A 55,488-nucleotide genomic window follows, 5' to 3' on the forward strand; every position below is an offset into this window, starting at 1 on the left:
CGCCATTTCAAATTGACGGTTCCCCCATGCACGTGCTGGTGGCGCAGGGCTGGTTGCCGCGCAACAATGCCGAGCGCACGCGCATCCCCGATTACGCCACGCCGGCCGGCACGGTGACGATCACCGGCATCGCGCGCCTGAACGCGGGCCACGTGATGGAACTGGGCACGGCGCCGCCGCTGGCGCCGCACGCCATCGTGCAAAATGCCGATATCGCCCAGCTGGCGCAGGCCAGCGGGCTGGCCTTGCAGCCCCTCGTCATCGAACAAACGGCCGACGGAGCGATGGCGACGTCCGGCCAGCTTCCCGTGCGCGACTGGCCGGCGCCCGACCTGGGCGCCGACAAGCACCGCGGCTATGCCTTCCAGTGGTATGCACTGGCGCTGATGGCCTTTTTATTTTTTGTCTTTACAGGATTTCGACGTGCAAACAAACAACCCTGAAACAATGCAAGACAGTGGCGATAAACAGGCCCAGAACAGCGGACGCTGGAAACTGCTGGCCGTGGTGGCCGTGTGCGCCTTTCCCATCATCGCCTCGTATTTCACGTATTACATCATCAAGCCCACGGGCCGCAACAATTACGGCGCCCTGATCGACCCCCGTTTGCACCCGATTCCCGAGGCGCAGCTGCACGTCACGGAACTCGATGGCAAGGCCTCGCCGCTGGCCCGGTTCAAGGGCAAGTGGGTGATGCTGCAAACGGGCCCGTCCGACTGCCAGGAAGCGTGCAAGAAGCAGCTGTTTGCCATGCAGCAGCTGCGTTTGATGCAGGGCAAGGAACGCGAGCGCATCGAGCGCGTCTGGCTGGTGACGGACGAGCAGCCGCTCGACACCCTCGTGATGCGCGAATTCGACGGCACCAACATGCTGCGCGTCAATAGCGACGCCCTGAAGGCGTGGCTGCCCGTGGAAGCGGGCGGCAAGGCGGACGACCATCTGTACCTGATCGATCCGCTGGGCAACCTGATGATGCGCTTCCCGAAAGACGCGGACCCGAGCAAGGTCAAGAAAGACATCGCCAAGCTGCTCAAAGCTTCGGCGATCGGTTGAGGAGTCTGCATGCCGACGATGCATCTCTCCGCGCTGGCCCAGCTGGGTTTGACGGGCTTGCTGGTGGCGCTGTTGCCGCTGACCATGGTGTGGGTGTCCGCGGACGCCAATAAATACCGCAAGCTCGTATGGATCGCCGTCTTTTTGACGGTCGACCTGATCATGTTTGGCGGCTTTACGCGCCTGTCCGATTCCGGCCTGGGCTGCCCTGACTGGCCCGGTTGTTATGGCTCTGCCAATCCTTTCCTGGCGCACGAGCATATCGTGGCGGCGGAAACCCTGATGCCGACAGGGCCCGTGACGGTAGTGAAAGCGTGGATCGAGATGACGCACCGCTACCTGGCCATGGCCATCGGCGTGCTGATCGTGGCGATGATGGTGCAGGCGTGGCGCCAGTGGCGCAAGAGCAAACGGCAAGAGTTCGCCCCGGCGCTGCCGACGGCGCTGTTCCTGTTCGTCTGCCTGCAGGGCGCGTTCGGCGCCTGGACCGTCACCTTGAAGCTGCAGCCCGTGATCGTCACCATTCACTTGCTGCTGGGCATGGGCTTGCTGGCCATGCTGACGTGGCTGGGCGGGCGCCAGGACCATGCCGTCAAACCCTTGCTGCGCGCCGATGCGGACGCTGCCGCGCTGCGCCCCGTGCGCGCGCTGGCCGTGCTGTCGCTCGTGCTGCTGACCGTGCAGATCGCGCTGGGCGGCTGGGTGAGCACCAACTACGCCACCCTGGCCTGCACGGATTTCCCCCTGTGCGGCGGGAAAGTCATACCGGAAATGGATTTCGAGCATGGCTTCCACCTGTGGCGCGAGCTGGGCAAGACGGCCGCCGGCCACTATCTGCCGTTTTCCGCGTTGACGGCCATCCACTGGGTGCACCGCAATTTCGCCTTCGTCGTGCTGGCCGGCGTCGGCTATACGGTGCTGCGCGCGTGGAAACTGCCATCGCTGCGCGGCACGGCGCGCTGGATCGCCGCGGTGCTGGCCCTGCAGGCGGCCACGGGCCTGGCGACGATTTACCTGAACTGGCCGCTGTCGATTGCCGTCCTGCATAACGGCGGGGCGGCGCTGCTCGTGTTGCTGCTGACCATGTTAAACTACAAGGCTAAATTCCAACTCGATGTTGCGCGGACATCCGCCTCCGCCTTCGCGACAGTGCCCCCGGCACCAGCCAGTTCTTCCCGTACCGCATAAATGACTACTCAGACACTCAGCCGTAAACCTACCCCCCGCATCGCCCAGTATTGGGCGCTGACCAAGCCCCGCGTGACGCAGCTGGCCGTGTTTTGCGCCGTCATCGGCATGTTCCTGGCCAGCGAGGAGTTGCCTGACTGGCGTGCGGTGGTGTTCGGCACCATCGGCATCTGGCTGCTGGCCGGCGCCGCGTTTGCCGTCAATTGCCTGGCCGAGCGCGAAATCGATGCGCGCATGGCCCGCACGGCGCGCCGTCCCATGGCCATGGGTGACATTTCCGTCAAGCAAACGGTCGTATTCGCGCTGGTGATCGGCGGCCTGGGCATGGCGATTTTGTATCACCTCGTCAATCCGCTGACCATGTGGCTGACCTTTGTCACCTTTGTCGGCTATGCCTTGATCTACACCATGGTGCTGAAACCGGCCACGCCGCAAAATATCGTCATCGGCGGCCTGTCCGGCGCCATGCCGCCCGCGCTGGGCTGGGCCGCCGTCGCCAACGACGTGCCCATGCAGGCGTGGCTGCTGGTCCTGATCATCTTTGTCTGGACGCCGCCGCACTTCTGGGCGCTGGCCATGTACCGGCGCGACGATTACGCGCGCTCGGGCTTGCCCATGCTGCCCGTCACGCACGGCATGCAATTTACGCAATTCCACGTCTGGCTGTACTCGATCGCGCTGGCCGCCACCACCTTGCTGCCGTACGCCGTGCGCATGAGCGGCCTGATCTACCTGGTGTCGGCCGTGCTGCTCAATGCCGGCTTCCTGTACTACGCGTGGAAGATGTACCGCCACTACACGGACTTGATCGCGCGCAAAGCGTTTACTTTTTCCATCATCTACCTGGCATTGCTGTTCGCGGCCTTGCTGGTCGACCATTACATTCCCATCGGATCATGAAAAAATACCTGACCCTGTTGTTGGCGGCCGCGCTGGCCGTCGTGCTGGCCGGCTGCGGCAAGCCTGCCGCATCGAAGCTGGAATTCAAGAATACGGATGTGACGGGCCTGGGCTACGCGCGCGAGTTCGCGCTGACGGACCACACGGGCCAGCCGCGCACCCTGGCCGACTACAAGGGCAAGCTGGTGCTGATGTTCTTCGGCTACACGCAATGTCCGGACGTCTGCCCCACCACCATGGCCGACATGGCCCAGGTAATGAAGGAAATGGGCCCGCAGGCGGACCAGGTGCAGGTGCTGTTCGTCACGGTCGACCCCGAGCGCGACACGCAAGCCCTGCTGGCGCAGTACGTGCCGGCGTTCGACAAGCGCTTCGTCGGGCTGTATGGCAGCCTGGAAGCGACGGCCAGGGTGGCCAAGGAGTTCAAGGTGTATTACGCCAAGGTCGAGGGCGAGACGGACAGCAGCTACACGGTCGATCACACGGCCGGCACCTATGTGTTTGACCGCGAAGGCAAGATCCGCCTGTTCGTGCGCCATGGCGAAACCCCGGCCGCCATCGCGCACGATCTTAAACTTCTGCTATCCTGATCCGGTCGCGCCCCCGGGCGCCATCTTCAGGATACGCGGTACATGGATAAACGTTTCGAGCCTCACGCCCGCCTGGCGGCCATCATTTTTCTCCTGATCGGCTGCTTTTTCGTCCTGCGGCCTTTCCTGGCCGCCATGCTGTTTGCCGCCTGCGTGGGCATTTCCAGCTGGCCCCTGTATATCCTCCTGCTCGAGCGCCTGAAAGGCCGGCGCAACTGGGCGGCCGCCATCATGACGCTGTCGCTGCTGCTGGTCATCGTGCTGCCGCTGGCCCTCGTCACCTACAACCTGGCCGATAACGTCTCGCGCATCTATGAGCAGATCCGCGCCGCGCTGGAAGCGGGCGGCCTGCACCCGCCGGCCTGGCTGGCCAGCATCCCCGTGGTGGGCGACACCATCGCCGGCTACGTGGAGCGCCTGCTGGCGGACCGCGAGGAATTACTGAATTTGGGCAAGACGATGCTGGAGCCGGCGCGCCATTTCCTCGCTTCCGGCGGCATCCTGCTGGGCACGGGCCTGGCGCAGACCAGCCTGGCCGTGTTCGTCAGCTTCTTCCTCTACCGCGACGGCCAGCAGCTGAGCCGCGCCCTGATGACGGGCGCCGGCCGCATCATCGGCGACAGCGCGCCGGGCGTGGGCCTGACCATCAGCCGCACCGTGCGCGGCGTCATGTACGGCTTGCTGGGCACGGCGCTGGCGCAGGCGCTGGTGGCCGTGATCGGCTTCCTGATCGCCGGCGTGCCGGCCGTGGCGCTCTTGGGCGTGGCCACCTTCATCTTTTCGCTGATTCCCGTCGGCCCGCCCCTGATCTGGGGCGGCGCCGCCATCTGGCTGTTTTCCGATGGCCAGACGGGCTGGGGCATTTTCATGCTGGTGTGGGGCGCCTTGCTGATCAGCGGCGTCGATAACGTCGTCAAGCCCATGCTGATCAGCCGCGGCAGCAGCCTGCCCTTCCTGCTGGTGCTGCTGGGCGTGCTGGGCGGCGTGCTGGCCTTCGGCTTCGTCGGCATCTTTATCGGTCCGACCCTGCTGGCAGTGCTGTACAGCCTGCTGCAGACGTGGACGGTGGGCGAGACCACCGTGCCGCAGGGCAAGGATACGCTTACCTTGAAAAAAGACTAATCACGTAGATCGGCATCAAGATCGCGTTCCTGCTTGGGGATCACCTTGATGAGCACGATGCGGGGCCCGTTCATCTTCTTGACGACGATGTCGAAGTCGACGAAGGTGATGCGCTGGCCCTGCTTCGGAATGTCACCGAGCTTGACCATGATCAAGCCGCCGACCGATTCCACGTCGTCCAGCCCCAGCTCCTCGTTTTCGATATCGATGCCGAGGATGCGTTCGAGCGAGAAGATGGGCAGGCTGGCCTTGCCGATCAGGGTGCCGTCGCTCTGCTTGAGCCAGTCGTTTTCATTGCGGCGGAATTCGTCGCGGATTTCACCGACCATGGCGCCGAGCAAATTATCCAAGGTGATGAAGCCCAGCGGGCGCTTGCCCTTTTCGCCGATCAGGGCGAAGTGGGGCGCGCCGTCGCGAAAGCGGCGGAACAGTTCCAGTGCCGGCGTGCGCGCGGAAATGATGTCGACGGGACGCAGGAACGGCGTGAGCGAAGTGATCGGTTTGCCCGCCTGCTGGGCAAAGAACAGGTCTTTCAGGTGCACCACGCCCAGCACGTCGTCTTCGTTCGTGTCGAAATACGGGTAGCGGCTGAAGCGGTTGCGCAGCACCGTGTCGAGGTTTTCTTCCAGCGTGCTCGAGGCATGCAGGGCGATCACTTCATTGATCGGGCGCATCAGGTCCGACACCGTCATTTGTTCAAAATCAAGCGACTGCGCCAGGATGTTGCGCTCGTCGCGCGTAAACTTTTCGCCGGGCTGGCTGGTGCGCAGGATCAGTTTCAGTTCTTCGGACGAGTAATGGGCGTCGTGGCCGCCCTTGCCGGACAGGCCCGCCAGGCGCAGCACCCAGTTGGCGCTGGCGTTGAGCAGGTAGATGGCCGGGTACATGGTCCAGTAAAAGCCGTACAGGGGAATGGCGCTCCACAGGCCGACGGCTTCCGGGTTGCGGATGGCCATCGATTTGGGCGCCAGCTCGCCCACGACGATGTGCAGGAAGGAAATCACGCTGAAGGCGACGACGAACGAGACGCCGTGGATCAGCTCTTGCGAAGTGACGCCGATGGCGCCGAACAGCGGCTCGAGCAAGCCGGCAAATGCCGGTTCGCCGACCCAGCCCAGGCCCAGCGACGCCAGGGTGATGCCCAGCTGGCAGGCGGACAGGTAGGCGTCCAGCTGGCCATGCACCTTGGCCAGGATGCGGCCCCGCATTCCCTGTGTCTTGGCGATGGCGCGGATGCGCGTGCGGCGCAAGGTGACAATGCCAAACTCGGCGGCAACAAAAAAACCGTTCAGCGCGACCAGGAAGAGGGCGAGCAGGACTAGCAAGACATTGTGCATGGGGGCGCGGAAGATGGGCTGTAAAAACGACATCTTAAACGACGAAGGCCGGCATAGCCTAATTTAGCCGCGCGCCCCGCCCGTGCAGGCGGGCGCGCGCGGCCGGTCTTGCACGCTTGTTCAGCCTTTGGCCGCCGTTTGCGGCCCGCCGCGCATGGCGAAGACCATGACGGCCGAGACGATGGCGGGAATGGCGACGACGAGGAAAATCGTGCTGTTGGGCCAGTTCAGACGGATCAGCTCGCCACCGAGCACGGGGCCGATGATGGAGCCGATGCGGCCCACGCCCAGGCTCCAGCCGATGCCCGTCGAGCGCAGGGTGGTTGGGTAGTAGCTGGCCGCCAGGGCGTTGACGGCCGGCTGGCCGCCCACCACGCAAAAGCCCGCGATGAAGATGGTAATGAACAGGAAGGCCAGCGACACGTCGGGACGGCCGATCAGGGCAATGGCCACGGCGGCGACCAAAAAGCACGGCAGCAGGATGCGGCGGAAGCTGGAGCGGTCGATCAGCTGGCCCATGACGAGGGTGCCGATGGTGCCGCCCACTTGCAGGGCCGTGCCCGCCAGCACGGCGTTGGCCGTCGACAGGCCTGCTTCCTTGGCGATCGTCGGCAGCCAGTTGGACAGGAAATACAGGTTCAGCAAGTTCATGAAGTTGATGACCCACAACAAAATCGTCATCTTCGCGCGGCCGCCCGTAAACAATTGCAGCACGGGCGCGCCCTTGTGTTCTTTCTCATGCACGAGGTATTGCGTGTCGGGCGTGATGCTCACCGTCGGGTCGATGCGTTTGAGCCACTGGGCCACCTTGTCGAGCTTGCGTTTCTTCAATACCAGAAATTGCATCGATTCCGGCAGCAGGAAGAACATCAGCACGCCGATGACCAAGGGCACCACGCCGCCCACGTAAAACACGGATTGCCAGCCGAAGGCGGGAATCAGCGCGGCGGACAATAATCCGCCCAGCACGGCGCCCAGGGTAAAGCCGCACGAGACGAGCATCATCAGGGTGACTTTCTTGCGCACGGGGCTGTATTCGCCGGCCAGCGCCATGGCGTTCGGCATTACGGCGCCCAGGCCCAGGCCGGTGATGAAGCGGATCAGCTGCAATTGCTCGATGCTGGTGGCCAGCGGCGTGACCAGCATGCACAGCGAAAAGAAGATGGTCGAGCCGATCAGCACGGGGCGGCGGCCGAACTTGTCGGCCGTGATGCTGAAGACGAGCGAGCCGACCAGCATGCCCAGCAGGCCCGCGCCGAACACGGGGCCCAGGTTGGCCTTGCTGACATGCCAGTCGGCAATGATGGCGGGCGCCACATAGCCCATGGCCTGCACGTCGAAGCCATCCATGATGACGCACAGCCCGCACAGGATCAGCATGCCGATCTGGAAGGAGCCGATCTTGTTGTTATTGATGAGATCGGGAATATCGATCGTCTTGCCTGCCATGGACATGGTGATGCTCCTGTTTTTTTATGGTGGTCGCGCCCTTCCGGCGAGGGCGGGGCGCGTGTTTGTCTCAGGCTTCATTACAATCGCTTTTGATTGATTATTCAAACGTTATTTTCGAATGGATTTATCAGGTTTCCTTGTAAATCTTCGGGCTGCCCTGGATGGCCGCCAGGATCACATCGAGCGCCGGATGCATGATCTTGCGTTCGTTCGAGATCACATAAAACTGTTCGCGCAGGGACGAGGCGTCGCCCACCAGCACGGCGCCGAATTGCTCCTCGATGTCGGCCGCCAGGCTGGCCGGGGCGAAGAACAGGCCCAGGCCCTTGCGGCCGAAGGCGTTGAGCATGGCGTTGTCCTCGAATTCGCCCACCACGTCGGGCCGCACGCCTTGCTGCACCATCCATTCATCGATGCGCCCGCGCAAGGCGTTGTTGCGCGCGGGCAGCAGGAAGGGCGCGCCGTGCAGGCTGTGCGGGAAATTGCCGCGGTACTGTTCGGCCAGGGCGGGGATGCCGAACAGCTTCATGGCGCTCTCGCCCCACAAGTGGCTGGACACGCGCAGGCTGGCGCCGGCCGGCACGGCGCGGTCCGTCAACACCAGGTCCAGCTTGTGCAGGGCCAGGTCGGCCAGCAAGGATTCGAATTCATCTTCCAGGCAGACCAGCTTGACGGGCTGGTCCAGGCTGCGCGTGGCGTCGAGCATGCGGTAGGCCATCAGTTTCGGCAGGGAATCGGAAATACCCACCGTCAGGCGCATCTTTTCCGCGTCCGCGTCGGCCAGCGCATCCTGCATCTGCTCGCCCAGCAGGAAAATCTGGTCCGCATAGCCGAGCGCCAGCCGGCCCGCTTCCGTCGGCACCAGGCGGCGTCCCTGCGGCTGCAGCAGCGACTTGCCCAGTTCCTTTTCCAGCAGGGCCAGCTGCGTGCTGATGGTTTGCACGGCCAGTCCCAGGCGCTCGGCCGCGCGCGTCACGCCGCCCTCCTTGGCGACCACCCAAAAGAAGTACAAATGGCGGTAATTGAAGCCCGTGGTTTTCATCGCGATATCCTATCTTCTGTTTTTACGAAGTAATACTTCCATTATCTTCCATTTTTAAATGTGTGACATGTCCCTATACTATGTTTCATTAAATCTAGATAACGGGGAACTATCGATGAAGCATTTCATAGTGTCATTTCTGGTGACATTTATCTGCCTGGGCATTTCCGCCTGGTGGGGTTATACGCACGGTGGCGTGCAGACGATGCTGGCGGCGCTCGGTATCGCGGTGATTCTGGGCGTGATGGAAGTGTCGCTGTCGTTTGACAACGCCGTCGTCAACGCCTCGGTGCTGAAGAACTGGGACAAGTTCTGGCAAGGTCTGTTCCTTGGCGTGGGCATCATCATCGCCGTCTTCGGCATGCGTTTGCTGTTTCCGCTGGTCATCGTGGCGCAAGCGGCGGACCTGGGGCTGATGGAAGTATGGAATCTGGCGTTGAGCAATCCGGAACAGTATTCGATGCACCTGACGAATCACCACGCGGAAGTGGCGGCCTTTGGCGGCATTTTCCTGCTGCTGGTTTTCCTGAACTTCCTGCTGGACTCGGAAAAAGAAACGCACTGGCTGGGCCGTATTGAAGAAAAACTGGGCGCGCTGGGCAAGATTTCGTCGATTTCCGTGATGATCGCGCTCGGTACCCTGATGGCCAGCCTGTCGATGATCGAAGAAGGCCAGAAACTGGTGGTCCTGACGGCCGGCCTGTGGGGCATCCTGACCTACGTGGGCGTCGATGTGATCAGCGGCTTGCTGGAAGGCGATAACGGCGACGGCAACATGGGCGACATCATCAAGCGCGGCGGTATTGGCGGCTTCCTGTACCTGGAAGTGCTCGACGCCTCGTTCAGCTTTGACGGCGTGATCGGCGCGTTTGCCATCACCAAGGATGTCGTGATCATCATGCTGGGCCTGGCGATCGGCGCGATGTTCGTGCGCTCGATGACGGTGTTCCTGGTGCGCAAGGGTACGCTCGACGAGTTCGTTTATCTGGAGCACGGCGCGCACTATGCGATCGGTATCCTGGCCGTGATCATGTTGGTCAGCATGAAGTTCCACATTCCCGAGATCTTCACGGGTCTGATTGGCGTGGCCTTCATTCTCGCCTCGCTGTGGTCGTCGATACGCCACAAGCGCAGGATGGCCCTCGAAGAAGGCCGGCCGGAAGCGCTCGAAGCGGTCAAGGCAGTGTAAAGAATGCGCGGCAAACGACTGCACCCGTTTGTCGGCAAGTTGTAGCAAGCGTCGCCGCCGGCCTGGGGAGTCAGGCCGGTGGAGGACGCCAGGTGTTTGGTCATACACAACCCATATAGGAGCAATACATCATGGCAATCAGTCTGCAAAAAGGCGGCAACGTTAACCTGAGCAAGGAAGCCCCTGGCATTTCGAAGATGATCATCGGCCTGGGCTGGGATGCCCGCGCCACCGACGGCGCCGCGTTCGACATCGACGGCTCCGTGTTCCTGCTGAAGGCCGACGGCAAGGTACGCGCCGACGTCGACATGATTTTCTACAACAACCTGAAGTCGAGCGACGGCGCCGTCACCCACTCGGGCGACAACAAGACGGGCGCTGGCGATGGCGACGATGAAACCGTCGTCGTCGACCTGGCCACGGTGCCGGCCGATATCGACAAGATCGCCGTCTGCGTGACGATCCACGACGCCGAAGCGCGCAAGCAAAACTTTGGTATGGTATCGAAGGCCTACGTGCGCTGCGTCAACGCCAACGGCAACACGGAAATCGCCCGTTTCGACCTGTCGGAAGACGGCTCGGCGGAAACGGCCATGGTCTTCGGCGAAATCTACCGCAACGGCGGCGATTGGAAATTCAAGGCCATCGGCCAGGGCTACAAGGGCGGTTTAGGTCCTCTGGCTGCCTCGTTCGGCGTCGGCGTATAAGTCGTCAATAGCAAGGGCGGTCCGCGGCGCGGGCCGCCGCCATCACCATCATCGTCAAGGAAGGAACAGTTGAATGCCAGTTTTTAATATTACCGGGGACGTCGACCCGTTCCTGCATGTGTCGCTGGCCAAGGGCGAGAAGATTTATTGCGAATCCGATGCGATGGTGATGATGGAAACCAATCTTGAGCTGAAAGGCAAGATGACGGGCGGCATCGGCGCCGCGCTGATGCGCACCTTTGCCAACGGTGAATCGTTCTTTCAGCAGCATATCGAGGCCATGCGGGGCGACGGCGACTGTCTGCTGTCGCCCACTTTGCCGGGCGCGATGCGGGTGCTTGAGATTGGCGCCCAGCAATACATGATCAGCGACGGCGCCTTCGTGGCGGCCAGCTCTGGCGTGGAATTGAAGGTGCGCACGCAAAGCCTTGGCAATGCGCTGTTTGCCCAGAGCGGTGGCTTTTTCATCACCGAGACGGCAGGCAGCGGCCAGTTGGCGGTCTCCGGTTTTGGCGCAATGTCGGAACTGGAAGTGACGCCTGGCAAGGACGTGGTGATCGATAACTCGCACGTCGTGTGCTGGGACAAGCGCCTGCAATACGAGATTTCCATCACGACCGGCAGCAGCGGCGGCTTTCTGGGCAATTTGATCAATAGCCAGACCAGCGGCGAGGGCATGGTGCTGAAGTTTTCAGGCACGGGAAAAATCCTCGTGTGCTCGCGCAACCGCGCGGCCTTCCTCGCCTGGACGCAAAGCAAGCCGGCGTAATCAAGCACTAACTAACTAAACAGGAGCAATGCGTATGTCTGTCAATTTGAGCAAGGGCCAGAAGATTTCTCTGGACAAGGAAGCTGGCACCACCCTGACCCGCATCACCATGGGCCTGGGCTGGGATGCGGCCAAGACCAAGGGTTTCCTCGGTTTCGGTTCGAAGACGGAAGCCGTCGACCTCGATGCCTCGTGCGTCATGTTCGACGAGAACAAGAGCACGTCCGACATCGTCTGGTTCCGCCAGCTGAAAAGCAAGGACGGCAGCATTGTCCACACGGGCGACAACCGCACGGGCGCGGGCGACGGCGACGACGAACAGATCAATGTCGATCTGTCGACCGTGCCGGCGCACGTGAAAAGCCTGGTCTTCACCGTCAACAGCTTTACTGGCCAGAACTTCTCGCAGGTGGAAAACGCCTATTGCCGCATCTTGAATGCGAGCAATAACCAGGAAGTCGCGCGTTTCAACCTGTCTGTGCAAGGTTCCCACACGGCACAGATCATGGCCAAGCTGTACCGCCATAACGGCGAATGGAAGATGCACGCCATCGGAGAAAACGGCAACGGTCGCACCTTTGACGACCTGATGCCGCAAATCTCCGTGCATCTATAAGGAGCAGTACGCAGCGGGCGGGGGACGGACCGGATACCGGCCCTTGTCCGCTGCTCTATATTTAGGAGAGTATGTCGTGATGCGATTGCTGATAGCCTTGCTACTTCCGTGTCTCACGTTTTTCATGCTGGGGCGCCCGCTGGCCGGTGCCGCCGCCTTGATTTTGCAGTGCACTGTGATCGGCTGGGCGCCGGCGGCCCTGTGGGCCCTGTACACAGTAAACCAGCATAAGACGGAGCAGGAACTGGAAGGTGCATTAAGCCGCAGCTACATGCGCAGGCGTAGTCGCTTGATTTAAGGTCGATTGATCTAAATCAACCGGGCGCTTGGAATCCTTGCGCTAAAGCCCGCACGAGCGATCGTGCGGGCTTTTTTGTGGGCGCTCACTTCTTGCAGCGTATCGGCACGTTCACGGAATTGCCATCCGAACTCAGGTTGCGGTACTGCAAATCTTCGCTTTCGATGGCAAAGCTGGGCACGGCGTGCACGTAGCGCTGCTTGCAGACGATGTCGTCGTTGATCAGCTTTCCCGCCAGCATGTAGTCGCACAGGGCGAAGCGCGATTCCTCGTCGTCGAGGATCAGCACGCGCGCGGCACTGTACAGGGCCGATTGCAGTACTTCCGGGCTGCAGTTTTCCGGCCCCGTCAGTTTCAGATGGGTCTTCGTTTGCGTGGCCAGGCGCTGCAGCTTGACGAGGGCCGCGCGCTCTTGCTTACGCGCAAAATTGACTTGCGCATCGTCGCTGGCCAGGCGCAGGGCCAGCGAGGCGATTTCATCGATGGAAATATGCCAGGCGAAGCCTTCCAGGGTGGTGCGGACCTGGCCCGGCATGGGGGCGGCCGCATCGACTTCGCAGCGGTACTGGCCCAGATGGGGCCGGCACAGCACGGGAATGGCAAAGGCCGAGGTGCGCTTGCCCTTGACGAATTTCTGGCTCAGGTCGCCGAAATTCTCGTGCGTGACCGTATCGAAGCGGGCCTGGCCAAAGCCCATCTTGACGAGGTTTTCCTTGCGCTGGCGCGAAAACAGGGCATCGACGGCGTCGTAGATGTTCTTGTTGAAGATGCGGTCCAGCGGCTGGCGCTCGTCCGACATCTTTTCAAACACGGCGCTGGAATTGGGCGCGTTGGCGTCGATGGAGATGAGGATGAAGGGCTTGCTGTTCAGGCGCGGCGGCACGACGGCCATGTCGTTGCCGTACAGCTGAGTCAGGGCCGCGTCCCACAGGGTTTCCACGCCCAGGTTGTCGGCCGCGCCGCCGTCGAACAGGTGTACGTACGAGGGTGATTCGCGCGACTCGGAACCGAGTTCCGGCACGAAGGTATTTTTCGGACGGAAACGCTCGAAGGTGACGGAATCGAAGACGCCGGGAAAGGCGGCCGAGGTGGCCACGGCCGTTGCCAGGCGGATATCCTGGATGGGCGAATGCAGGGTATTGTAAAAATACTCATAGGAAAACACCACGCGCTTGCCGCCATCGGTGGCGTCCGTCGCGTTGGCCAGGAAGATGGGGCCGTCGTGCGGCAAGTCTTCGTAGGTTTTCTTGTCGTACAGCACATCGTCCAGCACGTCGGACAGGAAGGACGTGCGCGTCTTGTTCGTCAGCAACATCGTCGTCAGGTTGGCGGGCTTTAATATGGTCTGGCCGAAGAAATCCGTTTTCAGCTTGCTGCGCAGCAAGGGCCAGTTCGTCTGCTTGCCGTGCAGCGCATAGTAGCCGCCCGCGATGGCGCCGCCGGAGACGCCGGAGATGGCCGAGGCGCCGCTGACGAGGCCGAACTGCTCCAGCTGCTCCAGCGATGCCGCCGAGAAATTGGCCGCGCGGCTGCCGCCGCCGGACAGGGCGATGCCGATGAAATGGTCGCTGGGCATCGGATTCTCGATGCGCGCCTTGGGCGCGTCGATGCGCAGGCGCGGCGATTCCTGCACGGTAAACGTGCGGTTTTCGACGCCGCTGTTGGGGTGCAGGGCGAGTACCGTGCAGCCGCTCAGCAGCGCAGCGAGGACAAGTGGTGCGGACAAGCGTGGATGCATGCGGGATCTGTGCGTAGTCATTGTTTGGGATACGGACGGAAAACGTGTGCGATTCTAGCAAACTTGTCCATGCTCATGCATGGAGTTGAAGCGCGAGGATGGCCGCGTTATAGCCGGCATGGGCCAGCATGGGCGCCAGCAGCGAACGGCTGCGTTCATAGGCGGCGCCCGCGCACAGGCCCAGCACGAAGACGGGCAGCATGGAGGCCGGCGGATGGACGATGGCGAAGAGGGCCGCGCCGATGCCGATCGCCTGCCAGGCGGGCAGCGAGCGGCGCAGGCCGCCCTGGAGCAGGCCGCGGAAAATGAATTCTTCGCACAGGGGCGCGGCCAGCAGCGCCAGTCCTGCCAGCCATACTGCGTCCCAGCCCGTCCCGGCCGCCAGCGGCGCGCGCGCAGGTGACCAGCCGCAGGCTTGCACGATGGCCAGGTAGCCGATGCCGAAGAGGGCCGCCAGCACCGCGGCTGCCGCGCCCCGGCGCCACGGTTGCCGGCCTGGCCCGATGCGCGGCACGCCTGCCGTCTTGCCGCGCCAGTAGACGAGGCGCACCAGCACATACGTGAGCGCGCCCGCGCTGCCGAAGGCGATGGCCGCGTGCGGCAGCGTTGCACCGGCCGCATCCTTGAGGAGGATCAAGGCCAGTGTCTGCAGGATAAAAAACAGCATGGCGGCGATCAGGCCGTCCGCCGCCGACACCGTGGCCGGCGGCGAGGCGGCCGGGTCGAGCAGGTACGGCAGCTCGTCACGCGCCTTTTGCCACAGCGCCAGGGACAGCGCCACCGTCAGCACGACAAACACCAGCTGCTGCACCACGCTGCCGGCCGCCAGCGCGGCGAGGTACAGGCCGCTCAGCAGCAGGTACAGATACATATATGTGGGGCGTATCTTCGCCGCCGCTTCCGTGGCCAGCGGGTCGCTGGCAAACACGCCCAGCGCCACGGCGATCATCGAATACAGGGGAATGCCGGCCAGGGCCAGCAGCATCAGGCCCGCCGTCTGCCACGACCAGGCGGGCAGCCAGGCCAGCGCCGCGCCGAACAGGATGAGTGGATACAGCAGGGCCAGTACGGCCCACAATTGCGCCTTTTGCCGCAGCGCCCGCTCAACGGGAACGGGAAATGTGTACAGCAGCCACAGCGCGCCGCCTTCCTTGTTCAGTGTCTGGAAGGCCGACATCATCAGCACATAGCTGCCGAGGAAAAAGCCCGTCGATGCCAGCAGGGCGGGGCTGGCCAGCAGCGCGTGCAGGTCGCGCGCCTGGCCGGAAAACAAAGCCTGGCCGCCGAGGATGAGCAGCGGCATCAGCAGCGTTTGCACCATGAAGTTACGGTCGCGCACCAGCAGGGTCAATTCGCGGCGCTGGATCACCGTGCCGATGCGGGCGCGCCACCGGCCAGCGGGCAGCGCCGCCGGAGAGCGCTTGCGGCTCGCTTCGCGCTGGCCCGCGCCCACGACGCCATGGCGCAACTGGCGGCGCAGCATCGCCATGCCCAGCAGCATCATCAGCAGCACTTGCGCCAGCAGCAGGCAGGCGGGCAACAGCGCATCCGCCAGGCTGGCGGCATTGAGCGCGCGCACCAGCAGGCCGGGCGGCGTCCAGCCGCTCCAGGCGGGCATGGCAGCGGCCCAGCCATGGGCAAAGCCGCCCGTGCCCATGCCAAAAGACATGCCCATATACATGGGAAATACCCCGGCCACCGAGAGCAGCGCCTGCAGGTTGCCCAGCCGTGCCGGACTGAGCGACAGGCGCAGGCCCGTATCGACCAGTGTGCGCAGCATGGCGGCCAGGGCCAGCAGGAGCAGGCTGGCCGCCAGCCCGGACAGCGGAGAAAGCCAGCCCTGGCCCGAATACCAGGCGATCATGGTGGTGCTGGGCCACAGGGCCAGCAGGCCGGCCGGATTGACGACCGTGCGCTCGAGCACGCGCGCCCACAGCAGCGTGGCTTTGTCGACCGGCAAGGTGACCAGCCATTCCAGGTCCCAGTCCGGTTTCGACAGTTCGCCCATGCCTAGCGGTAACAACACGCTGACCAGCCACAGCAGCATCAATTGCAGAGTCAGGCCGCCTGCCAGCGCCGCACTGAACGGATGCCCGATGAATTCGGCGATGACCGGCGCCAGCAGGCGTTCGCCCGCCTGCATGCTGCCTTGCGCCTGGCAGGCTGCCACTTGGTCGAGCAGGCAATGCATGTTGAGCACGCCATGGCGCGCCATGGTGCCGAAGGAAAACAACATGGGCAGGAACAGCAGCACGCCCAGCAGCCAGCGGCCCCGCTGCTTGCCCGGCGTGGCGGGGCGGCCCTGCAGGGCCTTCCTGAAGGCGAAGCCGCGGCCGCTGACGTTGAGCAGGCGCTGCAGGCGCAAGCGTGTCAGCAGCCAGACGGCACGCCAGGCGGTCAGCGGCGCCGGCGTCATGCGGTCGCCGTTTCATCGGTCAGCTGCAGGAAGATATCTTCCAGGCTGCCGTCGCTGGACAGTTGCCGGCGAATCTCGTCCAGGCTGCCCGTGGCCGCCAGCGCGCCGCGGTGGATGATGGCCACGCGGCTGCACAGCTTTTCCGCCATGTCGAGCAAATGCGTGGAAACGAAGATCGTGGTGCCGGCGGCGGCGATGCGCAGCAGCCGTTCCTGTACTTCGCGCGAGGCGCGCGGGTCCAGGCCGTTGATCGGTTCATCAAGGATCAGCACGGCCGGATCGTGGATCAGCGCGCAGGCCAGGCCCAGCTTCTTCTTCATGCCCAGCGAGTAATTGACGGCGAAATCTTCGCCCGCTTCATCGAGGCCGAATTCGCTCAGCAGCCGCGCCGCGCGGGTGGCCGCCTCCGCGCGCGCATAGCCATGCATTTCAGCAACGAATTGCAGGATTTCACGTCCGCGCAAATAATCGTAAAAGACGGGGGTGTCTGGCAGGTAGCCCACCTTGCGCTTGACGGCGGCGCCGTCGCGGTGGCAATCGAGGCCATCGACCAGCACGCGCCCGCCGCTGGGAACCAGGATGCCCATCAGCATGCGGATGGTGGTGGTCTTGCCGGCGCCATTCGGTCCCAGAAAGCCGAAGACCTCGCCTTTTCCCACCTGCAAGGTGAGCGGCTTGACGGCCTCGAACGTGCCGTACTGTTTGGACAAGCCTTCAAAAACAATCATCGTGTATCCCAAAAAAGAGAGCGTGCGGGATGATAGCCCGATACGGCGCCGCCCCAACGCTCCTTGCTGCCTAATGGCGCAGCATCACGCCCGTGGCGATGCAGGCCATGATCGCCAGGCTCATGGCGAGGGCATAGGCTGCCATCAATACCAGCCAGCGGCAGACGGTGGCGAGCTTGCCGCTTGGATACACGCGCCACATGGCCCAGGGCAGGTAGCCGAGCAGCCAGGCGCAGAGCGCGAGGCGGACAATATCGACGGGGATCAAGGTCATGAGCGCCATCGTGATGAAGGCGAAGGCATTCGTATGCAAGGCGAACAGGAAATGCTCGCCATAGCGCCGTCCGCTGCCCAGGTAGAGGATCTTCAGGAACAGGGCGAACAGCGGCATCAGGCCAAACATGGCATAGGGTGCGTAATGAAAAAAGCTCTCCCTTATCAGCTTTTGCTTTCCGGCCACGGGCAGTTGCTGAAAGTCTTGCCACTGATGTGGCAGCGTGGGTGTCTGGCCCAGGATGCTGACCTGCATGCCCGACGCATTGTTGTCCGGAGTCTGACTTGGGCCGTGGGCGCTCGCCTGGGGTTGCTGGCTGTGGACGGTGAGGAACAAGTCGGCGCTGCCGAACTTGAGGATGGCAAAGAACAGGATGCTGAAGGTCAGGTATACGCGCAGCGGTTCCACGTAACGCACGCGGCGCCCCGCAATGTACTCGTTCGTCAGCGCGCCCGGGCGGAACAGCAGCAGGGCCAGGGTACGCCACAGCTTGCCTTCGAGCGCCACATAATGGGCGACAAATTCATGCAGGAATTCGCGCGCGCTGGGCACGTGCACGACGGTGGACTGGCCGCAGGTGCTGCAGAAGTTGCCTGGCGCGTCGGTGTGGCAGTTATGGCAGGTGCTGGCGGGACTTGTGCTGGGTGACACTGTTTTCAAGATGGACTCTTTCCATAGGCGAAAGGGGGAAATGCGCGCTGAAGAGCGCAGCATATGATGAATGAAAACAATGGCAAAAGGGCATTTTTCTCTCGATAGTTGCTTATGAGATACAAAATGCCGGCACCGTTGAGCGGCAGGCAAATACGGCCAGCAGGCGCCGCTCGCCGCTTGGCGTGATGCGCAGGGCGCGGCTGTCGAATTCGCGCTCGGCCCAGCCCTGGCGCAGGGCCAGCTGCAGCAGGGCCGCCCCCAGCGCGCCGCCCAGGTGGGCGCGCCGTTCGCTCCAGTCCAGGCAGGCACAGGCGAAGCGGCGGCGTTGGCGCTGCAGTTGCGGCACGTCGATGCCCAGCGCCGCCATGCTGGCCGCGCCCGCTTCCGACAGGCGATATTCGCCGCCGTCGTCGAGCAGCCAGCCTTGCGCATGCAGCTGGTCGTGCAAGGCGACGGCCACCGTGCCGGCCATGTGGTCGTAGCAGGTGCGCGCGCGGCGCAAGCGGTCCGGCGTGGTGGGCGTAAACGGCGTTGCGGGCACGCCGGCCACCACCAGCAGCGCTTCGAGCGCCTGGCCCACCTCGGCGCTGGCCAGGCGGTAATAGCGGTGCTTGCCCTGCGCCACCATGGTCAGCAATCGATCTGTGCGCAGGCGCGCCAGATGGGCGCTGGCTGTCGAGGCGCCCACGTCGGCCAGCGTAGCCAATTCCGTGGCCGTGCGCGCATGGCCGTCAAGCAGGCTGCACAGCATGCGCGCGCGGGCTGGTTCCGCGATGGCGCCGGCCAGTTGCGCCAGGCCCAGGTCGGCCGAGGGAAACTTGTCTTCCATGATTCGTTCACGGGCGAAGTGTTGTGGTGGAAGGGCCAGCATACTCGTGTCCCCACTTCACTGCAATGGAACGCGCATGCCGCTCGCCGACTTTCTTATCGACCCCGCCGACCCTTTTTCCGCCGTCACCCACGCGGCGCCGTATGACTACTATCGCCGCCTGGCGGACGGCCCGCCGCTGCGTTTCGACGCGTCGCTCGATTGCTGGCTGGCGACGGGAGCCGTTGGCGTGCAGGCCGTGCTCGCGCATCCCGCTTGCCGCGTGCGCCCGCCGGGCTTGGCCGTGCCGCTCAACCTGGCAGGCACGCCTTGCGGCGCGATTTTTGCCGAACTGGTGCGCATGAACGACGGCGAACGGCATGCCGTGCCAAACCAGGTGCTGGCGCGGGCGCTGGGCCGGGTGGATCTGGCGCGCCTGCATGGGCGGGTGATGCAGCTTGCCGGTGACCGCGTTCCCGGCCGCGCCGCGCGGCTCAATGATGCAATTGTTGAACTGCCCCTGTTCGCCATGGCGGACTTGCTGGGCTTTGCGCCAGCGCAATGGCCGGCGCTGGCCGCCTGGACGCGTGATTTTGTCGCCTGTCTGTCGCCGCTCAGCAATGGCGAACAATTGGCCGGCGCGCAGGACGCAGCCTATGCCTTGCTGCGAGGTTTTAGCGTGTTGCTGCGCGAGGCGGAGGCCTTGCCCGGCAGCTTGCTGCACGACATCGTGGCCGGGGCGGATGCCGTCGGCTGGCAGGCGTCTGGCGGCGTGCTGGCCAACCTCGTGGGCTTGCTGTCGCAGACCTGCGACGCCACGGCCGGCTTGCTGGGCAATGCCGTCGTGGCCTTGCGCGCGCAGCCGGAGTTGTCCACGCAACTGCGCGCCGCACCCGGGCGATGGCCGGCCCTGTTACGCGACGTCAGCCTGCGTGATCCCTCGATCCACAACACGCGCCGCTACACGGCGGAGGACGTGCAATTGCACGGCGTGCGCATACCGGCCGGACAGATGATTATCGTCGTGCTGGCCAGCGCCGGCCATGCGGAGTCAGGCTTTGGCCATGGCCGTCACGCCTGTCCCGGCCAGTCCATCGCGCAGACGATAGCCACGGCTTGTTTGCAGGCATGGGCCGATAGCCTGCAAGACTTGCCGCTGGCTTGGAGTTATCTGCCCTCGCTGAACGCCCGTATCCCCGTGTTTATGCAAGGAGCCAGCGCATGATTGCCGTGATTTTTGAAGTCTGGCCCGGCGCCGAAGGGCGCCAGCAGTACCTGGACCTGGCGGCGTCCCTGCGGCCCTTGCTCGACGAGGTCGATGGTTTCATTTCCATCGAACGCTTCGGCAGCCTGAGCGAACCAGGCAAACTGCTGTCGCTGTCTTTCTTTCGCGACGAAGCGGCGCTGGCGCAGTGGCGCCAGCTGGAAGCGCACCGGGCGGCGCAGTCGGCCGGCCGGCAGGGCGTGTTCGACGATTACCGGCTGCGCATCGCCGCCGTCGTGCGCGATTACGGCATGCTGGCGCGGCAGCAGGCGCCCGCCGACAGCCGGCGTCGCCACGGTAATTAGCGTGCCAGCGCGCCCTGCGTAATCTTGACCTTGACCCGATACGCGGGTTCGGCTGCGTTCAGGGCCGGCGGCGTGGCCGGGTCGACGTCGAGCAGGGTGAACGTCAGGTGGTTGACGGTCACGGAACTGGACGCGCCGGGCATGGACTCGGACAGGACGATGTCGGTGGCGCCCGCGCTGTTGAGCAAACTGAAGCTGTAGCTGACGTAGCCTTTCCACACGCACACGGCGCCCTTGCGGCAGCGGCTGTCGTTGACGCGCTCGAGTTTCAGGGTGTCCGTGGCCGTGATGGCCACCTGCTGGCCCGGCGACAGCACGTGGGTGACGCTGCGCGGCGTGTTTTCCGCGTCGCCGGCGCTGCCGGCCGCGCCGCAGCCGGCCAGCACGGCCAGGCAGGCGACGAGCAGGGGCAGGAACAGGCGGCGATACGAGTCATGGAGGTAATGCATGTTTTTTCCTTTCAGGTGGAGCGTCCCCGACGTGGCATCCACGCGTGGGATGAAAATGATAATAACAAAATGATATTTTTCCGGCGCACCATTGGCGTGCTGCGGATGAATTGATGCGCCGTCCACGCGGCGCGCCGATTACTGCGTAGAATGGCTGTTTTGAAAATCAGGAAACAACCATGAAAAAAACCGACCTGGCCAAGAGCGATGCCAAGAAACTGATGGGAAAGATGAATGTTCCCGGCGCCGGTGCATTCGGTAAGGAAGCGGTGCTCGTCGACCGCCGCGAGCAGCGCAAGCGCGATCAGGCCCTGGGCCTGGTGCCGTTCGCCGTCAAGCTGAACAGCGATCTGGTCTTGCAATTGCAGACCCTGGCCAAGGAGCGCGGCGCGGATCTGAATGAGGTCGTCGCCGAGCTGATCACCAAGGGCCTGGCTGCAGCTTAACGGTCGACAATGTTTATCTGTTGATAAATATCAAAGTTCAAAACTAAAAGGCGCCTTGCGGCGCCTTTTTACTGCGGCTCTGGCTTGCTGTTACACGTAAGCGGCCAGCGCGCCCTTCATTTTTTTCAGCGCCGCCACTTCGATCTGGCGGATGCGTTCGGCCGATACGCCGAACTCTTCTGCCAGGGTGTGCAGGGTGGCGCCGGAACCGTCGTCGTTGGCCAGCCAGCGCGCTTCGATGATGCGGCGCGAACGGTCGTCCAGCTTGCTCAAGGCCGTTTCCAGGCCTTCCGATTGCAGGCGCGTCACTTGCTCCGCTTCCAGCACCTTGGTCGGCTCGCTTTGCTCCGACGACAGGTAGGCGATCGGCGAAAACTTGTCGTCCTCATCGTCGGTCGGCGACTCCAGGGCGATGTCGCGGCCGCTCAAGCGCGTTTCCATCTCGATCACTTCTTCGCGCTTCACGTCGAGCAGCTTGGCCAGCGCGTCGATCTGCTTCGGCGTCATCGCATCGAGGCCCGTCTTGTGGCTGCGCAGGTTGAAGAACAGCTTGCGCTGCGCCTTCGTCGTCGCCACTTTGACCAGGCGCCAGTTTTTCAGGATGTACTCGTGCATCTCGGCTTTCACCCAGTGCATGGCGTACGACACCAGGCGCACGCCCTGGTCAGGGTCGAAACGTTTCACGGCTTTCATCAGGCCGATATTGCCTTCCTGAATCAGGTCGGCATGCGGCAAGCCATAGCCCAGGTAGCCGCGGGCAATCGAGACCACCAGGCGCAGGTGCGACAGCACCAGCTCTTGCGCGGCGGCCAGGTCATTTTTTTCGCGCAGGCGTTTCGCCAGCGACATTTCTTCGGCGTGGGTCAACATGGGCAGACGGTTCACGGCCGAAATATAGGCGTCGATATTGCCCAGATTGCCGGTGAACCCGAGGCCCAGCGCGTTATTCTTGGTCGGAACCAATGCGGACGTTGCGGACATCATAGTCATGTTTTCTCCCTCGTAGTCTTGCTTTGTTCCAGTTGGCCATGTCACACGACAGGGCCCGTTTTTAGTTCGTTCTTGCGTATCCGGTCTTGCACTTTGCAGTTCGCGGCACCATCTATATCTGGCGCTCATGGCGATCCTGCCTGGGTATGTCCATATATTAGCACTCTCTGCTTGAGAGTGCCAATCAGCACATTTAATCGCTCTGATAGCCTATATGCTATGGGGTTTTAATGACTGATATGTAATCTAAAACATCGCGCCGGGCCGCATCGGCACTGCCATGCGCGCCCTTTTCTTGCTTCCCAGCGACAACATACATAGTCTACGGCCGCAAGCTGAAGCGAACCTTAAGAATACTTGCTTAATATCAAGATAACAGCAGTATGGGGTGAGTGTCAAAAAAACAAGGGGCAGTGAGGAATGGCGGCGCGCGTGGCGCCGCCATGGGAGGGAAGGTCAGTTCAGGCGCGCCAGATGGCGCTGCACGCAGAGGAAGGCGCCGGTCAGGCCCAGGCCCGCGCTGACGGCCAGCAGGCCGGCCATCGACAGCGGCGCCAGCGGCACCAGCTGGAATTCGGACGCGTACAGGCGGGCAAACTCGGCAATCGCGGTATTGAGCGGCTGCAAGGCCAGCGCCACGGCGCCCAGGGCCAGCGCGCCGGCGCACAGGCCCAGCAGGGCGCCCGTGTAATAGAAGGGGCGGTGGATGAAGGTGTCGGTTGCGCCGATCAGTTTCGAGATGCTGATTTCATCGCGCTGCTGCATCACTTGCAGGCGGATGGTATTGAAGACCACGGCGATGACGGCCACGCCCAGGGTGATCGCCAGCAGCAGCAGCACCAGGCGCAGCACGCCCAGCAGGGCCGCCAGGCGCTTGACCCAGGCCGAATCGACTTGCGCCGATTCCACGCCGGGCAGGTGGCGCAGCTGTTCCGCCACGGCGTCGACGTCCTGCGCTTCGCTGGCGCTGCTGAAGGCGTCGAGTTTCAGCACATAGCTGTCGGGCAGGGGATTGTCGCCCAGGGTGCTCAGCACGTCGGCCAGGCCGTTCTTGTTTTTCAGGGTGTCGAGCGCCTGTTCGCGCGGGATGAAGACGATCTTCGCCTTTTGCTCGCGCACGATCTTGCGCATGGCGCCGGCCAGGGCCACGGCCTGCTCGCGCGGCGTGTCGATTTTCAGGAAGACGCTGATTTCCGGGTCGACCGACATCTGCTCCGACATGGGACGCACGTTGTCGAGCATGGTCAGGCCGGCAAACGGCAGCGACAGGGCGATGGCGACGACGACGACGTTCAATAAAAAGCCGCCGGGCGACTTGCGCAGATGAATCAGCGCCGAACCGAGGGCGAAGCGGTGTTGACGGAACCAGCCTCTCATGCCTGTTCTCCCTGCGCGTCGTCCGCATCGGGGGCGGGCGCAAAATCGGGGTCGGGCGGGGCGAACACGGGCGCCTGCGTGGCCTTGTCGATGGCGACCAGCTGGCCGTTCTTCAGGTGGATCACGCGGGCGGCGGCGTCGAGCATCTGTTCGTCGTGGCTGGAGATGAGGCAGGTCACGCCCACCGAGTGGAATGCTTTGAGGGCGTCGAGCACCTTGTTGGCGCTGGCGCGGTCCAGGTTGGCCGTCGGTTCGTCGGCCAGGATGATCTGCGGCCGGTTGACGATGGCGCGCGCGATCGAGACGCGCTGCTGCTCGCCGCCCGACAGCGACAGCGGGCGCGCCAGGGCGCGGTCGAGCAGGCCAACCTTGTCGAGCGCGGCGCGTGCGCGCTGCTCGGCGGCCACTTTATGCGCGCCGACGACGAGCAGGGGCAGCATGACGTTGGCCAGGATGGAGCGGTCGTTCAGCAGTTTCTGCTGCTGGAAGATCAGGCCCATGTTACGGCGCAGAAATGGCACGCCGGCCGGCTTGATCTTCGCCATGTCCTGGCCGTTGACGATCAGCTTGCCCGACGTGGGGCGCTCCATGGCGGCGATCATTTTCAGCAGGGTGGACTTGCCGGCGCCGGACGGGCCGGCCAGGAAGACCAGCTCGCCTTTGGCAATGCTCAGCGAAATGTCGCTGAGCGCCACTGCGTCGGGGGAGTATTGCTTGGAGACGTGCTGAAATTCAATCATGTATAGGCTTATCCGAGCAGCGCTTCGACAAATTCGGCAGCCACGAAGGGCTGCAAGTCTTCAATTTTTTCACCGATGCCGATGAAATACACGGGCACGGGGCGCACGCGGGCGATGGCCGCCAGCACGCCGCCCTTGGCGGTGCCGTCCAGCTTGGTGATCACCAGGCCGCTCAGCTGCAGGGCGTCGTCGAAGGCCTTGACTTGCGTGAGGGCATTCTGCCCCGTGTTGCCGTCGATGACGAGCAGCGTTTCATGCGGCGCGCCCTCCATGCCCTTGCCGATTACGCGCTTGATTTTCTTCAATTCTTCCATCAGGTGCAATTGCGTCGGCAGGCGGCCCGCCGTGTCGACCATCACCACGTCGATGCCGCGCGCTTTCGCCGATTGCACGGAGTCGTAGGCCACGGCGGCCGGGTCGCCCGATTCCTGCGAGATCACGGTAACGTTGTTGCGCTCGCCCCAGACCATCAGCTGCTCGCGCGCGGCGGCGCGGAAGGTGTCGCCCGCGGCCAGCAGCACGGACTGGTTGTTCGACTGCATGTGCTTGGCCAGCTTGCCGATGGTGGTGGTCTTGCCGGCGCCATTCACGCCGGAAATCATCATCACCAGCGGCTTGTGGCGGCCCAGTTCGAAGCGCTTTTCCAGCGGCAGCAAGAGCTCGATCAGCAGCACTTTCAGGGCGGCCTTGACGGCGGCCGCATCGAGCAGCTTGTCTTCCTTGACCTTTTTCTTCAATTCCGTGAGCAGGAATTCGGTGGCGTCGATGCCGGCGTCGGACATCAGCAGCGCCGCTTCCAGCTCTTCGTACAGGGCGTCGTCGATCTTCGCGCCGACGAACAGCACGGACAAGGTGTTCGAGGTTTTCGACAAGCCGGCCTTCAGGCGCGTCATCCACGATTTTTTCTCGGGCTCGGCAGCGACGATCACGGGCACGAGCTCGGCTGGCGCACCGCTCAGGGGGACGGCGGGCGGCGTGACGGCGGCGGGCGCGGCGATAGGCTCGACACTGGCAGGCAAGGCTTCAGGGGCGGCGGTTTTTTTCTTGAAGAAACTAAACATGGATGTGTGGTGGCGGGTGCTGACCTTAGGCCCGGCGGCGCCGGACACTGTTTCATACCGGCTATTCTACCAGAGCGCGCCCGGCGCTTCATGCATTACTGTTCGATTGGCAACATTGCGCGCCTATCCCCGGAGATCGCCGCAGATATATTGCGATCAGTGCGTTTGCACGGCGTCGGGCGCATGGCGCTGGCGCCAGCTGGCGATGCTTTCCTCGACCTGGCGCAAATCGAGCACGTGCAGGAACGGCGGCGGACGCTTGTGGAGCACGGGGCTGCGCCCGCCCGCCCACAGCTCGGTGCTGGCCGGCAGGCTGGCGTGCAGCTGCTGCAGGCTGTCGCGCGTCTGCCTTGCCTTGCTGGCGCTGGAAAACGACAGCGCGACGATGTCGGCCCGCTGCGCGCCGGCCGCCGCGACGATGTCGGTCAGCGGCGTTTCCACGCCCAGCGACATGCAGTGCGCGCCGGCCGCCACGCACAGCGCCTCGGCCATCAGCAAGCCCAGGCCGTGGCGTTCCTGCGGCAGGGTGCTCAGGACGATGCGCGGCGTGCGCGTGCTGGGACTGCTTTGTTGTGGCAGCGAAAAAATCGCGTGGCGCATCACCGTCTGCAAGGTTTCGCTATACAGATGCTCCTCGTACACGGCCAGTTCGCCGCAGGCCCAGGCCTCGCCTACCATGCCGGTCAGCGGCGCGATCACGTCGACGGTAAAGGCTTTCAGGCCCAGCACGGCCAGCGCCTGGCGCAGGGCGTCGCCCAGTTCCGCCATCCGGTGGCCGCGGCACAGGGCCAGGTAGTGCCCGAGTTGCGGCGCCGCCTGCTGGGACGGCGGCGTGCCGGCGCTGGCCAGCTGCTGCAGTTGCAGGGTGCTGTGCTGCATGATTTTACCCGGACGAAATCCGAGGTCCAGCAAGCGCTTGACCATGCGCAGTTTTTGCACCTGCTCGGCCGGGTAGCTGCGTTCGCCGAAGGCGTCGCGCTGCGGCTGGGGAAAGGCGTAGCGGCGCTCCCAGACACGCAAGGTTTCCTTGGCCAGCCCCGTATCGCGCTCGACATCGCTGATGCTGAAGGCGGAAGGGGGATGCAGTGCTTGCAGGTCAGTATCCATACCAGGGTTTTGCTCGCTTGCGGATGAACGTGGCATGCATTTTACGCCTTTGCCTGTCCCGCACCAAATAGCTGAATCCGATTGGAAAGCGCCTGCGTACAAGTTCCTGAGTGGCGCACGCCCTCATTGACATAGCTCAATATTTAATCGAATATCCTGCTAGGTCGATTTGTCCAGGACAAACTTGATATGGGTGCCATCATGAAGATTGCTGTTGTCGGTGCGGGAATTGCAGGTTTGTCATGTGCGTATCGGCTGGCGCAGGCGGGCCAGGACGTCACCTTGTATGAGGCGGGCGATTATTTCGGCGGCCACAGCCACACGGTCGACGTCACGCTCGACGGCGCCACGCATGGCGTGGACACGGGCTTTCTCGTGTTTAACCACGCCACCTATCCGAACCTGGTCCAGCTGTTCGATGAACTGGGCGTCGCGGCGGCCGACAGCGACATGTCGTTTTCCGTGAAGATGCCGCTGGGTACTGCCGCGCATGCCCGCGTGCTGGAATGGGCGGGCGCCAGCCTGGACACCGTGTTTGCCCAGCGCGGCAACCTGCTGCGCCCCGCCTTTTTGCGCATGCTGCGCGATATCGTGCGCTTCAACCGGCAGGCCAGCGCCCTGGCCACGGCCAGCTTGCCGGCGCCGGCCCTGTCGTTGGGCGAGTTTCTCGACCTGCACGGCTATGACGCCGGGTTCCGCCACTGGTATCTGTTGCCGATGGCGGCCTGCATCTGGTCATGCCCAGCGCGCCAGATGCTGGCCTTTCCGCTGGCCACCTTTATCCGTTTCTGCCACAACCACGGCTTGTTGCAGGTCAGCGACCGGCCCCAATGGCGCACGGTGCGGGGCGGCGCGCGCGTGTACGTGGAAAAACTGCTGGCGGGCATCCCCCAGCAACGCCTCGCGTGTCCCGTGCTGGCCGTGCACCGCCAGGGGCACGGCGGTGCGCGCATGGTCGAGCTGCACACGGCGGCAGGCGTCGCGCATGCCGATCACGTGGTGCTCGCTTGCCACAGCGACCAGTCGCTGGCCCTGCTGGCAGACATCCGCGACGACGAGCGCTCCGTGCTCGAAGCCGTGCGCTACCAGCCGAACCGGGCCGTCCTGCATACGGATGCGTCCTGCCTGCCGCAGCGCCGCCGCGCCTGGTCGGCCTGGAATTACCAGGGCCGGGCGGCAGGGGAAGGCGAGGCGCCGCAAGTGTGCGTGCACTATCTGCTGAACCAGTTGCAGCCGCTGCCGTTCACGACGCCCGTCATCGTCTCGCTCAATCCGCTCGACGAGCCGGACCCGGCCAAGGTGATCGACGAATTTTCCTATGCGCATCCCGTGTTCGATGGCGCGGCCATCGCCGCCCAGGCACGCCTGGCCGCTTTCCAGGGCGCGCAGCACACGTGGTTCGCGGGCGCCTGGACGGGCTATGGTTTCCATGAGGACGGCTTGAAGTCGGGCCTGGCAGTGGCGCAAGTGCTCAATGGCATGGCGGCGGCGGAGCTTGGCCATGCCGCATGAGCCGTCGCCGCCGGCGCAGCCGCAACTGTGCCTGGGCCAGGTGCGCCATGCGCGCCTGCGGCCCCGCGCGCATGCTTTCAGCTACGGCATCTATTATGTGCGCCTGCCCCTGCGCAGCATGGGCGCGCAGGATTTTCCCGCCCGTTTGATTTCGCGCAACGGCACCAATCTGCTGTCCTTCCGCGACCGCGATCATGGCGATGGGGAAACGCCGCTGCTGCAATGGATAGACACCCTGCTGCGCCAGCACGGCGTGACGGATGCGCACGGCGAAATCTGGCTGCAAACCATGCCGCGCGTGTTCGGCTATGTCTTCAACCCCGTCAGTTTCTGGTTTTGTCACCGGCTTGACGGCGCGCTGCGCGCCGTGCTCTGCGATGTGCGCAATACCTTCGGCGAGCGCCACCTGTATCTGCTGGAGCAGGGCGGCGCCATCGCCCATGGCAGCGAATTGCAAGCCAGCAAGATTTTCCACGTCTCGCCGTTTTGCCAGGTGCAGGGACGCTACCGCTTCCGTTTCCTGCGCAATGACGAGCAGGACGGCGAGCGCCACCTGGCGCGCGTCGATTACGACGACCCCGACGGCCCGCTGCTGCAGACGAGCTTGTCCGGCGCGGCGCGGCCCCTGGGGGACGGCGCCATCGTCTATGCCCTGCTGCGCTATCCGCTGATGACCTGGGGCGTGATGGCGCGCATCCATTGGCAGGCGCTGCGCCTGTGGCTGCGCCGCGTGCCGTTTTTCAGCAAACCCCTCCCTCCACAAGAAAAGGTGTCCCGATGAGCTCTGAATCCCTGCCCACCAGCGTGCATGTGCGCAGCGCGTGCCATGACCATGCGCACCTGGACATGCCCGCCTCCGGGCGCATGATTTTGCGGCTGCTGGCGCAACTGAAGTTCGGCGCCTTGCGCCTGCGTACGCCCGATGGCAGCGTCCTGCTGTATGGCGACGGCGGCAATCCCGTTGCCCTGGACTTGCACAACTGGCGCTTGTGCGCGGCCGTCCTGCGCTCGGGTGACATCGGCTTTGCCGAAACGTTCATCGCGGGCGACTGGCGCACGGACAATTTGCCGGGCTTGATCGAGTTGATGATACGCAATCGCGACCAGATCGAGTCCTTGATTTATGGCAACTGGTGGGGCAGCCTGGTGTATAAGCTGCGGCATTTGCTCAACCGCAATTCGCGCGCCGGCAGCAAGAAGAACATCCACGCCCATTACGACATCGGCAACGCCTTTTATCAGCTGTGGCTGGACCCGTCGATGACGTATTCGAGCGCGCTGTTCAGCGAGGGCGCCAGCCTGGAGCAGGCGCAGGCGGCGAAATACCGGCGCATTGCCAGCGAGCTGCAGCTGCAGGCCGGCGAGCGCGTGCTGGAAATCGGCTGCGGCTGGGGCGGCTTTGCGGAAACGGCGGCGCGCGACCACGGCGCCCATGTGACGGGGCTGACCTTGTCGACGGAGCAACTGGCGTATGCGCGCCAGCGCCTGCACGACGCGGGGCTTGCCAGCCTGGCCGATTTGCAGCTGTGCGATTACCGCGACAGCCACGGCCAGTACGACGCTGTCGCTTCGATCGAGATGTTCGAAGCCGTGGGGCAAAGCTATTGGCCCGGCTATTTCGCCTGTGTGGCGCGCAATTTGAAGCAGGGCGGACGCGCCTGCATCCAGACCATCGTCATCGCCGACGAGTTGTTCGAGCGCTACAGCAAGAGCACGGATTTTATTCAACAGTACATTTTCCCGGGCGGCATGCTGCCTTCGCCGGCCGCGTTTCGCCGCGCCGCCGAGGCGCAGGGCTTGCGCGTGGAAGACGCCTTCAGCTTTGGCCTTGATTACGCGGAAACCTTGCGCCAGTGGCGCGCCAGCTTCCTGGCCCGGCGCGCGGCGCTGGAAAAGCAGGGTTTCGACGGCCGTTTCCTGCTGACCTGGGAGTTTTACCTCGCGTATTGCGAGGCCGCCTTCCAGGCCCACAACACGGATGTGATGCAATTTACCCTCGTCAAGGAGTGAGCATGGGCCGCTTGCTTGCCATTGTCGTGTTGTCGTTGGCCATGTCCTGCGCCCTGGCCGCGCCGCCAGGCTTTGTCGCTGCCGACGTGCCCGCAGCCCGCCTGGCGGGCGAAGGCGACTATACGTGGTTCGGCATGCGCATTTATCAGGCACAACTATGGGTGGGGCCGTTCGGCTACCAGGGCGCGGCGTCCGCCACGGCGCCGTTTGTATTGGAATTGCGCTACGCGCGTGCGCTCGACGGCAGGAAGATCGCCGAGGCCAGTTATGAACAGATGCGGAAAATCGGCGCGGGCACGCAAGCGCAGCGTCTGGCGTGGCTGGACGCCATGCGACGCATCTTTCCTGACGTCAAGGAAGGCCAGCGCATCGCGGGCGCCTACCGGGCCGGCGCCGCCCCCGGCGTGCGCTTTTATCTCGATGGCCAGGTGCTGGCCGACGTGCCGGACGGCGACTTTGCGCGCGCCTTTTTTGCCATCTGGCTGTCGCCCGAGTCGACGGCGCCGAAGCTGCGCAGCGCCTTGCTGCAGAACGCGGCCCCGCTGCCATGAACGCCGCTGCCGGCACGCTGACCTTGCCAGCCTTGTTCAGCTATGGCCTGTTCGGCTTGCCGCTGGCCATGCTGGCGCTGCCCATCTATATATATGTGGCGCCGTTTTATGCGCAGCGCAGCAGTCTTGACCTGGCGCAAATCGGCGCCGTGCTGCTGGCGGCCCGCATCGCCGCCGCCTTCATCGACCCGGCCCTGGGCGCCTGGATGGCGCGCGGCGGGCGCAGCTATGCCATGCTGGTCGGCGCGTCGCTGCCCTTGCTGCTGCTGGGCTTTGGCGCCCTGTTCCATCCGCCGTCCCTGTCGCCCGCGGCTACGCTGGCCTGGTTCCTGGCTGCCTTGCTGCTTGTGTATGCGGCGTTCGGCCTGGCCAGCATCGCCCACCAGAGCTGGGGCGCGGCCCTGAGCCAGGCGCCGGGCCTGCGTGCGCGCGTGACGGCCGTGCGCGAGGCATGCGGGTTGACGGGCGTGATCCTGGCGGCGGGACTGACAGCCGTGCTCGGCTATGACGGCTTGTCGCTGGCCTTTGCCGTCTGCCTGCTGGCGGCGGGCGCCTTGCTGCTGGCGCGCGCCCCGCGTCCGGCAGCGTCCGGCGTCACGCTGGCAGCGTCCCGTGGCGGCTGGCAGCTGCCATTTCGCCAGCGCGCGTTTCGCTGGCTGTTTGCCATTTTGCTCATCAACGGCGTGGCGGCGGCCATTCCCGCCACCCTGTTCCTGTTTTTTGCCGGCGATTACTTGCGCCTCGGGCATGACGCGGGCGCTTTCCTGAGCGTCTACTTTTGCGCGGCGGCCGCTTCCATGCCCGCATGGGTGGTGCTGGCCCGCCGTTTTGGCGAAGCGCGCGCCTGGGCCGGCGCCATGCTGCTGGCGGCCACCGTCTTCGTCTGGGCGTATGGCCTCGGCGCGGGCGCCGCCTGGGGCTTTGCCAGTATCTGCCTGCTGTCGGGCCTGGCCCTGGGCGCCGACCTGGCCTTGCCGCCGGCCCTGCTGGCAGCGCTGATCGGCGCCGCCGGCCAGGCGGGCGGGCATGAGGCCGCGTATTTCGGCTGGTGGAACTGGGGCGTGCAGATGAGCCTGGCGTTGGCGGCCGGCATCGCCTTGCCCCTGCTGGCCTGGCTCGGCTATGTGCCAGGCGGCAACGGCGGCTTGCCGGCCTTGTCCGCCGCCTACGCCTTGCTGCCCTGCGCCCTGAAGCTGCTGGCGGCGCTGCTGCTGTGGCGCGCGCCCTTGCAACATATATATAGCGATCACCGGGAGAAGATGCCATGCGCCTCATGAACAACTGGAAACACCGCCTGCCGCTGGCGGCCTTGCTGCTGGCGCTGGCCGCCTGTTCCACGCCGCCCCTGCCTGCCACATATGCGCAGGAATTGCCGAAACTGGACGTGCAGCAGTATTTCAACGGCACGCTCGACGCGCACGGCATCTTCCAGGACCGCTCCGGCAGGGTGGTGAAACGTTTCACGGTGGTGCTGCGCGCCAACTGGCACGGTGACACCGGCACCCTGGACGAGGATTTCACGTATGCGGACGGCAGCCGCCAGCGGCGCGTGTGGACCCTGCGCAAGACGGCGCCCGGGCGCTTCATCGGCACGGCGCCCGATGTGATCGGGCAAGCCGTCGGCGAGGTGGCCGGCAATGCCTTGCGCTGGCAATACGTGCTGGCCTTGCCTGTCGACGGCACGGTGTATCACGTGGACTTCGAGGACTGGATGTTTTTAATGGATGACAAGGTCATGCTCAACCGCGCCGCCATGAGCAAGTTCGGTTTCAGCCTGGGCGCCGTGACCTTGTCCTTCAGCAAGCGTCCTCAGGCGGCGCCATGAATCGCAAGATTGCCAGCTGGGCCGGCAAGCGCGTGTGGATCATCGGCGCTTCCAGCGGCATCGGCGCAGCCTGCGCCACCCAGCTGTTGCAGCAGGGTGCCAGCGTGGCCTTGTCGGCCCGCCACCGCGCCAGCCTGGAGCAGCTATGCCAGGAGCAGCCGCTGGCGCTGGCCTTGCCGCTCGACATCACCCAGCATGCGCAGGTGCGCGCCGTGTGCGCCGCACTGATGCAGTTGTGGCCGCACATCGACCTGATACTGGTAGTGGCGGGCGGCTATCAGGCCATGCGCGCCGACGCTTTCGACCTGGAAGCGGCACAAGGCTTGCTGGCCCTGAATGTGGGCGGCGTCTTCAATTGCCTGGACCAGGCCCTGCCGTGGTTGTTGCGCCAGGGCCGGGGCGGCATCGGCATCGTTGCCTCGGTGGCCGGCTATGGCGGCTTGCCGAAGGCGCTCGCGTATGGCGCCAGCAAGGCGGCGCTGATCAACCTGACGGAATCGCTGTATCTGGATCTGCATGGGCGCGGAATTGACGTGTATCAAATCAACCCTGGTTTTGTCGCCACGCCTTTGACGGCAGGCAACGATTTCAAGATGCCGGCCCTGATGACGGCGCAGGACGCGGCCGCAGCCATGCTCGACGGCATGGAGCGGGGGCAGTTTCATATCCACTTTCCGAAACGCTTTACGAATGTCCTGCGGCTGGCGCGGCTCTTGCCCTACCGCGCCTATTTCTGGCTGATCCGCAAGGTGACCGGCTTATGACTGGAGCAGATATGCAGCAGATGGCGGACGTGGAGTGCGCGCTGGCGCGCCTGGTGGCGTTTTACGAACACCTGAGCCTGGAAAGCCTGGCCCAGCTGGGCGCCGTGTATGCGCCGCACGCCAGTTTCAAGGACCCGTTCAACGAGGTGGCTGGCCATGCGGCCATCCTGGCCATCTTCGAGCACATGTTCGTGCAGGTCGATGCGCCCCGTTTCATCGTGCTCGACCGCATGGGGCAGGGCGAGCAGGCGTTTCTTACCTGGGAATTCCGTTTTCGCCTGAAACGCCGGGTGGCGGGAGAGCAATGTATCCGTGGCGCCACGCACGTGCGTTTCGATGCACAGGGACGGGTGGTATCGCACCGCGATTACTGGGATGTGGCTGAGGAATTGTATGAAAAGCTGCCTTTGCTGGGCTGCGTCATGCGCGTGCTCAAGCGCGCGGGCCGGCGCTAGCGTCGGCTTTTCCGTTTTTAAGCAAAATTTACTCAAAAGAAAAAGAAAATACTGCGCAAGGGCGCTTGGAAAAACTTGATTTCGATCAAAATGTCGTTTATTTGCAACAAATATGTAGAAATATTTAGAAGGCAACATTGTAAGAAATTGTTTCAATTGATGCGGAATTTGCAAGCAAGAGTCGTCCTCATCCATTCCAGGCGGGTACCTGGCGGCGGTGCCGGAAGAACAGGAAAACATTTCTATGTGAGCAATTTAAATTACCGAAAAGTCAGTAATTGTGTTGGTACTCTGACTATTTTTTCGGTGCTTGCTCTGACGTCGAAATATGCGCCTACGCCCCTGAATAATGCGGCAACGCACCAAAATGGCGCGCATTATTTCCCGTTTTCGGACCTCCGGCAGCAAACATTGGCGATGCCGTGTATGCTTCGTCCCGTTTATCCATTATCACCTTACAAATTGCACGCTTTGTCGTGTAAGTCGTGGAGGGCAAATGATGGGTGAAGCATGTTGCCGTTTTAATCATGCGCCTGATACTGTTGCACTAATACAACGGATGTCGACTAGGCATGCGCTATGATGGAATGGTCAATCAGGCCAATGCATTGGTTGGCAAGGGGCACTGGCTCTATCGCGCAGTACGGTTGGCGATGGCCGGGATGCCTGAAAAAGCACTCGGCCTGGTACCGGAAGTAACATGTTGGAACTTGATGGAATGTGAAACGGTCGTTATAGTGCCGCTTCCGGTGCCTTTTGAGCACCGAACCGGCGCACGAAAATACGGTCGTTCTGCAGCCTTCAAGCTTATCGGTGCAATAGCGTGCCGATACCGATATGAATTGTTCCTCTGACCGGAACAGCAATGTGGCAGGTGGAGACCTTGCCCTCACTCATAAAAAGCGCTCTGTTAGAGCGCAGCTCGAGATGCATAGGCTGTATTACTTTTTGCTTCAAAATTAAAGGAAATCGCAATGAAAAAAACTCTGATCACCCTGGCAGTTCTGGCAGCAGCCACCGGCGTAGCCCAAGCTCAATCGAGCGTTGTCATCTACGGTACCGTTGACGCAGGTTTCGTCAGCGAGCGCGGCGGCGTTAACGGCAACGTTAACAAACTGGACAGCGGCGTTGCTTCGGCTTCCCGTCTGGGCTTCAAAGGCACCGAAGATCTGGGCAGCGGCCTGTCGGCTCTGTTCGTTCTGGAAGCTGGTTTCGGCGTTGACACCGGCTCGCAAGGTAAAAACGAAGCCCTGTTCGGTCGTCAATCGTACGTAGGTCTGAGCAGCAAAACGGCTGGTACCCTGACCCTGGGTCGTCAATACACCCCTTGGTACAACACCCTGTCGAAAGTTGCTGATCCATTCGCAGTGGGCTACGCTGGTTCCGCCAAGAACCTGTTCCCATCGAAAGCACTGACCCGCACCAGCAACACCGTGCTGTACACCTCGCCAAACTTCAACGGCTTTGACGCTGACGTGGCTTACACCTTCGGCGAAAAAGCTGAGTCGAACAAAATCGGCCGTCAAATCGGCGCGTCGGTTGGCTACTCGAACGGTCCTCTGAACGCACGTCTGGCTTACAACACCACCAGCAACGACACCGCAACCACCGAAGCTGGTAGCGCACGTAACTGGTTGGCTGCAGCTAACTACGACTTCGCAGTTGCTAAAGCTTACATCGCATACGGTTCCAATAAAGGTAACAACAGCGCTGTAGCTAACAACGCCAAGGAAAACGCTGACGGCACGTTCTCGACTGTCAACTCGTTCAACTACAACACGGCTGCTTACAGCAACGACAGCAACAACATCCTGGTTGGCGCAACCGTACCTGTCGGCCCAGCTGGCACCGTCATGGCTTCGTTCATCCGCACGAACGACAAAGCTTCCACGAACGCTGATGCTGATCAATGGGCAGTGGGCTACTCGTACGCTCTGTCGAAGCGCACCAGCACCTACGCTTCGTACGCTAAAATCAAGAACAAAAACGGCGCAGGCTACACCGTTGGTAACAACAGCAATGTTGGTACGGGCGACAAAGCCTTCAACGTTGGTGTTCGTCACTCGTTCTAATATTCGCGCAAGCGAAGCTTAGTACCGCTGCAGGCATCCCTTCGGGGATGTCTTTAAGCAAGAAAACGCGTCTCCAGGCTAGTCCTGGCGGCGCGTTTTTGCATGGGCGGCGCAGTTATAATGTTGCCGTCACTACAGTAAAGGAATGCCATGTATCCATACACATCGCCGCGCCTGGCCGCCATGCTGGCCGCCCTGGTGCTCGCCAGCGCCACGGGTGCCGCGTTTGCCGCGGCCAAGGGCAAGAAGCCGGCCGGACTCGAGCGCTACGGCGTGGCCGTCTACTCGGACCTGTGCCTGCAAAAGGACAGCGGCGAAATCGGCGGCCAGCGCGTGACCCTGCACCGCTTTGCCGAAGCCGATTCCGTCATCTATGAATTCACGGCCGGCGCCCTGAGCTGGCCCATCGTGGCCAACGACGTCAACCTGGACGCCGCCACGGGCGCCTTCGACTTCACCATTGCCGGCGCCGACGGCGAGGAACGTACCATCGTCGGCAAGTTTTCCAAAGACGGGCAAACCCTGACCCTGGAAGGCGATTACTGCGGCGGCAATGTGCGCATGCCGATGAAGCTGAGCCGCGTGCGCGATTTTGGCCGTCCATTGAAAAATTGCACGCCATGCCCGCCCATGCCGCAGGCACCGGCCGAGGCGGCGCCTGCCGAGCCGATGCAGGAGCACTCACCCACGCCCGCTGCTGCGTAATTTGTTGTCGCTTTGAAATAAAAAAGGCCCGGTATCGACCGGGCCTTGCCATTTTCAGCCTTGCAAGTGGCTTATGTTGCCGCTTGCGCCTTTTCCGCATGCGCGCGGATGGTGGCGAGTGTCGCGTTCGGCGTGATCAGGTTGCCGTCATAGCGCAGTTCGATCAGGGCCGGCAAGCTATGCGCCCTGGCGTGCGCCAGCGCCCGCTGCAGGGCTGGGGCGAACTCTTCTGTTGTATTCACCACTTCGCCATGCGCGCCATATGCCTGTGCCAGCGCGGCAAAATCCGGGTTGTGCAGGGTCGTGCCCGACACGCGGCCCGGATAATCGCGTTCCTGGTGCATGCGGATGGTGCCGAACATCTGGTTATTGAAGACGATGATGACCACGCCCGCCTGGTATTGCACGGCCGTGGCCAGTTCCTGGCCATTCATCATGTATTCGCCATCGCCGGCAAAGGTGATGACGGTGCGTTCCGGGTGCACGATCTTGGCCGCCACGCCGGACGGCACGCCGTAGCCCATTGCGCCGTTGGTTGGCGCCAGCTGGGTGCGCAGGCCGCCGTAGCGATAAAAGCGGTGCGCCCACGAGGCGTAATTGCCGGCGCCGTTCGTCAGGATGGTGTCAGCGGGTGCCTGCGCCATGATGTCCTGCGTTACTTGCCACAGGTCCAGCGGCGCCTTGCCGTCCTGGAAGATGGGCGGACGCTGCTGATAAGCGGCCAGCTCGGCCCTGGCTTCGGCCGGTGTATGTTTCCATGCGGCAGCGTCGACGGGTTCCATGGTGGCCAGCATGGCGCAGGCCTGCGGCATGCCGCTGTTGATCATCAGCTCGGCTTGGTAAACGCTGCCCAGTTCCTCGGCATCCGTATGGATGTGCACCAGGCGCTGGCGCGGCACGGGCGCGTCGAACAGGGTGTAGCCGCCCGTCGTCATTTCGCCCAGGCGCGGGCCGATGGCGATGACCAGGTCGGCATTTTTCACGCGCGCGGCCAGTTTCGGGTTGATGCCGATGCCGACGTCGCCGACGTAGTTCGGGTGGGCATTGTCGAGCAAATCCTGGAAGCGGAAGGCGCAGGCGACGGGCAAGTGATTCGCTTCGGCAAATTGTTGCAGGTCGGCGCAGGCCTGCGGCGTCCAGGTGGTGCCGCCCAGCAACACCAGCGGTTGCTGCGCGGCGGCCAGCATGGCGCGCAGCTGTTGCACTTGGGCATCGGATGGCGCCGCCTGCACGCTTTGGTAGGCGCGCGTGTCGGCCACCGTGGCCAGGGAGATAAGCATGTCTTCCGGCAAGGCCAGCACGACCGGGCCGGGGCGGCCGCTGGTGGCCACCTGGAAGGCGCGCGCCAGGTATTCGGGGATGCGCTCGGCGCGGTCGATCTGCGCCACCCACTTGGCCATCTGGCCGTACATGCGGCGGTAGTCGATTTCCTGGAATGCTTCGCGGTCGATGAAATCATTGCCCACCTGGCCGATGAACAGGATCATCGGGGTCGAATCCTGGTAGGCCGTGTGCACGCCGATCGATGCGTTGGTGGCGCCTGGTCCGCGCGTGACGAAGCAGATGCCGGGCTTGCCCGTCAGCTTGCCGTAGGCTTCGGCCATGAAGGCGGCGCCGCCCTCCTGGCGGTTGATGATGAAGCGGATGCCTGAATCGTGCAGGGCGTCGAGCACGTCGAGGTAGCTCTCGCCGGGCACGCCAAAGGCGGTGTCGACACCGTGGATGTGCAGGGCATCGACCAGGATCTGGCCGCCGGTACGGGGTTGTTGCGTCATGTTCGGCTCTTTATATTCTAGTGGGGTGGCAAAGAAAATCGGGCAAGCGAAGCGCATGCGCTGGGTATGCAGGCAGCTTGCGCCATTCTATGTGAGCCGATTTGGCCCGGCTTTTGAAATGGCGACACCGAATTACACAATCCCCCGGCGCGCGAGCGCCGGCGAGCCGCAGCCGTCCCGGGAGCGGCATTTTTGCAGAAACATGCTGCGGCGCGGTACAATGGCGGGTGAAGCAGGCCAGACAGTCGCTGGCCGGCGCAGCAATGCGCTGGCGGGAGGAAGGTCCGGACTCCATAGAGCGGGGTGACGGTTAACGGCCGTCCGTCGAAAGCCGCCCCGGCGTACTTGTATGCCGGGGGAGTATAAGGCGAGGAATAGGGCCACAGAGACGAGCGTATTAAGTTACGGTGAAACGCGGTAACCTCCACCTGGTGCAATTTCAAATAGGCACGCGATGATGCTGCTCGCGGAGCGTGCGGGTAGAAAGCTTGAGCGCCCGAGTAATCTGGCGCCTAGAGGAATGACTGTCATAGCGCCAACCTGCAAGGGAAGGCGCCGTAACAAAATCCGGCCTACCGGCCTGCTTCACTTGAATTCTTTGCCCTCCGGCATGCCTGGGGGTGTTCGGCGGCGGTGCTGTTCGCATCGCCGGCACGACCCAAAAGCCCCCGCAAAGGGGCTTTTTTTGTTTCTGAAAGTGCAACGATCAAGATAAAGTTGTATATACAACTAAGATAGACAATTGGTTAAAATTTCTCATTTACAATTAATTGCTGCGTTGCAAAAATAGTTTTCCTGCGTCAGGTCAGCCCCGGAAAACAGAGCCGATACGCGCCATGGGTGATGATTTTTTGCTTTAAACCAAGTCTTTTGCTGTGACTGATTGCTGTTGTGTCTGGATGACGAAAGTATTGTCATGTGTCAACTAACTGTAAAAAATTCAATTTTCTGATTTCGTTTTTTTCGATGTTTACGGTAGGAAAACACATGTGTGCAGATGAGGTACCACATTCACTATCTTTCATAAGTATCTAATTTATCGATATATTTTTATTTGAGACTCCTTCAACGATATGCGCTAAGTCCTTAATTTCATTAATAAAATTCCTGTTTTGCCAATCGGAAACCGCTTGACCACTATCTTTGCTTACTCTAAAGTGGGCAACTGTGTGAAAAAGTGTATTTTTGTGGGAAATTTTCCCTCCCGGCGTGACGCCAAGGCGTCGCAACCCCAGCTCAAAAAGGTCTTCCGTGTTTCAAGGCGCGTCCGCAATCAATCTCGATGCCAAAGGCAGGATGTCTATCCCTGCCAAGCACCGTGACGCGCTGGCGATCCAATGCGAAGGCCGCTTGACTCTGACCAAACACCCTGATGGTTGCCTGCTGTTTTTCCCCCGTCCCGTGTGGGAAAGCCACCGCCAGCAAATCGCCACCTGGCCCATGTCGGCGCGCGCCTGGCAGCGCATCTTCCTCGGCAACGCCTGCGACGTCGAGCTGGATTCGGCTGGCCGCGTGCTGATCTCTCCTGAATTGCGCAACGCCGTCGGGCTGTCGCGCGAAGTGATGATGATCGGCATGGGCAGCCACTTTGAAATATGGGATGCCGCCAAACTGGCCGAACAAGAACAGCAGGCGATCGATGCCGGCACCCCCGATGTACTTTCCAATTTTTCTTTCTAAGGCTCCGTAATGACACAACTCACGGTGCCGGAATTTCAGCATCGCACGGTGCTGCTCGATGAAGCGGTCGATGCGCTCGACCTGACGGGCGAGCGCGCGCACGGCATTTACGTCGACGGCACGTTTGGCCGCGGCGGCCATAGCCGCCTGATCCTCTCGCGCCTGGCGCTTGACGCGCGTCTGATCGGCTTCGACAAGGATTTGCAGGCCATCGCCACGGCCGAACAGATCGGCGACCCTCGCTTTGAAATCGTCCATGACAGTTTCGCCACCATGACGGCCAGCCTGGCCGCGCGCGGCGTGCAGCAGGTGGACGGCATCCTGCTCGACCTGGGCATCTCTTCGCCGCAGGTCGACGATGCGGCGCGCGGTTTCAGCTTCCGCAACGACGGACCGCTGGACATGCGCATGGATACCACGCGCGGCATTTCCGCGGCCGAGTGGCTGGCCGTGGAAACCGAGCAGAATTTAGAAAAGGTGATACGCGATTATGGGGAAGAACGGTTTGCTTTTCAGATTGCAAAGGCGATTGTTGCTGGCCGGGCAGTCCAGCCAATTTCAAGCACACGACAGCTTGCCGGCATCGTGGCAGGCGCCGTCAAGACCCGCGAGAAGGGTAAGGACCCCGCTACCCGCACCTTTCAGGCCATACGCATTTTCATTAACAAAGAGCTCGAGGACCTCGAGATCGGTCTGAACCAGGCATATGCCTGCCTGGCGCCCGGCGCGCGCATGGCCGTGATCAGTTTTCATTCGCTGGAAGACCGCATGGTCAAGCGCTTCTTCGCCTCGAAGGCGAACGTGGAGCAGCCTGACCGCCGCCTGCCGATCCGCGCGGTCGATTTGCCGCAGCCGGAAATGAAGCTGATTTCGAAAATGAAGCCGTCCGACGCCGAAATCGAGGCTAATCCCCGTGCGCGTTCGGCCGTGATGCGCGTGGCGCAGCGCCTGCCGCTGGCCGCCCCTGCAAATGGCGGCGCCCGATGACTGGCAAGCTGTGTGTCGTGCTGTCGGCCCTGCTGGTGTGCTGCGGCCTGTCCCTGGTGAACGCGCAGTACCAGTCGCGCCACCTGCTGATCGACCTGGAACGCGCGCAAGCGCTGTCGCGCCAGCTCGACATCGACTGGGCGCAGCTGCAGCTGGACCAGTCCACGCTGGGCAAGCATGAACGCATCGAAGCGATCGCACGGCGCGACCTGAGCATGACGCCGCTGACGGCGGCACGCACGCAATACCTGACGGAGGGCGAATAATGAAGTTGGGCGGTAACAGCAATGGCCGGGTGGCGGCGTCGAAGGGCGTGCCATTCTCGAAGAATCCCGTACTGGCAGTGCGTCTGCCCGTCTGGCGTTCGCGCGTCGTGCTGTTCCTGCTGTTCTTCGCTTTCGCCGGCCTGGGCGCGCGCGCCCTGTGGCTGCAGGGCGTGTCGACGCAGTTTTTGCAAAAGCAGGGCAAGGCGCGCTATGAGCGCACGCTGGAACTGCCGGCCACGCGCGGCAAGATCACCGACCGCAATGGCCAGGTGCTCGCTTCGTCCGTCCCTGTGAAAGCCATCTGGGCCATTCCCGACGACGTGCTGCAGGCGTCGCCCGAGAAAATCAATGCGCTGGCCGGCCTGCTGGAAATGAACGTCAACGAATTGCGCAAGAAGCTCGATTCGGACCGCAGCTTCGTGTACCTGAAACGCCAGGTCGAGATGGATGTAGCCGACAAGATTTCCAAGCTGGGCATCGACGGCATCGACGAGCGCAAGGAATACAAACGCTTTTATCCACAGGGCGAAGTGATGACCCACGTGGTGGGCTTTACCAACGTGGAAGACGTGGGCCAGGAAAGCATGGAACTGGCGCAGCAGAAAACCCTTGTCGGCACCACCGGCAGCCGCCGCGTGATCAAGGACCGCCTGGGCCACATCGTCGAAGACATCGGCTTCATCCACGAACCGCACGACGGCAAGGACCTGACCCTGTCCGTCGACAGCAAGATCCAGTACATCGCCTTCACGCAGCTGAAGGAAGCGGTGGAAAAATTCAACGCCAAGGCCGGCGGCGCCGTGGTGCTCGACGTGCACACGGGTGAGGTGCTGGCCCTGGCCAATTACCCCAGCTACGACCCGAACGACCGCCGCAAGCTCACGGGCCAGCAGCTGCGCAACCGCGTCATGACCGATACTTTTGAGCCCGGTTCGACCCTGAAACCGATTACGGTCTCGCTGGCGCTCGACACGGGCAGGGTCAAGCCGACCACCCTGATCGACACGGGACCGGGCCGCTACACCATCGCCGACCGCACGATTACGGACACCAAACCGCACGGCGTGATCAATGTCTCCGAGATCATCGAAATGTCGTCGAACATCGGCACGTCGAAAATCGCGCTGGGCATGCCGTCGCAGGAAATGTGGGAAATGTTTACCAAAGTGGGCTTCGGCCAGCAGCCGAAATGGGGCTTCCCCGGCGCCGTGGCGGGCCGCGTGCGTCCATATAAATCGTGGCGCCCGGTGGAGCAGGCGACCATGAGCTACGGTAACGGCATTTCCGTGTCGCTGATCCAGCTGGCGCGTTCTTATATGATGTTTGCGCGCGACGGCGACACGATTCCCCTGTCGTTCCAGAAGGTCAATGAACTGCCCGTGGGCCAGCAGGTGATCAAGCCGAAGACGGCCGCCGACATGCGCGCCATGCTCGAACTGGTGGTCTCCGGCGCGCACGGCTCGGCCAAGCGCGCCCAGGTCGCCGGCTACCGCGTGGGCGGCAAGACGGGTACCGCCTACAAGGTGGAAAACGGCCGTTACGCGATGCCGCGCAAATACATCGGCTCTTTCGTGGGCATGGTGCCGATGTCGGCGCCGCGCTTCATCATTGCCGTGATGATTGATGAACCTACCGGCCCGGCACACTATGGCGGCCAGGTTGCCGCTCCCGCTTTCGCGGCGATTGCGACCAACGCGCTGCGCGCGATGAACGTACCGCCCGATTCCTCCGTTACCGAAATCGTGGTCCCGGCCAATGCCGGTCCGGAGGCCATGTGAAGTCACTCATGACCATACAAGACATCAGTTTGTGGATCAAAACGGCTGCCCCGTCCGGGCAGCTGACGTCCGATTCGCGCCGCGTGCAGCGCGGCGACGTGTTTTTCGCCTACGCGGGCGCCACGCATTTCATCGGCGCCGCCGTTGAGCAGGGCGCCGCGGCCATCGTGTTTGACGATACGGGCTTTTCCTGGGACGCTGCCTGGACCGTGCCGCACCTGGCCGTGACCGGCTTGAAGCACCTGGCCGGCCCTGTTGCGCATGCGTTCTATGACCTGCCCGACAGCGCCATGTTCAGCGCCGGGGTGACGGGCACGAATGGCAAGACTTCCTGCGCGCTGTGGCTGGCGCAGGCGCTGGCGCGCCTCGGCAAGACCTCGTCCGTCATCGGTACCCTGGGCGTGGGCCTGTGCAAGCCGCGCGGCGCGATCGAATTCGACGTGACTGGCTACACCACGCCGGACGCCGTGCTGCTGGCGCGAAAACTCGCCGTCATGCGCGACGCCGGCGCGCAAGCCGTCGCCATCGAGGTGTCGTCGATCGGCCTGGACCAGGAACGCGCGGCCGGCATGCATTTCGACGTGGCGATGTTTACCAACCTGACGCGCGACCACCTCGATTACCACGGCGACATGGCGGCCTACGAGGCGGCGAAAGTCAAACTGTTTGACTGGCCGGGCCTGAAAACGGCCGTTATCAACCTGGACGACGCCATGGGCTTGCGCCTGGCGCGCCACGTGGAGGGCAAGCTGGCCGGCGAATTCCCGGTCATCGGCTATACCTTGCAGGATGCGCTGGCTTTGCCTGACCTGCCTGGCGTGCTGATGCTGCGCGCGAGCCAGTTCCGCAGCCGCAATGCCGGCACCGACTTCCACCTGGAATGCCCGCTGGGCGTGGCCTTGGTGAAGACGCAGCTGGTCGGCCATTTCAATATCAGCAATGCGCTGGCCGTGCTGGGCGCCCTCCTGGCGCACGGCACGGGCCTGCGCGCGGCCATCGACGGCATCGAATCCTTGCAGCCGGCCCCGGGCCGCATGCAGCAGGTGGGCGGCCAGGAAGCGCCGATGGTCGTCATCGATTACGCGCACACGCCGGACGCGCTGGAAAAAACCTTGGCCGCCTTGCGCCAGGTGGCGCAGGAACGGGGCGGCCAGCTGTGGTGCGTGTTCGGCTGCGGCGGCGACCGCGATCCGGGAAAGCGTCCGCAGATGGGCGCCATCGCGCAATTGGCCGACCACGTGCTCGTCACCAGCGACAATCCGCGCAGCGAAGACCCGCACGCCATCATCGCGCAGATCGTCGCCGGCATGCGTGCCGATGGCCCGCAGCCGCAGGCCATCGAAGACCGCGCCGCCGCCATCCTGTCGGCCATCAAGCACGCGGCCAAGCCGGACGTGATCCTGTTGGCGGGCAAGGGCCATGAGCCGTATCAGGAAATCAAGGGCAAGAAACTGCCGTTCTCCGACGCCGACCATGCGCAGCTGGCGCTGTCCGCGCGCCTGACCATGATGAGGACGAACTGATGCGCGGCACCCTGACAGAACTGATGCAGGTGCTGCACGGTGCGCAGCTGACGGGCGACGCCGTTTTTGACGGCGTCTCCACCGACAGCCGCAGCGCCCCAGCCGGTTCCCTGTTCGTCGCCCTGCGCGGCGAGAGTTTCGACGCCCACGATTTCCTCGAGCAGGTGGCTGCCAGCGGCGTCGCCGCCGTAGTGGTCGAGCGCCTGCCTGAAGGCTGGGACAGCGCCGAGGTGCCAGCCATCGTGGTGCCCGATACCCTGGCCGCGCTGGGCCGCATCGCCAATTTCTGGCGCGGCCGTTTCAGCCTGCCCGTCATCGGCGTCACCGGCAGCAATGGCAAGACTACCGTCAAGGAAATGATTTCCTCGATCCTGGCGGCGGCCTTTGGCGAAGAGGGCCGTTTGGCCACGCGCGGCAACCTGAATAACGAAATCGGCGTGCCATTGACCCTGTTCCGCCTGAGCGAGCAGCACAAGGCGGCCGTCATCGAGATGGGCATGAATCATCCTGGCGAAATCGCGCGCCTGGCGGCGATTGCCGCGCCGACCCTGGCGATGGTCAACAACGCGCAGCGCGAGCATCAGGAATTCATGCATACGGTGGAAGCGGTGGCGCGCGAGAACGGCGCAGCGCTGGCGGCCCTGGCCGATGACGGCGTGGCCGTCTTCCCGCATGGCGATGAATTTACGGCGCTGTGGCGCGAGTTGGCCGGCGCGCGCGCCGTCATCACTTTCGGCCTGTCGAAAGAGGCGGACGTCAGCTGCACGCACCGCGCAGCCGAGGATTTTGGCAGCGACATGTTCGTCAGCGTGCGCGCGCAGGACGGCGGCTTGTGCCAGTTCCTTGTGGGCTTGCAGGCGGCAGGCGAACACAATGTGCGCAATGCGCTGGCTGCGGCGGCATGCGCCGTGGGCACCGGCATTTCCATCGAACATATCAAGCAGGGCCTGGAGACGTTCGCTCCCGTGAACGGCCGCCTGCAGAAAAAACGTGCCGCCAACGGCGCCACCATCATCGACGACACGTATAACGCCAATCCGGATTCGGCGCGCGCTGCCATCGACGTGCTGGCGCAGGCCGCGGCACCGCGCATCCTGGTGCTGGGCGAGATGGGCGAAGTCGGCACGCAGGGGCAGCAGTTCCACGAAGAGATCGGCGCCTACGCCGCCGCCAAAGGCATTGAGTACGTGCTGGCGACGGGCGGCCTGGCGCGCCATCTGGTGAATGCGGCGCAGGCAGCCGCCAGCCAGGAATCAGGCACGGTCGTGGAGTATTTTGAACAGTTCGACGGTTTGCTGGCGGCGCTCGATGCGCGTCTGTCCGGCCGTTCGGATGCAACAGTATTAATCAAGGGCTCCCGCTTCATGAAGATGGAACGGGCCGTGCAGCATTTGATTGGTTCAAACAACAAAAACAAGGAAGCTCACTAATCATGCTGCTCTGGCTCGCTCATTATTTCCAGGACGACATTGGCCCACTGCGGGTCTTTAACTTCATCACATTCCGCGCCGTCTTTGCCACTCTGACGGCGATCCTGATTGGCCTGTGTGCCGGTCCCGCCGTGATCCGCATGCTCACGCGCATGAAGGTCGGCCAGGCCGTGCGTACGGATGGCCCGCAAACGCACCTGAAAAAGCACGGCACGCCCACCATGGGCGGTGTGCTGATCCTGATCGCCATCGGCATTTCCACCTTGCTGTGGGCCGACCTGTCGAACCGCTTCATCTGGCCGGTCTTGATCGTCACCCTGGGCTTTGGCGCCGTCGGCTGGGCCGACGACTACCGCAAGGTGGTGCACCAGGATCCGGAAGGCATGCGCTCGCGCGAAAAATACTTCTGGCAGTCGCTGATCGGCATCGTCGCCGCGTTTTACCTGGCGTTTTCCGTCTCCGTCTCGGAACCGGACGCGGGCCACGTGTGGAATCTGATCTACGCCTGGGTGCAGTCCGGCTTTGCCATGGACCTGCCACCCAAGGCCGACCTGATCGTCCCGTTCTTCAAGACCATCAGCTATCCGCTGGGCGTGTGGGGCTTCATTGCGCTGACCTATTGCGTCATCGTCGGCACCAGTAACGCCGTCAACTTCACGGACGGTCTCGATGGCCTGGCCATCATGCCGACCGTGATGGTGGGGACGGCGCTGGGCCTGTTCGCCTACCTGACGGGCAACGCCACGTATGCGCGCTACCTGTTCATCCCGCACATCCCTGGCGCCGGCGAACTGGTGATCTTCTGCGGCGCGCTGGCCGGTTCCGGCCTGGCCTTCCTCTGGTATAACACACACCCTGCGAAAGTGTTCATGGGCGACGTGGGCGCGCTGGCACTGGGCGGCGCACTGGGCACCATCGCTGTCATCGTGCGTCAGGAAATCGTCCTGTTCATCATGGGCGGCATCTTCGTCGTCGAAACGCTGTCCGTGATCATCCAGGTCGTCTGGTTCAAGTACACCAAGAAGCGCTATGGCGCTGGCCGCCGCGTCTTCCTGATGGCGCCATTGCATCACCATTTTGAACAAAAAGGCTGGAAGGAGACGCAGGTTGTCGTGCGTTTCTGGATCATCACCATGATGCTGGTGCTGCTCGGCCTGACCACCTTGAAGCTGCGCTGATGATGTACGACGCTAAAACCGCACTGGTACTGGGCCTCGGCGAATCGGGGCTGGCGATGGCCTTGTGGCTGGCCCGCAGCGGTGCTGCCGTACGCGTGGCCGATACGCGCGAGGCGCCTGAACGCCTGGCCGCGCTGCAGGCCGCCGTGCCGCAGGCGCAGTTCATCGCCGGCGCGTTCACGGCCGACCTGCTTGATGGCGTCGATTTCGTCGCCGTCAGCCCTGGCCTGGCGCCGGGCCGCGAACTGGCGCAGATTGCGCCTGCCGCTGCTGAAAAGAGTATCCCTGTGTGGGGCGAGATCGAACTGTTCGCGCAGGCCCTGGCCGCGCTCAAGGCTGAACGCGGTTATGCGCCGAAAGTCATCGCCATCACGGGCACGAATGGCAAGACGACTGTGACCAGCCTGGTGGGGCTGCTGTGCGAGCGCGCGGGCCTGGCCACGCGCGTGGCCGGCAATATCAGTCCGGCCGCGCTGGACGTGCTGCGCGAAGTGCTCGATGCCGAGCCTGCGCCGCAACCTGTCGCAGAAGCAGACGCCGAAGGCGAGGCAGCGGCGGAATCCGTCGTCAGTACCCTGCCGCAGGCGTGGATCCTCGAGCTGTCCAGCTTCCAGCTGCATACGACGTTCAGCCTGCAGGCCGATGCGGCCACGGTCTTGAACCTGTCGCAGGACCACCTGGACTGGCATGGCGACATGGTTGCCTATGCCGCTGACAAAGCGCGCATCTTCGGCGACCAGACCGTACGCATCCTGAACCGCGACGATGCGGCCGTGATGCGCATGGCCGATCCGCTGACCGAAACGATTACCTTCGGCACGGGCGAGCCGGCGGAAGCCGACAGCTTTGGCCTGGTCAATGAACGGGGCATCTTCTGGCTGGCGCAAGCGGTGCCCAGCGAAGAAGTGATCGAGAAAAAACGTAGAAAGAACGACCCGGCGCCGGAACCGGTGCCGACGACGGCGAAAAAACTGATGCCGGCTGATGCGCTGAAAATCCGTGGCCAGCACAATGCTTCGAATGCGCTGGCGGCGCTGGCCCTGTGCCGGGCTATTGGCCTGCCATTCGCTCCGCTGCTGCACGGCCTGCGCGAATACCAGGGCGAGCCGCACAGGGTGGAGCTGATCACGGCCGTGAATGAAGTCGAATACTACGACGACAGCAAGGGCACGAACGTGGGCGCCACCGTGGCGGCCTTGTTTGGGCTGGGCAAAGCCTTTGGCGGCGCGGAGCAGCGCCTGGTGCTGATCGCAGGCGGCGACGGCAAGGGCCAGGATTTCTCGCCGCTGGCTGAACCGGTCTCGCGCTACGTGCGTGCCGTGGTGCTGATCGGGCGCGACGCGCCAGCCTTGCGCGAGGCGCTCGAGCCGGCCGGCGTGGATATCATCGATTGCGCTACCTTGCCGGAAGCCGTACAGCGTGCCAGCAGCCTGGCGCTGGCCGGTGATTGCGTGCTGCTGTCGCCCGCATGTGCCAGTCTGGACATGTTCAAGAACTATGCGCACCGCGCGCAGGTGTTTGTCGACGCCGTGCGCGATATCGCCCTGGAAAACGGACAGGATATCTGATGGCCTTTCAACTGCCCTTCAGCTTCGGTTCCGGCTCGGCTGTCAAGCCGCTGGATGGCCGCGCGCGGCAGTCGAAGATGATGGAGTACGACCAGCCGCTGGTGTGGGTGGTCCTACTGCTCATGCTGTTGGGCATGGTGATGGTGTATTCGGCGTCGATTTCGCTGTCCGATGCGCGTAAATTTGCCGCCTATACGAACAATTATTTTGTCGTGCGCCAGGCGTTGTTCATCGGCGTGTCGGTCATTGCCGGCGCGCTGGTGTTCCGCATCCGCATCGCCACCTGGCAGAAGATGGCGCCGTGGCTGTTCATCGGCACCCTGGTGCTGCTGGTGATGGTGCTGATACCAGGTCTGGGCGTATCTGTCAACGGCGGCCGCCGCTGGCTGAACTTGCCTGGCCTGCGCCCGCAGCCGTCCGAGCTGATGAAAGTGGTGATGGTGCTGTACGCGGCCGACTACACGGTGCGCAAGCAGGAATACATGCACAAGCTGACCAAGGGCTTCATGCCGATGGCGCTGGCCGTCAGTTTTGTCGGCTTGCTGCTGCTGATGGAGCCCGACCTGGGGGCTTTCGGCGTGATCGTCTGCATCGCCATGGGCATTCTGTTCCTGGGCGGCGTCAACGCCATCTGGTTCGGCGGCATCGGCGCCATGCTGACGGCGATCTTTGTCACCATCATCGCCTTGTCTAAATTCCGCCGCGAGCGGTTTTTTGCGTATCTCGATCCTTGGCAGGAAGACAATGCGCTGAACAAGGCCTATCAGCTGACGCACTCGCTGATCGCCTTCGGCCGTGGTGAGCTGTTTGGCGTGGGTCTGGGCGGCAGCGTGGAAAAACTGCATTACCTGCCCGAAGCGCATACGGACTTTTTGCTGGCCGTGATCGGCGAGGAGCTGGGCCTGGTGGGCGTCTTGGTTGTGATCGGCATGTTCTACTGGATTATCAAGCGGGCGTTCGACATCGGCCGCCAGGCGATCGCCATCGACCAAACCTTTGCCGGGCTGACGGCGAAGGGCATCGCCATCTGGATCGGCGTGCAGACCTTCATCAACATGGGCGTGAACCTGGGCCTGCTGCCGACCAAGGGCCTGACTTTGCCTTTGATGAGTTATGGCGGCACGGGCGTACTGATTAATTGTATCGGCCTGGCGATTTTGCTGCGCATCGACTACGAAAACCGGATCCTGATGCGCGGAGGCCGGCTATGAACAACGCGACGAACTTGAAAACGAATAAACGACTGATGATCATGGCGGCCGGCACCGGCGGCCATATTTTCCCTGGCCTGGCGATTGCGCAGACGATGCGCGCGCGCGGCTGGGAAGTGAGCTGGCTGGGCACGACCCATGGCATGGAGCAGGAACTGGTGCCGAAAAGCGGCATTCCCATGGATGCCATTGCATTCTCCGGCATGCGCGGGAAGGGCCTGGGGCACACCATCCAGGGCGGCTTCAGGATGCTGGCCAGCTTCTTTGCCATCCGTCGTTTCATCGCCAGCCGCAAGCCGGACGTGGTGATGGGCATGGGCGGCTACGTCACCGTGCCGGGCGGCCTGATGGCGCGCCTGAAGGGCGTGCCGCTGGTGCTGGTCAATGCCGACGCGGCGCTGCTGTTGTCGAACAAGACCCTGGTGCCGCTGGCGCAGCAGGTGTGCTTCGGCTTTCCCGCCGATTTCGGCAGTGCCGCCGGCAAGGCCGTCGTCACGGGCAATCCCGTGCGCGCAGAGATCCTGGCCATGGCGCCGCCGGCGCCCCGTTTCGCGGGCCGCAGCGGCCCGTTGCGCGTCCTGGTGGTGGGCGGCAGCCTGGGCGCAAAAGCACTGAATGACAATCTGCCCGCCGCGCTGGCGCTGATGCCGGAGGGCGAACGTCCGCTGGTGACGCACCAGTCGGGCAAGAAGAATATCGACGCCCTGCACGCCGCGTATGCGCAGGCGGGCGTGCAGGCCAACGTGGTCGACTTCATCGACGACATGGCCAGGGCGTATACCGAGGCCGACCTGGTGATTTGCCGCGCAGGCGCGATCACCCTGTCGGAATTGACGGCGGCTGGTGTGGCCAGCGTGCTCGTGCCGCTGGTGGCGTCGACCACCAGCCACCAGCGCGACAACGCGCAATGGATGGAAAAACAAGGTGCGGCGATTCATCTGCCGCAGACGGAAATGAGTGCGGCGTCGCTGAGTGCACTGCTGGCATCGCTGAGTCGCGATACCTGCCAGCAGATGGCGCAGGCGGCACTGGCAGCAGGCAAGCGCGACGCCAATGAGGCGATCGCACACGTATTGGAAAAATTGGCATGAGGTTAGCTCTGTGAAGCATAAAGTAAACAATATCCACTTTGTCGGCATTGGCGGCAGCGGCATGAGCGGCATCGCCGAAGTGCTGGTCAACCTCGGCTACAAGGTGTCGGGCTCCGACCTGGGCAGCAATGCGGCGACGCAGCGCCTGGCGAGCCTGGGCGCGACCGTCATGCTCGGCCACGCGGCCGAGAACATCGGCGATGCCGATGCGGTAGTCACGTCTGGCGCCGTCCCGCAAGACAATCCGGAAGTGGCGGCCGCGCGCGCGCGCAAGATTCCGCTGGTGCCGCGCGCCGTGATGCTCGGTGAGTTGATGCGTTTGAAACGCGGCATCGCCATCGCCGGCACGCACGGCAAGACGACCACCACCAGCCTGGTCGCTTCCGTGCTGGCGCAGGGAGGTCTCGACCCGACTTTCGTCATCGGTGGACGCCTGACCAGCGCCGGAGCGAACGCCAAGCTCGGTTCTGGCGACTACCTGGTAGCCGAAGCCGACGAATCGGATGCCTCGTTCCTGAATCTGACCCCGATGATCGAAGTGATCACGAACATCGACGCCGACCACATGGACACCTACGAGCACGATTTCGAAAAGCTCAAGCAGGCCTTCGTGCAGTTCACGCACCGCTTGCCGTTCTATGGCCGTGCCATGCTGTGCATCGATGATCCGCACGTGCGCGCCATCATCCCGTTCGTGACCAAGCCCGTCACCACCTACGGTTTTGCGGAAGATGCGCAAGTGCGCGCCATCAACGCGCGCGCCGTGGGCCTGGAAATGCATTTCACGGTGCTGCAGGAAGGCTATCCCGACCTCGACGTGGTGCTGAACCAGCCCGGCATGCACAATGTGCAGAATGCCTGCTCGGCGATCGCCATCGCGCGCGAAATCGGTATTGCCGACAGCGCCACGCAGCAGGGCCTGGCCGAGTTTTCCGGCGTGGGCCGGCGTTTTACGCGCTACGGCGATGTGGCGTTGCCGAACGGCGGCAGCTTCGCTCTGGTGGACGATTTCGGCCACCATCCGGTGGAGACGGAAGTGACCCTGGCCGCCGCGCGCGCTGCCTATCCTGGCCGCCGCCTGGTGCTGGCTTTCCAGCCGCACCGCTACAGCCGCACGCGCGACCTGTTCGAGGATTTCGTCAAGGTGCTCGGTGCGCCCGACGTACTGCTCTTGTCCGAAGTGTATGCGGCGGGCGAGGCGCCTATCGTCGCCGCCGACGGCCGCGCACTGGCGCATGCGCTGCGCGCGCGGGGCAAGATCGAACCGATTTTCGTCGAGTCCATGACCGACATGGCCGATACCATCATGAGTGTGGCGCGCGATGGCGACGTCGTGCTGACCATGGGCGCGGGCTCGATCAGCGGCATCCCGCAACAACTGACAACGTATCAATCCAACACTGTAAAGGCCTGACGTGAACCAAGCTTCAGCTATCGACGTAAAACAATTGGGCAAGGTCGGCGTCCTGTTCGGCGGCCGCTCGGCCGAGCGCGAAGTGTCGCTGATGTCCGGCGCAGGCGTTCTGGCCGCACTGAAAAGCCATGGCGTGGATGCGCATGGCTTCGACACGGGCGAACGCAGCCTGGCCGAACTGGCCGCAGAAAAATTTGACCGCGTCTTCATCGCGCTGCACGGCCGCTTCGGCGAAGACGGCAGTCTGCAGGGCGCATTGGAACAGTTGGGCATTCCCTACACAGGCAGCGGCGTGATGGCCTGTTCGGTCGGCATGGACAAGGTTTACACCAAGATGATCTGGCTGATGCACCAGCTGCCGACGCCGAAGTATGCGGTGCTGGACGACAGCTCCGACCTGGCCAAGGTCGCCGCGGAACTGGGCTTGCCACTGATCGTCAAGCCGCCGCACGAAGGTTCAAGCATCGGTATCACGACCGTCAACGAGGCATCGGACTTCCAGGCCGCCTACGATATCGCTGCCGGCCTGGATGATTCGGTGCTGGCCGAGGAGTTCATCAAGGGCCGCGAATTCACCGTCGCGATCCTGGGCAAAGGCGCCACGGCGCGCGCGCTGCCGCCGATCGAAATCGTCGCTCCGCAAGGCAATTACGACTATCAGAACAAGTACTTCACGGACGATACGCAGTATTTCTGCCCGCCGCAGCTGGACCAGGCGATCGTGGCCGAGATGGAACGCATCGCCCTGGAAGCTTACCGCGCCCTCGGCTGCGAAGGCTGGGGACGTGTGGATGTGCTGATGCGCGCGGCCGACAGCAAGCTGTTCCTGCTGGAGGTGAATACCTCGCCGGGCATGACGGGGCACTCGCTCGTACCGATGGCGGCGCGCGCGGAAGGCACCAGCTATGAAGACCTGTGCCTGGAAATCGTTTCCGGCGCAAGCCTGAAAATGCACAAGGGACAGCGCTGATATGTGGCATGACGCTAAAAGCCTCAATACGACTGCCAACGGCTTGCTGGCCGCGGTACTGGTCGTGTGCGTGGCCGCCGGCGTCTGGTGGGTGTCGCAACGTCCCATGTTCGACCTGCGCACGATCAAGGTGGAAAGCGCGGACGACAAGGGCCTGCGCCATGTGAATTACCTGACACTGCGCAGCGGCACGCAGGGCCGCATCAAGGGAAATTTTTTCACGACCAACCTGGAAAGCGTGCGCGGCGTGTTTGAATCGGTGCCCTGGGTGCGCCGCGCCAGTGTGCGCCGCGAGTGGCCGAACCAGCTGATCGTGGCGCTGGAAGAACACGAGGCGCTGGGTACCTGGGGCGAGGATGGACGCCTGCTGTCGGTCAAGGGCGACGTGTTTACGGCCAATGTGGCCGAAGCTGAAGACGACCATGAATTGCCTGCTTTCGCCGGCCCCGATGGCAGCGAGAAGGAAGTGCTGGCCACCTACGTGCAGCTGGCAAAGTGGTTTGCGCCGTTGAAGATGGTGCCGGAAACCCTGTCGCTGTCGAGCCGCTATGCGTGGACGGTGAAACTGGATAACGGCATGAGCGTGGCGCTGGGACGCGAGCAGAATCATACGACACTGAAGGCGCGGGTCGAGCGGCTGGTGGGCATCTACCCGCAACTGGCGAGCCGGCTGGAAAATATCGACACGATCGATATGCGCTATCAGAATGGCCTGGCGCTCAGCTCCGCCGGCCTGGTAATACCGGCCGAAGGCAAGGGTGGCAGGCCGGCGCCAGCGATCAGGAAGAAAAATGGCAGTCCGATTAAAAAACCGACTTGACCGAATCATCAATTAATCAATTAATAGCCCAAAAAACTAGGCGAAAGAAATGACAAAAGACGCGAAAAACCTGATCGTCGGCCTCGACATCGGCACCTCGAAAGTGGTGGCGGTGGTAGCCGAAGTGATGTCCGACGGGCGCCACGAAGTGATCGGGCTGGGCCAGCACGAATCGAAGGGCCTGAAAAAAGGCGTGGTGGTCAATATCGAGGCCACGGTTGAGTCCATCCAGCGCGCGCTGGAAGAGGCCGAGCTGATGGCCGACTGCAAGATCCGCAATGTGTACGCGGGCATTGCGGGCAGCCATATCCGCAGCTTCAATTCCAGCGGCATGGTGGCCATCAAGGACAAGGAAGTAACGGCGACCGACGTGGCGCGCGTCATCGAGACGGCAAAAGCGGTTAACATTCCGACCGATCAGCAATTGCTGCACACGGTGCCGCAAGAGTTTATCGTCGATAGCCAGGAAGATGTGCGCGAGCCTATCGGCATGAGCGGCATTCGCCTGGAGGTGAAGGTGCATATCGTCACCGGTGCCGTGTCGGCGGTGCAGAACATCGTCAAGTGCGTGCGCCGCTGCGGCCTGGAAGTGTCGGACCTGATCCTGCAGCCGATGGCGTCCGCCGATGCGGTGCTCACCCCCGACGAGAAGGAACTGGGCGTGGTGCTGATCGATATCGGCGGCGGCACGACCGATGTGGCGGTATTTTCCGATGGCGCGATCCGCCATACGGCAGTCATTCCCATCGCCGGCGACCAGATCACCAACGACATCGCCATGGCCTTGCGCACCCCGACCGCGGAAGCGGAAGAAATCAAGATCCGCTATGGCGTGGCCAAGCAGGTCCTGGCCGATCCTGGCGAATCGCTGGAAGTGCCGGGCCTGGGCGACCGCGGACCGCGCAACCTGTCGCGCCAGGCGCTGGCGGCAGTGATCGAGCCACGCGTCGAAGAGCTGTTCGCCATGGTGCACCAGGTGGTGCGCGAATCCGGTTACGAAGGCGTGCTGTCATCGGGCATCGTGCTCACGGGCGGCACCTCCATCATGCCCGGCATGGTGGAAATGGCGGAAGACATCTTCCTGAAACCGGCGCGCCTGGGCACGCCAGAGTATCGGGGCCAGCTGGCCGACGTGGTGCGCAGTCCGCGCTATGCCACGGTATTGGGTCTGCTGCTGGAAGCGAAGAAGCAATACCTGCGCGGCCATATCGTGACGCGTCAGGACGGTTCGGTGAAGGCAGTCTGGCAGCGCATGAAAGAATGGTTTTTGGGAAATTTTTAAG

The 55,488-nt window shown here is 63.1% G+C and carries 54 protein-coding genes and 1 other RNA gene (1 of these 55 cut by a window edge); 40 read left to right on the forward strand and 15 right to left on the reverse strand.

Going from position 1 to position 55,488, the window contains the following annotated elements; all coding sequences use genetic code 11:
* The 6 genes in view from AC07VI_RS20040 to AC07VI_RS20065 are tightly spaced (at most 42 nt apart) and all read left to right on the forward strand, a layout consistent with a single transcriptional unit that may run on beyond the window.
* Window positions 1-443, forward strand: partial view of an SURF1 family protein gene (locus AC07VI_RS20040; RefSeq protein WP_086145274.1) — the 3' portion only. It extends 301 nt beyond the left edge of the window; the window shows 443 of its 744 coding nt (coding positions 302-744); its start codon lies beyond the left edge, outside the window; it ends in the stop codon at window positions 441-443.
* 4 nt (window positions 444-447) lie between these two features.
* Complete coding sequence (locus AC07VI_RS20045) at window positions 448-1,053, forward strand: SCO family protein (RefSeq protein ID WP_086145275.1); 606 nt, start codon at window positions 448-450, stop codon at window positions 1,051-1,053.
* Between the two features lie 18 nt (window positions 1,054-1,071).
* A complete protein-coding gene (locus AC07VI_RS20050; RefSeq protein WP_492996254.1) occupies window positions 1,072-2,241 on the forward strand; it encodes a COX15/CtaA family protein in 1,170 nt (389 codons plus the stop codon).
* Window positions 2,242-3,141, forward strand: coding sequence for a heme o synthase (gene cyoE / locus AC07VI_RS20055; RefSeq protein WP_086145276.1), 900 nt, complete (start codon window positions 2,242-2,244; stop codon window positions 3,139-3,141).
* Window positions 3,138-3,731, forward strand: a complete 594-nt coding sequence (locus AC07VI_RS20060) for an SCO family protein (protein WP_492992532.1) — start codon at window positions 3,138-3,140, stop codon at window positions 3,729-3,731. Before cyoE ends, AC07VI_RS20060 begins: the two co-directional genes overlap by 4 nt.
* A gap of 42 nt (window positions 3,732-3,773) precedes the next feature.
* Complete coding sequence (locus tag AC07VI_RS20065) at window positions 3,774-4,853, forward strand: AI-2E family transporter (protein ID WP_086145278.1); 1,080 nt, start codon at window positions 3,774-3,776, stop codon at window positions 4,851-4,853.
* On the opposite strand, the gene AC07VI_RS20070 is transcribed toward AC07VI_RS20065, so the two are convergent.
* From AC07VI_RS20070 to nhaR, 3 genes are all read right to left on the reverse strand, one after another.
* Window positions 4,850-6,190, reverse strand: a complete 1,341-nt coding sequence (locus tag AC07VI_RS20070) for a hemolysin family protein (RefSeq protein ID WP_086145351.1) — start codon at window positions 6,188-6,190, stop codon at window positions 4,850-4,852. The genes AC07VI_RS20065 and AC07VI_RS20070 overlap by 4 nt on opposite strands.
* 120 nt (window positions 6,191-6,310) lie before the next feature.
* Window positions 6,311-7,645, reverse strand: coding sequence for an MFS transporter (locus AC07VI_RS20075; protein ID WP_086145279.1), 1,335 nt, complete (start codon window positions 7,643-7,645; stop codon window positions 6,311-6,313).
* A gap of 124 nt (window positions 7,646-7,769) precedes the next feature.
* On the reverse strand, window positions 7,770-8,684 hold the full coding sequence (nhaR, locus tag AC07VI_RS20080; protein WP_086145280.1) for a transcriptional activator NhaR: 915 nt from the start codon (window positions 8,682-8,684) through the stop codon (window positions 7,770-7,772).
* 115 nt (window positions 8,685-8,799) lie between these two features.
* On the opposite strand from nhaR, the gene AC07VI_RS20085 reads away from it, so the two are divergent.
* The 5 genes from AC07VI_RS20085 (at window position 8,800) to AC07VI_RS20105 (ending at window position 12,263) form a co-directional block, all read left to right on the forward strand.
* The gene (locus AC07VI_RS20085; protein ID WP_492992535.1) at window positions 8,800-9,873 is read left to right on the forward strand and encodes a DUF475 domain-containing protein; all 1,074 of its coding nucleotides are present in this window, start codon (window positions 8,800-8,802) and stop codon (window positions 9,871-9,873) included.
* A gap of 131 nt (window positions 9,874-10,004) precedes the next feature.
* Entirely contained in the window at window positions 10,005-10,580 is a 576-nt protein-coding gene (locus AC07VI_RS20090) for a TerD family protein (RefSeq protein WP_086145282.1), read from the forward strand.
* Window positions 10,581-10,653: 73 nt separating this feature from the next.
* A complete protein-coding gene (locus tag AC07VI_RS20095; RefSeq protein ID WP_086145283.1) occupies window positions 10,654-11,349 on the forward strand; it encodes a TIGR00266 family protein in 696 nt (231 codons plus the stop codon).
* 34 nt (window positions 11,350-11,383) lie between these two features.
* Window positions 11,384-11,965 carry a TerD family protein gene (locus AC07VI_RS20100; RefSeq protein WP_086145284.1) on the forward strand — a complete coding sequence of 194 codons (582 nt, stop codon included), beginning with the start codon at window positions 11,384-11,386 and terminating at the stop codon, window positions 11,963-11,965.
* Window positions 11,966-12,044: 79 nt separating this feature from the next.
* Complete coding sequence (locus tag AC07VI_RS20105) at window positions 12,045-12,263, forward strand: hypothetical protein (RefSeq protein ID WP_034784905.1); 219 nt, start codon at window positions 12,045-12,047, stop codon at window positions 12,261-12,263.
* An 85-nt stretch (window positions 12,264-12,348) separates the two neighbouring features.
* Here the strand turns inward: AC07VI_RS20105 and AC07VI_RS20110 are convergent, their stop codons facing one another.
* The 5 genes from AC07VI_RS20110 to AC07VI_RS20130 all read right to left on the reverse strand — a co-directional run bounded on the left by AC07VI_RS20110 (window position 12,349) and on the right by AC07VI_RS20130 (window position 18,902).
* Window positions 12,349-13,989 carry a patatin-like phospholipase family protein gene (locus AC07VI_RS20110; RefSeq protein ID WP_492992538.1) on the reverse strand — a complete coding sequence of 547 codons (1,641 nt, stop codon included), beginning with the start codon at window positions 13,987-13,989 and terminating at the stop codon, window positions 12,349-12,351.
* A gap of 85 nt (window positions 13,990-14,074) precedes the next feature.
* Window positions 14,075-16,417, reverse strand: coding sequence for a CPBP family intramembrane glutamic endopeptidase (locus tag AC07VI_RS20115; protein WP_492992540.1), 2,343 nt, complete (start codon window positions 16,415-16,417; stop codon window positions 14,075-14,077).
* Window positions 16,414-17,145, reverse strand: coding sequence for an ABC transporter ATP-binding protein (locus AC07VI_RS20120; protein ID WP_099375322.1), 732 nt, complete (start codon window positions 17,143-17,145; stop codon window positions 16,414-16,416). Before AC07VI_RS20120 ends, AC07VI_RS20115 begins: the two co-directional genes overlap by 4 nt.
* Window positions 17,146-17,215: 70 nt before the next feature.
* The gene (locus AC07VI_RS20125) at window positions 17,216-18,070 is read right to left on the reverse strand and encodes a DUF3667 domain-containing protein (protein ID WP_253251918.1); all 855 of its coding nucleotides are present in this window, start codon (window positions 18,068-18,070) and stop codon (window positions 17,216-17,218) included.
* Window positions 18,071-18,182: 112 nt separating this feature from the next.
* Window positions 18,183-18,902 carry an ArsR/SmtB family transcription factor gene (locus AC07VI_RS20130; protein WP_086145289.1) on the reverse strand — a complete coding sequence of 240 codons (720 nt, stop codon included), beginning with the start codon at window positions 18,900-18,902 and terminating at the stop codon, window positions 18,183-18,185.
* 76 nt (window positions 18,903-18,978) lie between these two features.
* Here AC07VI_RS20130 and AC07VI_RS20135 point away from each other — a divergent pair, with 76 nt between their 5' ends.
* Together AC07VI_RS20135 and AC07VI_RS20140 are read left to right on the forward strand one after the other, a co-directional pair.
* The gene (locus AC07VI_RS20135; RefSeq protein WP_492992543.1) at window positions 18,979-20,106 is read left to right on the forward strand and encodes a cytochrome P450; all 1,128 of its coding nucleotides are present in this window, start codon (window positions 18,979-18,981) and stop codon (window positions 20,104-20,106) included.
* Window positions 20,103-20,450 carry an antibiotic biosynthesis monooxygenase family protein gene (locus AC07VI_RS20140; protein WP_086145291.1) on the forward strand — a complete coding sequence of 116 codons (348 nt, stop codon included), beginning with the start codon at window positions 20,103-20,105 and terminating at the stop codon, window positions 20,448-20,450. Before AC07VI_RS20135 ends, AC07VI_RS20140 begins: the two co-directional genes overlap by 4 nt.
* On the opposite strand, the gene AC07VI_RS20145 is transcribed toward AC07VI_RS20140, so the two are convergent.
* Window positions 20,447-20,899 carry a hypothetical protein gene (locus AC07VI_RS20145; protein WP_086145292.1) on the reverse strand — a complete coding sequence of 151 codons (453 nt, stop codon included), beginning with the start codon at window positions 20,897-20,899 and terminating at the stop codon, window positions 20,447-20,449. The genes AC07VI_RS20140 and AC07VI_RS20145 overlap by 4 nt on opposite strands.
* 179 nt (window positions 20,900-21,078) lie before the next feature.
* Between AC07VI_RS20145 and AC07VI_RS20150 the strand changes: the two genes are divergently transcribed.
* A complete protein-coding gene (locus AC07VI_RS20150; protein WP_086145293.1) occupies window positions 21,079-21,345 on the forward strand; it encodes a hypothetical protein in 267 nt (88 codons plus the stop codon).
* A gap of 90 nt (window positions 21,346-21,435) precedes the next feature.
* Here the strand turns inward: AC07VI_RS20150 and rpoH are convergent, their stop codons facing one another.
* The 5 genes from rpoH to AC07VI_RS20175 form a co-directional block, all read right to left on the reverse strand.
* Entirely contained in the window at window positions 21,436-22,329 is an 894-nt protein-coding gene (rpoH, locus tag AC07VI_RS20155; RefSeq protein ID WP_076568393.1) for an RNA polymerase sigma factor RpoH, read from the reverse strand.
* A gap of 462 nt (window positions 22,330-22,791) precedes the next feature.
* Complete coding sequence (ftsX, locus tag AC07VI_RS20160; RefSeq protein WP_086145294.1) at window positions 22,792-23,712, reverse strand: permease-like cell division protein FtsX; 921 nt, start codon at window positions 23,710-23,712, stop codon at window positions 22,792-22,794.
* Window positions 23,709-24,452: a cell division ATP-binding protein FtsE gene (locus AC07VI_RS20165; RefSeq protein ID WP_076568395.1), complete on the reverse strand. Its 744-nt coding sequence runs from the start codon at window positions 24,450-24,452 to the stop codon at window positions 23,709-23,711. Before AC07VI_RS20165 ends, ftsX begins: the two co-directional genes overlap by 4 nt.
* 8 nt (window positions 24,453-24,460) lie before the next feature.
* The gene (gene ftsY / locus AC07VI_RS20170) at window positions 24,461-25,513 is read right to left on the reverse strand and encodes a signal recognition particle-docking protein FtsY (RefSeq protein WP_492992547.1); all 1,053 of its coding nucleotides are present in this window, start codon (window positions 25,511-25,513) and stop codon (window positions 24,461-24,463) included.
* Between the two features lie 156 nt (window positions 25,514-25,669).
* Entirely contained in the window at window positions 25,670-26,620 is a 951-nt protein-coding gene (locus tag AC07VI_RS20175; RefSeq protein WP_086145296.1) for a MerR family transcriptional regulator, read from the reverse strand.
* A 201-nt stretch (window positions 26,621-26,821) separates the two neighbouring features.
* On the opposite strand from AC07VI_RS20175, the gene AC07VI_RS20180 reads away from it, so the two are divergent.
* From AC07VI_RS20180 to AC07VI_RS20230, 11 genes are all read left to right on the forward strand, one after another.
* Entirely contained in the window at window positions 26,822-28,132 is a 1,311-nt protein-coding gene (locus tag AC07VI_RS20180; protein WP_086145352.1) for an NAD(P)/FAD-dependent oxidoreductase, read from the forward strand.
* Window positions 28,122-28,913: a DUF1365 domain-containing protein gene (locus AC07VI_RS20185; RefSeq protein WP_086145297.1), complete on the forward strand. Its 792-nt coding sequence runs from the start codon at window positions 28,122-28,124 to the stop codon at window positions 28,911-28,913. The genes AC07VI_RS20180 and AC07VI_RS20185 overlap by 11 nt, the downstream gene beginning before the upstream one ends.
* A gap of 65 nt (window positions 28,914-28,978) precedes the next feature.
* Entirely contained in the window at window positions 28,979-30,142 is a 1,164-nt protein-coding gene (locus AC07VI_RS20190; protein WP_086145353.1) for an SAM-dependent methyltransferase, read from the forward strand.
* Window positions 30,143-30,144: 2 nt separating this feature from the next.
* The gene (locus AC07VI_RS20195; RefSeq protein WP_086145298.1) at window positions 30,145-30,693 is read left to right on the forward strand and encodes a chalcone isomerase family protein; all 549 of its coding nucleotides are present in this window, start codon (window positions 30,145-30,147) and stop codon (window positions 30,691-30,693) included.
* Complete coding sequence (locus AC07VI_RS20200) at window positions 30,690-31,970, forward strand: MFS transporter (RefSeq protein ID WP_086145299.1); 1,281 nt, start codon at window positions 30,690-30,692, stop codon at window positions 31,968-31,970. The genes AC07VI_RS20195 and AC07VI_RS20200 overlap by 4 nt, the downstream gene beginning before the upstream one ends.
* Window positions 31,958-32,518, forward strand: coding sequence for a DUF3833 domain-containing protein (locus AC07VI_RS20205; RefSeq protein WP_226936242.1), 561 nt, complete (start codon window positions 31,958-31,960; stop codon window positions 32,516-32,518). Before AC07VI_RS20200 ends, AC07VI_RS20205 begins: the two co-directional genes overlap by 13 nt.
* Window positions 32,515-33,282 carry an SDR family NAD(P)-dependent oxidoreductase gene (locus tag AC07VI_RS20210; protein WP_086145300.1) on the forward strand — a complete coding sequence of 256 codons (768 nt, stop codon included), beginning with the start codon at window positions 32,515-32,517 and terminating at the stop codon, window positions 33,280-33,282. The genes AC07VI_RS20205 and AC07VI_RS20210 overlap by 4 nt, the downstream gene beginning before the upstream one ends.
* Window positions 33,279-33,737, forward strand: a complete 459-nt coding sequence (locus AC07VI_RS20215) for a nuclear transport factor 2 family protein (protein ID WP_226936240.1) — start codon at window positions 33,279-33,281, stop codon at window positions 33,735-33,737. The genes AC07VI_RS20210 and AC07VI_RS20215 overlap by 4 nt, the downstream gene beginning before the upstream one ends.
* Before the next feature lie 572 nt (window positions 33,738-34,309).
* Window positions 34,310-34,591: a hypothetical protein gene (locus AC07VI_RS20220; RefSeq protein WP_139842456.1), complete on the forward strand. Its 282-nt coding sequence runs from the start codon at window positions 34,310-34,312 to the stop codon at window positions 34,589-34,591.
* A gap of 120 nt (window positions 34,592-34,711) precedes the next feature.
* Window positions 34,712-35,809: a porin gene (locus tag AC07VI_RS20225; RefSeq protein ID WP_086145302.1), complete on the forward strand. Its 1,098-nt coding sequence runs from the start codon at window positions 34,712-34,714 to the stop codon at window positions 35,807-35,809.
* Window positions 35,810-35,959: 150 nt separating this feature from the next.
* Window positions 35,960-36,514, forward strand: coding sequence for a hypothetical protein (locus tag AC07VI_RS20230; protein ID WP_086145303.1), 555 nt, complete (start codon window positions 35,960-35,962; stop codon window positions 36,512-36,514).
* Window positions 36,515-36,585: 71 nt separating this feature from the next.
* Here AC07VI_RS20230 and AC07VI_RS20235 read toward each other — a convergent pair whose 3' ends face one another.
* Window positions 36,586-38,289, reverse strand: a complete 1,704-nt coding sequence (locus AC07VI_RS20235) for a thiamine pyrophosphate-binding protein (RefSeq protein ID WP_492992553.1) — start codon at window positions 38,287-38,289, stop codon at window positions 36,586-36,588.
* A gap of 229 nt (window positions 38,290-38,518) precedes the next feature.
* Between AC07VI_RS20235 and rnpB the strand changes: the two genes are divergently transcribed.
* The 15 genes from rnpB (at window position 38,519) to ftsA (ending at window position 55,487) form a co-directional block, all read left to right on the forward strand.
* Window positions 38,519-38,880: RNase P RNA component class A (gene rnpB / locus AC07VI_RS20240), an RNA gene on the forward strand.
* Window positions 38,881-39,540: 660 nt separating this feature from the next.
* A complete protein-coding gene (gene mraZ, locus AC07VI_RS20245; protein ID WP_086145305.1) occupies window positions 39,541-39,969 on the forward strand; it encodes a division/cell wall cluster transcriptional repressor MraZ in 429 nt (142 codons plus the stop codon).
* A 9-nt stretch (window positions 39,970-39,978) separates the two neighbouring features.
* The gene (gene rsmH, locus AC07VI_RS20250; protein WP_086145306.1) at window positions 39,979-40,956 is read left to right on the forward strand and encodes a 16S rRNA (cytosine(1402)-N(4))-methyltransferase RsmH; all 978 of its coding nucleotides are present in this window, start codon (window positions 39,979-39,981) and stop codon (window positions 40,954-40,956) included.
* The gene (gene ftsL, locus AC07VI_RS20255) at window positions 40,953-41,222 is read left to right on the forward strand and encodes a cell division protein FtsL (protein WP_010394930.1); all 270 of its coding nucleotides are present in this window, start codon (window positions 40,953-40,955) and stop codon (window positions 41,220-41,222) included. Before rsmH ends, ftsL begins: the two co-directional genes overlap by 4 nt.
* The gene (locus tag AC07VI_RS20260) at window positions 41,222-43,000 is read left to right on the forward strand and encodes a peptidoglycan D,D-transpeptidase FtsI family protein (RefSeq protein ID WP_070222497.1); all 1,779 of its coding nucleotides are present in this window, start codon (window positions 41,222-41,224) and stop codon (window positions 42,998-43,000) included. Before ftsL ends, AC07VI_RS20260 begins: the two co-directional genes overlap by 1 nt.
* Before the next feature lie 8 nt (window positions 43,001-43,008).
* Entirely contained in the window at window positions 43,009-44,523 is a 1,515-nt protein-coding gene (locus AC07VI_RS20265; protein ID WP_099375314.1) for a UDP-N-acetylmuramoyl-L-alanyl-D-glutamate--2,6-diaminopimelate ligase, read from the forward strand.
* On the forward strand, window positions 44,523-45,953 hold the full coding sequence (locus AC07VI_RS20270; protein WP_099375313.1) for a UDP-N-acetylmuramoyl-tripeptide--D-alanyl-D-alanine ligase: 1,431 nt from the start codon (window positions 44,523-44,525) through the stop codon (window positions 45,951-45,953). Before AC07VI_RS20265 ends, AC07VI_RS20270 begins: the two co-directional genes overlap by 1 nt.
* Window positions 45,954-45,955: 2 nt before the next feature.
* On the forward strand, window positions 45,956-47,131 hold the full coding sequence (mraY, locus tag AC07VI_RS20275; RefSeq protein WP_034748886.1) for a phospho-N-acetylmuramoyl-pentapeptide-transferase: 1,176 nt from the start codon (window positions 45,956-45,958) through the stop codon (window positions 47,129-47,131).
* Window positions 47,131-48,699 (forward strand): UDP-N-acetylmuramoyl-L-alanine--D-glutamate ligase, encoded by a 1,569-nt coding sequence (gene murD, locus AC07VI_RS20280; protein WP_492992557.1) that lies wholly within the window; start codon window positions 47,131-47,133, stop codon window positions 48,697-48,699. Before mraY ends, murD begins: the two co-directional genes overlap by 1 nt.
* On the forward strand, window positions 48,699-49,910 hold the full coding sequence (gene ftsW / locus AC07VI_RS20285; protein WP_086145311.1) for a putative lipid II flippase FtsW: 1,212 nt from the start codon (window positions 48,699-48,701) through the stop codon (window positions 49,908-49,910). The genes murD and ftsW overlap by 1 nt, the downstream gene beginning before the upstream one ends.
* Window positions 49,907-51,001 carry an undecaprenyldiphospho-muramoylpentapeptide beta-N-acetylglucosaminyltransferase gene (gene murG, locus AC07VI_RS20290; protein ID WP_086145312.1) on the forward strand — a complete coding sequence of 365 codons (1,095 nt, stop codon included), beginning with the start codon at window positions 49,907-49,909 and terminating at the stop codon, window positions 50,999-51,001. The genes ftsW and murG overlap by 4 nt, the downstream gene beginning before the upstream one ends.
* A gap of 10 nt (window positions 51,002-51,011) precedes the next feature.
* The gene (gene murC / locus AC07VI_RS20295) at window positions 51,012-52,415 is read left to right on the forward strand and encodes a UDP-N-acetylmuramate--L-alanine ligase (protein ID WP_086145313.1); all 1,404 of its coding nucleotides are present in this window, start codon (window positions 51,012-51,014) and stop codon (window positions 52,413-52,415) included.
* A 1-nt stretch (window position 52,416) separates the two neighbouring features.
* The gene (locus tag AC07VI_RS20300; protein WP_086145314.1) at window positions 52,417-53,385 is read left to right on the forward strand and encodes a D-alanine--D-alanine ligase; all 969 of its coding nucleotides are present in this window, start codon (window positions 52,417-52,419) and stop codon (window positions 53,383-53,385) included.
* A gap of 1 nt (window position 53,386) precedes the next feature.
* Window positions 53,387-54,205, forward strand: coding sequence for a cell division protein FtsQ/DivIB (locus AC07VI_RS20305; protein ID WP_492992560.1), 819 nt, complete (start codon window positions 53,387-53,389; stop codon window positions 54,203-54,205).
* Window positions 54,206-54,254: 49 nt separating this feature from the next.
* Window positions 54,255-55,487 carry a cell division protein FtsA gene (gene ftsA, locus AC07VI_RS20310; RefSeq protein ID WP_010394955.1) on the forward strand — a complete coding sequence of 411 codons (1,233 nt, stop codon included), beginning with the start codon at window positions 54,255-54,257 and terminating at the stop codon, window positions 55,485-55,487.
* Window position 55,488 lies beyond the last annotated feature (1 nt).

It is taken from the genome of Janthinobacterium sp. GW821-FHT03A03, assembly GCF_059421435.1.

What these genes read in the sequence shown, in the direction of transcription:
- AC07VI_RS20050 (WP_492996254.1), top strand. Translation starts at nt 1,072, where the DNA reads ATGCATCTCTCCGCGCTGGCCCAGCTGGGTTTGACGGGCTTGCTGGTG.
- AC07VI_RS20065 (WP_086145278.1), top strand. Translation starts at nt 3,774, where the DNA reads ATGGATAAACGTTTCGAGCCTCACGCCCGCCTGGCGGCCATCATTTTT.
- rsmH (WP_086145306.1), top strand. Translation starts at nt 39,979, where the DNA reads ATGACACAACTCACGGTGCCGGAATTTCAGCATCGCACGGTGCTGCTC.
- AC07VI_RS20215 (WP_226936240.1), top strand. Translation starts at nt 33,279, where the DNA reads ATGACTGGAGCAGATATGCAGCAGATGGCGGACGTGGAGTGCGCGCTG.
- rpoH (WP_076568393.1), bottom strand. Translation starts at nt 22,329, where the DNA reads ATGATGTCCGCAACGTCCGCATTGGTTCCGACCAAGAATAACGCGCTG.
- AC07VI_RS20265 (WP_099375314.1), top strand. Translation starts at nt 43,009, where the DNA reads ATGACCATACAAGACATCAGTTTGTGGATCAAAACGGCTGCCCCGTCC.
- AC07VI_RS20115 (WP_492992540.1), bottom strand. Translation starts at nt 16,417, where the DNA reads ATGACGCCGGCGCCGCTGACCGCCTGGCGTGCCGTCTGGCTGCTGACA.
- AC07VI_RS20105 (WP_034784905.1), top strand. Translation starts at nt 12,045, where the DNA reads ATGCGATTGCTGATAGCCTTGCTACTTCCGTGTCTCACGTTTTTCATG.
- AC07VI_RS20150 (WP_086145293.1), top strand. Translation starts at nt 21,079, where the DNA reads ATGAAAAAAACCGACCTGGCCAAGAGCGATGCCAAGAAACTGATGGGA.
- AC07VI_RS20095 (WP_086145283.1), top strand. Translation starts at nt 10,654, where the DNA reads ATGCCAGTTTTTAATATTACCGGGGACGTCGACCCGTTCCTGCATGTG.
- AC07VI_RS20220 (WP_139842456.1), top strand. Translation starts at nt 34,310, where the DNA reads ATGCGCTATGATGGAATGGTCAATCAGGCCAATGCATTGGTTGGCAAG.
- AC07VI_RS20130 (WP_086145289.1), bottom strand. Translation starts at nt 18,902, where the DNA reads ATGGAAGACAAGTTTCCCTCGGCCGACCTGGGCCTGGCGCAACTGGCC.
- AC07VI_RS20195 (WP_086145298.1), top strand. Translation starts at nt 30,145, where the DNA reads ATGGGCCGCTTGCTTGCCATTGTCGTGTTGTCGTTGGCCATGTCCTGC.
- AC07VI_RS20180 (WP_086145352.1), top strand. Translation starts at nt 26,822, where the DNA reads ATGAAGATTGCTGTTGTCGGTGCGGGAATTGCAGGTTTGTCATGTGCG.
- ftsA (WP_010394955.1), top strand. Translation starts at nt 54,255, where the DNA reads ATGACAAAAGACGCGAAAAACCTGATCGTCGGCCTCGACATCGGCACC.
- AC07VI_RS20140 (WP_086145291.1), top strand. Translation starts at nt 20,103, where the DNA reads ATGATTGCCGTGATTTTTGAAGTCTGGCCCGGCGCCGAAGGGCGCCAG.
- murG (WP_086145312.1), top strand. Translation starts at nt 49,907, where the DNA reads ATGAACAACGCGACGAACTTGAAAACGAATAAACGACTGATGATCATG.
- ftsW (WP_086145311.1), top strand. Translation starts at nt 48,699, where the DNA reads ATGGCCTTTCAACTGCCCTTCAGCTTCGGTTCCGGCTCGGCTGTCAAG.
- nhaR (WP_086145280.1), bottom strand. Translation starts at nt 8,684, where the DNA reads ATGAAAACCACGGGCTTCAATTACCGCCATTTGTACTTCTTTTGGGTG.
- AC07VI_RS20045 (WP_086145275.1), top strand. Translation starts at nt 448, where the DNA reads ATGCAAGACAGTGGCGATAAACAGGCCCAGAACAGCGGACGCTGGAAA.
- AC07VI_RS20120 (WP_099375322.1), bottom strand. Translation starts at nt 17,145, where the DNA reads ATGATTGTTTTTGAAGGCTTGTCCAAACAGTACGGCACGTTCGAGGCC.
- AC07VI_RS20190 (WP_086145353.1), top strand. Translation starts at nt 28,979, where the DNA reads ATGCCCGCCTCCGGGCGCATGATTTTGCGGCTGCTGGCGCAACTGAAG.
- murD (WP_492992557.1), top strand. Translation starts at nt 47,131, where the DNA reads ATGATGTACGACGCTAAAACCGCACTGGTACTGGGCCTCGGCGAATCG.
- ftsX (WP_086145294.1), bottom strand. Translation starts at nt 23,712, where the DNA reads ATGAGAGGCTGGTTCCGTCAACACCGCTTCGCCCTCGGTTCGGCGCTG.
- ftsL (WP_010394930.1), top strand. Translation starts at nt 40,953, where the DNA reads ATGACTGGCAAGCTGTGTGTCGTGCTGTCGGCCCTGCTGGTGTGCTGC.
- AC07VI_RS20135 (WP_492992543.1), top strand. Translation starts at nt 18,979, where the DNA reads ATGCCGCTCGCCGACTTTCTTATCGACCCCGCCGACCCTTTTTCCGCC.
- cyoE (WP_086145276.1), top strand. Translation starts at nt 2,242, where the DNA reads ATGACTACTCAGACACTCAGCCGTAAACCTACCCCCCGCATCGCCCAG.
- AC07VI_RS20225 (WP_086145302.1), top strand. Translation starts at nt 34,712, where the DNA reads ATGAAAAAAACTCTGATCACCCTGGCAGTTCTGGCAGCAGCCACCGGC.
- AC07VI_RS20145 (WP_086145292.1), bottom strand. Translation starts at nt 20,899, where the DNA reads ATGCATTACCTCCATGACTCGTATCGCCGCCTGTTCCTGCCCCTGCTC.
- AC07VI_RS20070 (WP_086145351.1), bottom strand. Translation starts at nt 6,190, where the DNA reads ATGCACAATGTCTTGCTAGTCCTGCTCGCCCTCTTCCTGGTCGCGCTG.
- AC07VI_RS20075 (WP_086145279.1), bottom strand. Translation starts at nt 7,645, where the DNA reads ATGTCCATGGCAGGCAAGACGATCGATATTCCCGATCTCATCAATAAC.
- AC07VI_RS20205 (WP_226936242.1), top strand. Translation starts at nt 31,958, where the DNA reads ATGCGCCTCATGAACAACTGGAAACACCGCCTGCCGCTGGCGGCCTTG.
- AC07VI_RS20210 (WP_086145300.1), top strand. Translation starts at nt 32,515, where the DNA reads ATGAATCGCAAGATTGCCAGCTGGGCCGGCAAGCGCGTGTGGATCATC.
- AC07VI_RS20270 (WP_099375313.1), top strand. Translation starts at nt 44,523, where the DNA reads ATGCGCGGCACCCTGACAGAACTGATGCAGGTGCTGCACGGTGCGCAG.
- AC07VI_RS20175 (WP_086145296.1), bottom strand. Translation starts at nt 26,620, where the DNA reads ATGGATACTGACCTGCAAGCACTGCATCCCCCTTCCGCCTTCAGCATC.
- mraY (WP_034748886.1), top strand. Translation starts at nt 45,956, where the DNA reads ATGCTGCTCTGGCTCGCTCATTATTTCCAGGACGACATTGGCCCACTG.
- AC07VI_RS20200 (WP_086145299.1), top strand. Translation starts at nt 30,690, where the DNA reads ATGAACGCCGCTGCCGGCACGCTGACCTTGCCAGCCTTGTTCAGCTAT.
- AC07VI_RS20235 (WP_492992553.1), bottom strand. Translation starts at nt 38,289, where the DNA reads ATGACGCAACAACCCCGTACCGGCGGCCAGATCCTGGTCGATGCCCTG.
- AC07VI_RS20305 (WP_492992560.1), top strand. Translation starts at nt 53,387, where the DNA reads ATGTGGCATGACGCTAAAAGCCTCAATACGACTGCCAACGGCTTGCTG.
- AC07VI_RS20100 (WP_086145284.1), top strand. Translation starts at nt 11,384, where the DNA reads ATGTCTGTCAATTTGAGCAAGGGCCAGAAGATTTCTCTGGACAAGGAA.
- ftsY (WP_492992547.1), bottom strand. Translation starts at nt 25,513, where the DNA reads ATGTTTAGTTTCTTCAAGAAAAAAACCGCCGCCCCTGAAGCCTTGCCT.
- AC07VI_RS20230 (WP_086145303.1), top strand. Translation starts at nt 35,960, where the DNA reads ATGTATCCATACACATCGCCGCGCCTGGCCGCCATGCTGGCCGCCCTG.
- AC07VI_RS20060 (WP_492992532.1), top strand. Translation starts at nt 3,138, where the DNA reads ATGAAAAAATACCTGACCCTGTTGTTGGCGGCCGCGCTGGCCGTCGTG.
- AC07VI_RS20185 (WP_086145297.1), top strand. Translation starts at nt 28,122, where the DNA reads ATGCCGCATGAGCCGTCGCCGCCGGCGCAGCCGCAACTGTGCCTGGGC.
- AC07VI_RS20090 (WP_086145282.1), top strand. Translation starts at nt 10,005, where the DNA reads ATGGCAATCAGTCTGCAAAAAGGCGGCAACGTTAACCTGAGCAAGGAA.
- AC07VI_RS20260 (WP_070222497.1), top strand. Translation starts at nt 41,222, where the DNA reads ATGAAGTTGGGCGGTAACAGCAATGGCCGGGTGGCGGCGTCGAAGGGC.
- AC07VI_RS20085 (WP_492992535.1), top strand. Translation starts at nt 8,800, where the DNA reads ATGAAGCATTTCATAGTGTCATTTCTGGTGACATTTATCTGCCTGGGC.
- AC07VI_RS20165 (WP_076568395.1), bottom strand. Translation starts at nt 24,452, where the DNA reads ATGATTGAATTTCAGCACGTCTCCAAGCAATACTCCCCCGACGCAGTG.